We start from the raw sequence: 56,496 nt of genomic DNA on the forward strand, positions 1-56,496 counted from the left end.
CCGGCGTCGGCGTAGTGCACGAACGGGATATCCAGGCCGTCGATCCAGGCCATCGGCTCATCGGTGTCGTTGTGGTGGCCGTGGAAGTTCCAGCCCGGGGTCAGCAGGAAGTCGCCGCGGGACATCCGCACCGGGTCCCCGTTCACCACGGTCCAGACGCCTTCGCCCTCGACGACGAAGCGGAACGCGTTCTGGGAGTGCCGGTGTTCGGGGGCGGTTTCACGGGCACCGAGGTACTGGATGGCTGCCCACAGCGTGGGCGTGGCGTACGGCGTACCAGCCAGRCCCGGGTTGGCCAGGGCAATGGCCCGGCGCTCCCCACCCCGGCCCACCGGGACCAGATCGCCGGCACGGGCCGCCAGCGGGTACAGGTCGCTCCACCGCCAGACATGGGGGACCGCCTTGGGGCTCGGGACCATCGGCATCAAATCCGCGATCTCGGTCCAGAGCGGGATCAGGTTCTCCCGGTCAAAATCCCGGTACAGCTCCTTGAGCTGGGCGGCTTCTTCGGGCGTCGGCTCCGGAGCAGTGTGCCCCGCGGCCACTGATTCATGAGTCGTGTTCTCGGCGCTGATGGACACGTGGGCCTCCTCGGTAGGTCAGAACAGTTCTTTGACGTGCTTCGACTCTACGGATGCCGATGTGTGATCCCCAACATATTCTGCTGGTCAGAATTCCCGGAACCCGTGCTGTTAGTTCGAAATGCAGGGTGCTCAGTCCGGGTCGGCCGGGTTGGCCACGATGTCAATCTCCAACTGCCGGCAGGTTTCCCGCAGCGCTGGGACGAGTCCGGCGTCGAACACCCGCCGGAAGCGGGTCGCGGGAGTGGCGACGCTGAGCGCGCCGACCACGTGCCCGTGCCGGTTGTGCACGGCCATGCCGAGCGCGCTCACGCCCTCCTCCGTGCCTTCGAAATTCGCCGCGAAGCCGTTGCCGCGGATGGACTCAAGCTCGCGCAGGAACGCCGGATATTCATTGTCCGCAATCGTGTCGCCGCCGATTTCCGCGTTGTGGCTGCGGAACAGCTGCTCGATCATCGGCGGGTCCAGCTCGGCGAGCATGGCCTTTCCGCCGGAGGTTTTGTTGGCTGGCATGACCGTGCCCTGCCGGTCACCCACCCGCAACACATTGCCGCCCTCCACGGTGGCCAGGAACCGGACCTTCGTCCCCACCCGGACCATGAGATTCACGGTTTCGTTGAGCCGTGCAGAGAGAAGCTCCATGTGCGGCTGGGCTAGTGATCGGAGGAGCCGGGTCCAGCTCAGCCCGGCCGGCCCGACCCCCATTGCCGGGCCCGGGACATAGCGGCGGGTTTCATCCTGCACGGCGAATCCCCGGTAGACCAGCATCGCCAGAAGGCGGTGGGCGGTGGACGGCGCCACGCCCAGCTCCTCGGCGGCGTCCTTGAGCCGCAGTGCACCGTTGTCGCGGAGCAGCTGCAGGAGCTGCAGCGCGTTGTCGACCGCCTCGATGGAGTAGGTGGGCCGCTTCTGGACAGGTTTGCGGGCTGCTCTGGCCAACGGTTTGTTCTGCACATCAGAATTGTATTGTGGTTCACCTGCGGCGGCTAGGACAGTAAGTGGCATGAATCACACACCTTCCGCTGCACCGCCGCAACGGTCCTCGCCGGGGGCCCCTGCCCCCTCTACCGCTGATGGGCCCGCATCACGGTTCTCCAAAAGCTCGGCAGCCGCCGTCCTGGTCTGCTGGCTGCTGGTGGTCTTCGATGGCTACGACCTGATCGTCTACGGCACCGTCCAGTCCTCCCTGATCTCCGAGACCGGCTGGGGGCTGACCAAGGCCACCGCCGGAACCATTGGCTCCATGGCCTTCGTCGGCATGATGCTCGGGGCGATCTTCGCCGGCCGGATGGCCGACTCCTGGGGGCGCCGCCGCACCATCCTCGGCTGTGCCGTCGTCTTCTCGGTTTTCACCATCCTCTGCGCCTTCGCCCCCAGCGCGGCCGTCTTCGGCGGACTGCGGCTTCTGGCCGGCATTGGACTCGGGGGCCTGGTGCCCTCGGCCAACGCCCTCGTCGCCGAACTGGTCCCCACCAAGTGGCGGTCCACGATTGCCACCCTGATGATGTCCGGCGTCCCGATCGGCGGATCCATCGCCGCCCTGGTCGGCATCCAGCTGATCCCCGCCTTCGGTTGGGAGTCCATGTTCCTCGTGGCCGTGCTGGCCCTGCTGATCGTGGTGCCGCTCGGACTGAAATACCTGCCGGAGACGCTGGCCCCCGTCAATGCCGAGGACAGGGGAACGCGCAACCTCAAGGAGCCGATCGGCTTCAAGTCCCTGCTCCGCGCCCCGCACCTGGGGGTCAGCCTGCTGTTCGCCCTGGCGACAATCGCCACCCTCTTCGCCTGGTACGGGCTCGGTACCTGGCTGCCCAACCTCATGCAGCTGGCCGGCTACAACCTCGGCTCCGCCCTGACCTTCGCCCTGGCCCTGAACCTGGGCGCGGTGGCCGGCTCGGTGATCACCGCCTGGGCCGGGACCCGGTTCGGTCCGATCCCGACGGCGATCGCCGCGGCGGCCGTCGCCGCCGGCGCGCTCGTGGTCCTGGTTACGGGACCGCCGGTCACGGTCGTGTACCTCATGCTGGTCCTCGCCGGCGTCGGCACCCACGGCACGCAGTGCCTCATCATCGCCGCCGTCGCGAGCCACTATCCCGGGCACCTGCGCGGGACCGCGCTGGGCTGGGCGCTGGGGACGGGCCGGATCGGCGCCGTCGCCGCACCCCAGATAGGCGGCCTCCTGCTGGCCGCCGGCCTCGGCGTCAACTCCAATTTCCTCGCCTTCGCCGGTGCCGCCGCCATCGCCGCGGTCCTGCTGGCCGCCGTCGGCCTCAAACTCAAGTCAAAATCCTCAATCTCACCCGCACTCTCAACAACAGGAGCAAGCAATGTCTGAGCACGCCACGTCCACCGATGTCCTCGTCATCGGAGGGGGAATGGCCGGACTGGCCGGAGCCCTCGCGCTGCGGGAAAACGGCGCCAACGTCACCCTCGTGGAACGTGCCCCCGAATTCGGCGAGGTCGGCGCCGGCCTGCAGATGGCCCCCAACGCCTCCCGCGTCCTGAAGCGCTGGGGCCTGCTGGAAAAGGCACTGGAAATCGGCGTCCAGCCCAAGCACCTGGTCTTCCGCGACGCCGTCACCGGCGAGGAGCTCACCCGCCAGAGCCTCGGCGGGGAATTCGAGGAACGCTACGGCGCGCCGTACGTCGTGATCCACCGCAGCGACCTGCACCGGGTCCTGCTCGAAGGCTGTGAAGCGGCGGGCGTCACGCTCGTCAACGACGTCATGGTCGAAAGTGTTGAGACCGTGAACGGCCGGGGTGTAGCCCACACCGCCGCCGGTGTGGACTACTCTGCCGACGTCGTGATCGGCGCCGACGGGCTCAAGTCCACTCTCCGCCCGCTGGTCGCCAGCGACGAGCCGGTTCCCTCGGCGTACGTGGCCTACCGCGGCACCGTGCCGATCACCGAAAACACGCCCAAGGCGGACCTCGAGGACGTCATCGTCTACCTCGGACCGGACTGCCACCTGGTGCAGTACCCGCTGCGCAAGGGCGAACTGCTGAACACCGTGGCCGTGTTCAAGTCCGCTTCCTTTGAGCGCGGTGAAGAGCAGTACGGGGGATTGGACGAGCTTGAGGCTGCGTACAAGGATTGTGTTCCGGCCGTCCAGGATGCGCTGAAGAACCTGGGCACCAGCATGCGCTGGCCCATGTACGACCGCGACCCGATCGAGAACTGGGTCGCCGGCCGGATGGTGCTGATGGGCGACGCCGCGCACCCGATGCTGCAGTACCTCGCCCAGGGTGCCTGCCAGGCGCTTGAGGACGCGGCCGTGCTGCAGGACGTCAGCAACGGCACCGTCTTCACCGCAGCCGGCGTCAACCCGGAAGCCTGGGACGGGGCGATCAAGGACTTCAACAACGTCCGCGCCGGCCGCACCGCCCGGGTCCAGCGCACCGCCCGCGTCTGGGGCGAATCCTGGCACGTCTCCGGGCTGGCCCGTACGCTGCGCAACCTTCTGTTCAAGAGCCGGACGGACAACGACTTCCAGTACAACGACTGGCTGTACGGCCAGGACGCCGACGGCGCGCCCGCAGCCCGCGCTGCCCGCTCCACTCTGGCGGACCGGATTCCTGCCTGACCTTCAGACGGGCCGCGRCCGGCTCATCGGCTAACCCATCACGTGCTGCGGACCGGCTCCACTTAGGAGCCGGTCCGCAGTGCGTTCCTATACCAGCGGCCACGGGTAACGCATGCCGGTGCGGTCAACCGGCAGCACCCCGTCGTGCAGCAAGCGCCGCACCCGGCGCTGCAGGGCCTTGACCTCTGCATCGTCAAGAAGCTCCGCCACGTCTCGCGGCACGGTCTCGGCGAGCGGGGCAATGCCTTCGAGAAGGGTCCCGGGGATGGGAACACCGGCGAAGTCCCAGATCACGGTCCGCAGTTTGAAACCTGCAGAGAAGCACAGTCCATGATCGATGCCCCACACCCTTCCGTCATGGCCGCGGAGCACATGCCCGCTCTTGCGGTCGGTGTTGTTGGCGACGCAGTCGAACAGTGCGATCTGCAACAACCGGCGATGGGTCTCGGGCGCGTCAGCGTACAAAGTGAAGTAATGCTCACGGAAGTCGCACTCGATGAACCACTGAAGCGAACCCACACCTGCCGGGGCTTCCTCACGAATCACCGTTGGCGGCACGAGTCCCCACTCCAGGGACTCGCTAAGCAGATAGGCCGCGCGTTCGCGCCGGTAGAGCCCCGCCTCAAAATCGGACAGCGGCCGTTCCCCCGCCTCCGGCTTGTAGACCGCGCAGGCAGAGTCGTCCCCGCAGGAGACCCGGGCGAGGTATGTCTCGTTGCTGCTGCGCAGGATGCGTCCGAGCAGCTCGACGCGGCCTTCGGTGAGCAGCGTCAGCTCCCGTCCGGCCACCGTCTGCCCCCTTTTACTCTGTCCGCTCTCACGGCGCCCTCAGCCCACTGAGGGGTTCCGAGGTCGAATTCACCATGAGCACGGCAGGTCCCTGACCGTCCACGTATGAGATGGCCGAAACCGACGCCGGGCTGATGACGATCCTCTGGAAAAGGTCCAGGGGCGTGCCCAGGGCGTGAGCGACGGCGGCCTTGATGGGGTCGGCGTGGGAGAAGCACACGACGACGCCCCCGGCGTGGGCTGTGCGCAGTGCCTCGAGCGCTCCGACGATCCGCGCCTGCATTTCCGTGAAGCTCTCGCCATTCGGGAAACGGAAGGTCGAGGGGCTGCGCTGTACGGTCTGCCACTGCGGCATACCCGCCAGTTCGGCCAACGCGGCGCCGGTCCACTCGCCGAAGTCGCATTCGATCAGGCCGGCGTCCTCATTCACCTCAAGTCCGGCGCGGGCTGCCGTGGGCTCCGCCGTCTCGCACGTGCGCTCCAGGGGGGAGGAGTAGATACCGTCGACCCGAAGTCCCGCGAGGCGCTCCGCGACCCGGTACGCCTGGTCCCTGCCACGGGCGGACAGGTGCAGCCCCGGTGCCCGCCCCGGCAGCACCCTGCCCGTAGTGGGCGTCTCCCCATGGCGCACCAGAAGCAGGAGCGTGCCCTGCCGCTCGGGTGGGGTAGCGGGTGCCGGCGATGCCGGCGGCGGTGCTGCAGTCATTAGAATCCAGCGTAAGCCGCACTGCAGCCCGTGAGCAGGGAATCTGAACAAATCCCTCGATTCCCCGCCCGGTCGAGGACTACCTTAGAGGGGTGAGTGATCGTCCCGATATCTTCACTGTTGGCGAATTGCGTGCAGCCGGCCACGTTCACAAGGACCTGCGCCGCGAAATCCGCGACAACCTGCTCGCCGCCCTTGCCGCGGGCCGCGATCCGTGGCCCGGGTTGTACGGTTTCGGCCGGACCGTCCTGCCCCAGCTCGAGCGTGCACTGATCGCCGGCCACGACGTCGTCCTGCTCGGCGAACGGGGACAGGGCAAGACACGGCTCCTGCGCACCCTGTCCGGGCTGCTGGACGAGTGGTCGCCGGTGATCGAGGATTCGGAACTGAACGAACACCCGTACGAACCCATTACGGAGCACTCCCGCGCCCGTGCCCTCACCGAAGGGGACCGGCTGCGGGTTGCGTGGCGTCACCGCTCGGAACGCTATGTGGAGAAGCTCGCGACGCCGGACACCTCCGTCGCCGACCWCATCGGCGACGTCGACCCGATGCGGGTGGCCGAGGGCCGCCGGCTCGGCGACCCGGAAACCATCCACTACGGTCTTGTCCCGCGCTCCAACCGCGGGATCATCGCCATCAACGAACTGCCCGACCTCGCCGAGCGCATCCAGGTCTCCATGCTCAACGTGATGGAAGAGCGTGATATCCAGATCCGTGGCTACGTGCTGCGGCTGCCGCTCGACGTGCTCGTCGTCGCGTCCGCCAACCCGGAGGACTACACCAACCGCGGCCGGATCATCACGCCCCTGAAGGACCGCTTCGGCGCCGAGATCCGTACCCACTACCCGATAGAGCTGGACGACGAGGTCGCCGTCATCCGGCAGGAAGGGCAGCTGGTGGCGGACGTCCCGCCCGTCATCCTCGAGATCCTGGCCCGTTACACCCGGGCGCTGCGCCAGTCCCCAGCCATCAACCAGACCTCCGGCGTTTCAGCACGGTTCGCCATTGCGGGCGCCGAGACCGTCGCTGCGGCGGCGCTGCGCCGGGCGAGCGTGCGAGGGGAGGGCGAGGCCGTCGCACGGATCGTCGACCTGGCAGCCGCAGCAGAAGTCCTCACCGGGAAAGTTGAGTTCGAGTCCGGTGAGGAAGGGCGAGAGGAAGCCGTCCTCGACCACCTCTTGCGCACGGCCACGGCCGAAGCTGCGCGGGCGCATTTTCAGGGCATCGACATGGGTCCCCTCGTGGCTGCGCTCGACGGCCACACCACAGTGACCACCGGGGAACAGGTCACGGCGCGGGAGTTCCTCCACAACCTTCCGGCGCTCAACGGCTCCCGCCTCTACGACGACATCAGTGAGCGCCTGGGCGCGAAAAACGACGGGCAGCGCGCCGCCGCCGTCGAACTCGCCTTGGAAGGTCTCTACCTCGCCCGGCGGATCGCCAAGGAGTTCGACGACGAGGCGACGATCTACGGCTGACTACAGGAGGCCTCATGACCGCACACAACAGGTCAAAATATGGCCGGTACACGGGTGGACCCGATCCGCTCGCCCCGCCGGTTGACCTGGCGGAGGCGCTTGACGCGATCGCCGAGGACGTCATGGCGGGCTACTCGCCCCGGCACGCCCTGCAGGAGTTCCTGCGCCGCGGTGGCCGGAACCGGGAAGGGCTCGACGATCTTGCCCGGCGCGTGCAACAGCGCCGCAGTGAACTGCTGGGCCGCCACCGGCTGGACGGCACCCTCACCGAAGTCCAGAAGCTGCTCGATACCGCGGTGCTGGAGGAGCGCAAGCAGCTCGCCCGTGACGCCATGATGGACAACACCGACCGCGCCTTCCGGGAGATGCAGCTGCAGAATCTGCCCCGGTCCACCGCAGCGGCTGTCAACGAACTCGCCTCCTATGACTGGCAGTCCAGCGCCGCGCGTGTTGCCTATGAGCGGATCAAGGATCTGCTGGGCCGCGAGATCCTGGACCAGCGTTTCGCCGGCATGAAACTAGCGCTGGAGGACGCCACTGACGAGGACCGCGCAGCGGTGAACGAGATGCTGCGAGACCTCAACGAGCTCCTCGGAAAACACCGGCGCGGCGAAGACACCGACGCGGACTTCCAGGAGTTCATGGCCCGGCACGGCCACTTCTTCCCGGAGAACCCGCAATCAGTCGAGGAGCTGGTGGACGCCCTCGCCCAGCGCGCGGCCGCCGCCCAGCGGCTCCTGCAATCCATGTCTCCGGAGCAGCGAGATGAGCTGATGCGGCTGTCCGCGCAGGCGTTTGGCTCGCCTGAACTCATGGCCGAGCTCGACCAACTCGACGCCAGCCTGCGCGCCCTCCGGCCAGGCGAGGACTGGGCCGGCTCCGAACGCTTCGAGGGCCAGGAGGGGCTCGGGCTGGGCGATGGCACCGGCGTGCTGCAAGATGTGGCCGAACTCGATGAGCTGGCCGAACAGCTCTCCCAGTCCTATAACGGCTCACGCCTCGACGACCTGGACCTGGATGCCCTCGCCCGCCAGCTCGGGCAGAATGCTGCCGTGACCGCACGTACGCTCGCGGAGATCGAGCGGGCGATGCAGGAAGGCGGTTACCTGCGGCGCGGGGCCGACGGAGACCTCCGGTTGTCGCCGGCCGCCATGCGGCGGCTCGGCAGGTCACTTTTGCGGGATACCGCCAAGCAGCTCTCCGGGCGTCAGGGGCGCCGGGACACACGCGTCGCCGGGGCGGCCGGCGAGCAGACCGGCTCCAGCCGGCAGTGGGAGTTCGGCGATGCCGAGCCGTGGGACGTCACCCGCACCATGACCAACGCGATCCGCCGCACCATGGCCGACGGCGGCGATCCGGGCCGCGGCTTGCGCCTCGCCGTGGGCGACATCGAGGTGACGGAGACGGAGGCGCGCACGCAGGCCGACGTCGTCCTGCTGGTCGATGTGTCGTTCTCGATGGCCGCCGAGGGACGGTGGGTGCCGATGAAGCGCACCGCGCTCGCTTTGCACCACCTGGTCTCCACCCGGTTCCGCGGGGACCGGCTGCAGCTGATCACGTTCGGCCGCTACGCGCAGTCCATGGACATCGGCGAGCTCACGGCCCTGCCGGCCCTGCGGGAGCAGGGAACCAACCTGCATCACGGTCTGCTGCTGGCCGGCCGTTTCTTCCGCCAGCATCCGTCGATGCAACCCGTCCTCCTCGTGGTGACCGACGGCGAACCCACCGCGCACCTGCTGGCCGACGGCGAGTCGTGGTTCTGCTGGCCGCCGGACCGGGAAACCATCCGCGTCACGGTCGCCGAACTTGACCGGCTGGGGCGTGCGGGCGCCCAGGCAACGTTCTTCCGGCTTGGCGACGACCCTGGGCTCGAGCGGTTCGTCCAGCGTATGGTCCGCCGGGTTGGCGGCCGGGTGGTCGCGCCCGAAGCCGGGGACTTGGGGGCTGCCGTTGTGGGGGAGTACCTCCGCGCTCACTTCCGCGGCCGCCCCTACGACGACGCCGATTGGGTTCCATAGGCGGCGAGGCCCCTCGCAGCCGGTTCTTATCGGGCGCCGCGTCCTGGGGGAGTAGCAGTGCGCGAACCGTGCTACTTGTCTTGCTGTCGGCGAACCATCTCGGTGATCCAGATAGGCGCGAACGGAGACGTGCAGTTCGGGGGAGTCGGGTAGTCCTTGAGCACCCCCAGGCGCTCACCGATGTCGAGTGCACGGGCCCGGTGCTCGGCGTGCTCGATCCCGATCTGAGCCAGGCAGTGATTCATCGCCCACTGCAGGCGATCCGGGGCGTTTTTCATCTCCATCTCGATGACGTCGAGCAGTCCTGCGAGGTCGAGGCCCTCGGGATTCTTCGCCACCCGCTCCGTGGTCAGCGCCCAGCCGGCACTCGCGACCACTGGGTCCGGATCCGCGGACCAGGCCAGGCGCAGTTCTTCGGCGTGCGGGTTCTTCTTCACCACGTAGTTCACGAGCCAGTCGTGCACCTTGGGGGTGCGCGCCTCGCGCAACATGACGTCCAACTCGTCACGCTCGAACGCCTTCGGGCGGCAGATCAGGATCGCCAGCAGTCTCGCCGCGGTGTCACCCGTCTCCCAAAGCTGGCGGGCGAGTTCCTGCTGCGTCCTCAGCCGCTTCGCGAGCGCGCGCAGTTTGCTGAGGTTCACACCGTGATCGTCGCCGTGTTTCTCGTTCACCTCCCGTGCCCTCGGGTCCTCGAGCCCGGCCAGCTCGGCCATCACCTCGGCCATCGTCGTCTCTGCCATCGTCGTCTCTGCCACATCAGCCTCCTGTCCACACTTGTGGGATTCAGCCTACTGGGGAAGCGCGCTCAACCGGGGGAGCAGCAAGCGCACAGTCAAGAAGCAGCAGGGAACGGTAGAGGCCCGGCGACCATGGGGGTCGACGGGCCTCCGTAAATGGTGAGCGTTAACGCCGTCCGGGATCTCCCGGCGATGGCGGGTACGGCGGGTACGGCTGCTGCATTGGCTGCGCCTGGGGCGGGTACTGACCCTGCTGCGGATACTGACCCGGCTGGGGCTGGTAGGGCTGGGGCTGGTAGGTCTGGCCCTGCTGCTGACCCGGCTGGGCTTGCGTCGGCTGGTAGGGCTGGCCCTGGGCGTACGGGGACGGAGCCGGCCCCTGGGGCTGATGTACCGGGACGTACGGCGGCTGCATGGGCATCCGGGCGTAGGCGGCCTGCGCATTCTCCGCCCGCGCCTTTGCCCGGGCCTCAACGGCCCGGGCGGAGAAGAACCGCTGGTGTCCGAGATATACGACCACGAAGAGGCCGACGGCGACGGAGAAGAACGCAACTGCCGTCACTCCGGACGTCAGGCCACGCATGAGGCCGTAGACGAGCGTCAGCAGGCCGCCGATAAGGAACCCGCCGGCGAACAGTGGCTTCCTCGATTCGGTCCAGATACTGGCTCCCAGGATCACGAGAGCCGAGACGAGCGCCGCAATGGTGACGTTGCGGTTGTAGTCGCGCATCGCGGACTGGTGGGCGTCGATGGCTGACTGCCTGGCCGCCGCGTCGAGACTAGCCAGCGATAGCAGTTCAGGGGCCGGATAGAAGGTGGCGATGCCGAGGCCAACGAAGAGCACAAGGATGATGCCCAGGCCGATCGAGTAAAGCACGCGCAGGGATTTTTCGGTCATACCCATATCATGCGCAGGCAGTCAGGTGGAGACGAGCAGGCGCGCCTCTTAGTGTCGGACTTATTCGTCCCGATGCACGAGCGGAAACTTGGCGAATTCTGCAGTGTCGGAGCAGCCCAGCCAGAAGCAGGCGGCCATGCGCGCCCAGATCTCTGTCAGCGGCTCCGATCTAAGCTCGCGTTGGTAACCAGGTCAGCGTCGCTGCTGCATGGTGATTGCCACCAACTAGTTTGGGCAGAAGATCAGCCCCTCTCGACTGATTATGCAACGCCGATAATCAACATTATGTAAAGTAGAAATGATCCGACTGCAGAATCTGCAGATTAGGACCCGTGCCAGTACTGAGAAGGACCAACGGCTAGCCATGCTCAAGGCCTGCCTCGCCAATGACGACACCCTGAGCTTCCGGGTCACCGCGATGTCGGGTTGGCGCAGCTAGAACACGTGTTCGGGGTCCACAGTGGACGTTGCGTACTCCGGACGCCCGAGAGGCCGATAGGTCTGGATGGTTATGCCGCGGGAAGTGGTCCGCGTGTTGACCAGTTCGAGCGCGATGTCGGGGCCGGAATCGGGGAACAGCCGTGTGCCCTGGCCGACGATGACGGGGTAGGTGAGCAGGTCGAGCTGGTCGACCAGGTCGTTGGCGAGCAGCCATCGGACGAGGGCACCGCTGCCGGGCACCAGCAGTTCGCCGTCTTGCTGCGCCTTCAGACCACGGACGGCCGCGGCGACGTCGCCGCTCAGGACATTCGTGCCCGCCCACTGAGGGTCGGTGAGGCTGGTCGATGCCACGTACTTGGGCCGGCTGTTCAGTGCGGCGGCGATCGGGTTCGTGGTCGGATCGATCATCGTTCCCCAGTAGCCGGCGAAGATCTCGTACGTCCGGCGGCCGAAGAGGAACGCGGCCGCACCGCCGTAGACCTGGTTGAGATAGTCCCCGGTTTCGGAATCGAGAAGAGGTATGGCCCATCCCCCGCGGTTGAAGCCCCCGCTGCGGTCTTCGTCAGGTCCGCCCAACCCCTGCATCACGCCGTCCACCGAGACGTTGGTCGTCGTCGTCAATCTCATGTCGAGTGACACCCCTTCTGGATCTGCGCTACTTGCTAAACAAGCACACTTGCAGTTGCTTATCAACGGCCTAGCGTCGCGTGGTGCACAGCGGGGACTATGCGCTGCTCAGGGACCTTGGGCGTAGAAGTCGCAGAGCAGAACCTGCGATGCAGAACAGTGCCACGAGTACGGGACCGGCGAATCCCTTGATGTAGATACCAACATTTACGACGGCGGGGAACCACAGCACAGACCAAACCAGACCACTGAACAAGAGATGGAGCGCCTGCATTGACAAGTACACCGCCCGGCCCGCCCGCGGCCGCTGTCCATGGTCCCCAGCAATGCCCCGGCACCCCGCTGCCTCAACGCGGCATGAGGTCATCCACAAAAAAGCCGCCGACGCCGGCCCCCTTCCGTCCTCGCCGGCAGACCGCGCTCCCCCGCTGCAGCAGGCGCTTGAGGTGATCCGGCCCAACCGGCACCGTTGGCGGGCGATGTGCGCAGGGCCTAGGAGATCTCCTCCAGAGCGCATATGCTGTCCCGATTCACGGTTCTTTGCCGGGCGTCAACTACAAACTGTCCGGCACGACTTCACTTTGGGGGACAACATGTTCGGTAAGTCCAACCGCAAGAACGGCCTGCCCCGCGATGCGGCAGCGCCATCCCCGGCATTCGATCCCCTTCCGGGAGCGCAACTGGCGGGCCGGATCGTCCTGGAACGGCTGCTCGGAGCAATGCGCGATGAGCGTGGCGTCCATGTCGAGTCTTTGGCGACCGCCCTGGGTGCGCTGGCCGGCCGGGCGTGCCAGATCGCAGCACTGGAAGGGCTCAACTCGGGCGCGGCACAGTACCGGGGGTTGTCACTGCTGACAGTCGGTGGCGCCAACGGCGATGAATACTTCGTTGGCGATGCCATCAACCGTCCGCTCGCGGAGTCCACGCACTCCGTCTGGAGTCTGGTGGCTGGGGCAGCCCAGCAGCACGGCGCCCAGGTGCCGGACCTCAACGAGCTCTTCCACCACAGCGCGAGCACCCTTGGCGGAGCGGAGTTCGGCCTGCCGCGCTTCGCTCCGGGAACCAATGCCGGTGGCACGCCTCGGAGCTATCTGGCCATGTGGGAACCCCTGCAGGCACCCGTCCGGCAGGCTGCGCCCCGGCCGGAGCAGTGGCCGGTGGCCTATGGCCTTGCCGTCCAGAACCTGTTCGCGATGGCAAAGGGCCAATTTGACCTTGGTGTCCTGACCCGCGTCGTCATGGACAGCGCCATCGCGACCTCGAAACTCAAGCTGCCCCTGCCAACCCCGGCACACGCCGGCCTCCCGGTCCAGTCGGAGGGCTAGCTCCCGGGCGGAAGACGGCCATGCAATTCCGTGTAGCGCCAAGGAATGCCGCGACACAGCAGTGACTTCGATGGACTTGCCTGTGAATCGTTTGCCGGCCCTTTCATGACTCTGGTTGCCTGGGGCAAGCTGTTGGTCGGGTGGTGAATTAAGCAACTGAGAAGTGTCCGACGGCGGGGGTGCCGTTGGACCCCTGCCGCAGCGAGTCCGCCGTCGGGCAGGAGCCCGCAGAACGGGAGGGCACGCAGCATGCAACGTGCGGTATCCAGGCCGGCCAAATTTCGCGCACTTATCATTTCTTCACTGATTGCAGTGGTGGTAATTTTTGGAATTGCGTTTGTTTCTATTTCCCGGTCGACAGTTGCGCCGTTTTCCGGCCCTGCGCCGGTTCCGGGACAATCCGGCCGACCAGTGAGTAATCCTGCCGCGACTGGGCGCGCAACGTTCCAAAAAGTCCCGAACCAGGTGTTGTTCGCGCTTGATAGTGCCGGCCAACCTGACATCTCCGGAGACCTGGACAATATCAAGCAGGGTGATGCCGGCGATTGCTATTTCCTGGCAGCCTTGATGACAGTGGCAGCGCGCTCGCCGGAGACCGTTTTGAACATGGTTCACGATAATGCTGACGGCACCTACACCATTTCATTCCACAGCAAGTATGACGGCGCGCCCAATCCGGTGACAGTGACGGTTAATGGTGACCTTCCGTATCGCCACGGCAAACCCTTTGAAAATGGCATCGAAAATATCGACGGCAAGAACGTTTCATGGGCCGCCATTATCGAGAAAGGGTGGGCGGCCGCGAACGGCAACCGCTATGCCGGCATCGATGGCACCGATCTCAGCAACGCCGAGGATCACGATGTGCATAATGCCCTTTATGCGATCACCGGCATGGAGGGCGTCGACCGCAATCCCGGCGGCCCCATGACGGGAGTAAGCTTCGCGCAAATCGAGCAGGATTTCACGAACGGCCTCATAACGCTTGGGACCTCCAACGACGACGGCAAGTTGGTATCCGATCATTCCTGCGCATTGCTGGGCGTGGATTCCTCCAACCAAACCGTCGTGGTCGGAGATCCGCAAGGCGGCCAAGATAGGCTGACATTTGAGACTTTCCAGTCCACGAACATCAACCAGTACATCGCGCTACCGACCTATCCTTGAGATCCGAGCTCGTGAACGAAGGACGCGCCCTGGCGCACGCCTCCCCCATCGCTCATGCTGCGGTTCAAGGCTGCTTAGCCTCCGATGGCAAGCAGGGCCAGCGCGCTATCGCGTGGTTTTTGAAGGTCCAGGCCGGTGTAGCCCTCGAACGCCGCCAGCCGATTAACAACGGTGTTCCGGTGGCAGGCGAGCCGGTCGGCCGTTGCCACGAGGCTGYCGAGTTCCAGGAACGTCCGTGCTGCTTCCAAGAGGCGTTCCCGCTCCGCCTCGCTGCACCGACCAAGCGCCGAAAGTATGAGGCTTTCAGGGTTGCAGCCCACTTGCGAGAGCCGGTGTGCCGTGATGGACAACCAGCGGTCCCGCAACGTGAACACTCCCCTGCTGCCCATGGGCAGGTCCTTCATGATTTCCCTGGCAGCGCTGACGGCTGTGCGCACTCCTGCGATCCCGTCGGCGTGCGGTGCCACTGCAACGGCCACGCCGTCGAACAATGCGGCCTCCTGGAAACTCAGCTTTTCGTCGGAGGATGCCGTCCGGGGCCGGATGACCAAGGTGTGGTGGCCCTGGTCATAGGTCAGCACGGGAACGTCCCGGGGTGGGCGCGCCCGGATCCGCCTCCGGACCAGCAGACCGTCGTTCCGGTCGATGGCCGCCACCAGGAACACGGCGTGCGGGCTAATCCGCAGGGCGCCGGCTATCCGTGACAGATCCGTTGGGGACGGCTCGGCGGGCGCCAACAGCTGCGTCAGGTACTGCTGTTGAAGATCGGCATCGGCGCCCTCAATTTCCTGCAGCTCCCTCAGGTACCGTTCCTGGACGCTGGCTGCGAACCGGTCCACCGTCGCCCAGACGACTTCTGCCTTCTCTACCAGCAGCGCCGGGTCTGCGCCGAGCGCAGGGGCGGCCAGGGCATCCCACAGCACCGAGAAATCCAGCCTGATAGCCCGCACCAGGCTGTCCAAAGGCACTCCCTGCCGGGCTCTGCGGGCACCAAGTTCGGAGGCAATGTCGGCTAGCGCGTCAATTTCCGAGGCCTTCCCGCCGAGGGCCGCGAGCATGGCAGCGAAGGAACGGAAGCTGCTGCGGCGCAGATCTTCAAGGGTGAGACCCGAGTCTGCGTAGGCCGGGTCGGGAAGGATCCGGGTCAGGAACTTTTCCACGAGTTCGGGCAGCTGCGTGCCGACGGCGGCAATCAGACCACGCCATCGTTCGTCCTCGGTCATATCAGTCCTCCCAGACTCGCCGCTCCTATCATCCCCGAAGCGGACCACCACAGGGATGTACGTTCGTACATTTTTTGCCCGCTCGTCTGTCTTCCGCCGTCATGGGCAATGGCCCCGCGCCTTGGGACGATCGAAGTCAGCCGCATCGTGGCGGCAAGCAGACTTTCACCGGCCAGGAGATTCCATGACCATCATTGACACAGTCGAGGAGCGGACAACGGCCGTCCGCCCCGACGAACAGTCCGGCTACAAGAAGGGCCTTTCCAACCGCCAGGTCCAGATGATCGGCATCGGCGGCGCAATCGGTACCGGCTTGTTCCTGGGTGCCGGCGGACGCCTGGCCTCAGCCGGGCCCGTACTCCCTGTTGTGTACGCGATCTGCGGAGTGTTCGCGTTCTTCATTCTTCGCGCCCTCGGCGAACTGGTCTTGCACCGCCCGTCGTCGGGCTCGTTCGTCTCCTACGCTCGGGAGTTCTACGGCGAAAAGGCCGCCTACATTTCCGGGTGGGTCTACTCGCTGTCCTGGGCGCTCACGGCGATCGTGGACATCACCGCCGTCGCGGTCTACCTGAACTACTGGACGGCGTTCAGCAGCGTGCCGCAATGGATCCTCGCGCTGGCAGCCCTGATCGTGGTCACCGGCGTCAACCTCATCTCCGTGAAGCTGTTCGGCGAGCTGGAATTCTGGTTCGCCGTCATCAAGGTGGGCGCCCTCGTGGCGTTCCTCCTGGTGGGCGGCATCTTCCTCGCCGGTAACTTCCCGGTCGCGGGGCACCAGCCCGGGCTATCCCTGATCACTGATCACGGTGGCCTGCTGCCCAACGGGCTCCTTCCTGCCATCGTCATTGTGCAGGGCATCGTGTTCGCCTACGCAGGCATCGACATGATCGGCGTCGCCGCGGGCGAAACCAAGGACCCCCGGAAGATCATGCCGAAGGCGGTCAATGCCGTCATCTTCCGGATCGCCATCTTCTATGTCGGTTCCACGGCGCTGCTGGCGATGCTGCTTCCGTACAGCTCCTATAAGGCCGGCGAGTCACCCTTTGTGACCTTTTTCGCCAGCATCGGGGTGCCGGGCGCCGGTGACGTGATGAACTTCGTGGTCCTGACCGCCGCCCTGTCCAGCCTCAATGCCGGGCTCTACTCCACCGGGCGGATCTACCGTTCAATGGCCCAGACCGGGACAGCGCCGAAGTTCATGGAACGCATGAGCCGCGGCGGCGTACCCTACGGCGGAATCCTCTTCACCGCCGCGTTCACCCTGCTCGGCGTGGGCCTGAACGCCGTTGTTCCCAAGATGGCCTTCGAAATCACCATCAACGCCACCGCCCTCGCCATCCTCTGTACCTGGGCCACCATCATTTTGTGCCAGCTCAAACTGTACAAACTGTCCAAGGCGGGGCTCATGCCCCGGCCCGCCTTCCGGCTCTTCGGTGCGCCCTGGACCTCCTACCTCACGCTGGCCTTCCTGGCCGCGGTGCTGGTCCTGATGCTGTTTGATTTCCCGATCGGAACCTACACGGTCGCTTCCCTGGCGATCATCATCCCGGCCCTGATTGCCGGCTGGTATTCGGTGCGGAAACGCGTCAACGAGCTCGCCACGACCCATCCGCTCACCGGCGCCATCCCGGTACAAGTACCAGCAACCCAGCATTCATCCACCGAGCATTCATCCACGCGGTTCAACAACGAGGAGCACACACCATGACTGCCGCAGCTACACGCCCCACCCATACGCTGGCCGGACCCTCCGCCGGCACCCGCCAGGAAACATCTGACGAGGCCGCGGCGTTCCTCCGCGACTTCCGCAGCCTCTCGGCCATCGGGGAAACACCCGGCCACGGCGTGGACCGCCAGGCCGCCACTGCGGCGGACGCGCAGGCACGTGCCTGGTTCACCTCGCTCGCCTCGCAGTACGGATTCCGCACCGAGACGGACAGGATCGGCAATCTCTTCGCACTCATCGAATGGAACCCCGGCGCGCCTTTCGTGCTGGTGGGATCGCACCTGGACAGCCAGCCGACGGCCGGAAAGTACGACGGCGCCTACGGCGTCGCCGCAGCCCTACACGCCGGCCGCCGGCTGGCGGACCGGTCAGCCTCCGCACCCTCCGACGGCGGCAGCGCGGCCGGTGCGCCCAGATACAACCTCGCCGTCGTTGACTGGTTCAACGAGGAAGGCTGCCGCTTCGCCCCGTCCATGATGGGCAGCTCCGTCTACACCGGAAAGCTCCCGGCCGACGTCGCGCTCGCCGTCACTGACACCGCCGGCACCAGCGTGAGCGAGGCCCTCTCCGAAATCGGGCACCTCGGCAGCGGCGAGGGCCCCACGGCCGCCGCCTACGCAGAGATCCACATCGAACAGGGCCGCTCGATGGAGGATTCCGGCACCACCATCGGTCTGGTCCACGCCTGCTGGGCCGCGGCGAAATACAGCGTGACCGTCCACGGCGAACAGGCGCACACGGGTTCAACGGTCATTGCCGACCGCAGGGACGCGCTGTTGGGTGCATCCCGACTGGTGGTGCTCCTGCGCGAAATCGCGGACCACTTCAGCGGCGCCGTGCTGCACACCTCCGTGGGCCAGCTGACCGTCTACCCGAACTCGCCCGTGGTGGTACCGTCCCGGGTGGAACTGGTCATGGACCTGCGGACAGCCGACGAGGAGATCCTGGCCTCAGCCAAGGCCCTGCTCCGCGCCGGCATCGCCAGTATCGAGGCGGAGGCCAACGTCAGCATTGAAGTCGCGGAGTCCCATGCCTGGGGCATCAATCCCTACCAGCCCGCCGGTGTGGCCCTGGCCGCCGAATGCGCAGCCGAACTGGGCCTCAGCCACCGCCAGGTGTTCACGCTGGCCGGACACGACTCCATCAACATGAAGGACGTCGTCCCGACGGTCATGCTGTTCGTCCCCAGCGTGGACGGCATCTCCCACAACGAACGTGAGTACACGAACGACGGCGACGCCTGCGCCGGCGTGGACATGCTCACCCGCGTGGTGGAACGGCTGTGCAACGGGGACCTCGACGGCGCCGCGGCCCCCGGGTCCGGCACCGCGGCTCCCGGGTCCGGCACCTGGCCTGAGGGCGTCCAGTGACCGGCCGAATCAGGGTGGCCGTCGTGCAGGGCACCGGGCTGGTCAACTCCCCGCAACAGAACCTGGACCGGCTTGCCTCCCGCGCGCAGGAAGCCCGGGCGCAGGGCGCGGATCTGCTGGTGACGCCCGAACTGTACGTCAGCGGCTATGCGCCCAGCCTGGTCCACACCACCGACGGCGCAGCCCAGCGGAGGCAGCTCGCGGACATTGCTGTATCCGCGGGCCTGGCGATCGTGGGCTCCACTGTCGAACACGACCGGGACCGGCACTACATTTCGGCGTCCTTCTTCGACCGCGATGGCGGTGAACTGACCCGCTACCGCAAGCAGCACCTCTTCGGGGCCGCGGAGAAGGGCGCCTTCGACGCCGGGGAGGCGGCACCCGCCGTCGTCCCCTTCAACGGAGTCAACGTTGCCCTCGGGATCTGCTTCGACATCGAGTTTCCCGAATTTGTCCGCGCCGCGGCCCTCGCGGGCGCGGAACTGCTCTGCGTTCCGACGGCGGTCCCGCTGCGCGCGGGCGGCCAGACCGACGCGCACCCCTTCGACACCCGGCTGGTCCCGGCGATGGTGGTGCCCACCCGCGCGTTGGAAAGCCAACTGTTCATCGCGTACGCCAACCACGCCGGCCCGCACTTCGCCGGCCTGAGTACGGTCGCTGATCCGTACGGCCGCCGCCTCGCGGCGGCCGGCGACGACGCGGCACTCATCGTCGCGGACATTGCGGTTGCCACCGTGCGCCAGGCCCGGCGGGACACCGGCTACCTTTCCACCTTCGTTCACAGCGCAGCCAGCGCCCACCCCCAGTAAAGGACCTCCGTGACCATCGCAGCCACCAGCACGCCGACTGCAAACCTGAGCATGCTCATCCCCGACTTCCCGTTCCCCTACGACGACTACATCACCCACACCGCGGGAATCGGCAGCGTCCCCGCCGACATGCACGGCACGGAAGTGGCCGTGGTGGGCGCCGGGATGTCCGGGCTCGTCGCAGCCTACGAACTCATGAAAATGGGGCTCAAGCCCGTTGTGTACGAGTCCTCCCGGATCGGCGGAYGGCTTCGCGGAGGAACCCAGCCGGGCCAGTCCGGCCCCGTCGCTGACCTCGGCGGGATGCGTTTCCCGAAGTCCGGTGCCTCGTTCTTCCACTACGCGGACCTCGTGGGCATCGAAACCCAGCCGTTCCCCAACCCGCTGACCCCCGCAGCGGGCAGCACGGTGATCGAGCTCGGAGGCCAGGCCCACTACGCCGAGACACCCGACGATCTTCCCGGCTTCTTCGGGGAAGTCTCCAATGCCTGGAACGACTGCCTGGAGGAACGCGCCCACTTCAGCGCCATGCAGGAAGCCATCCGCACCCGCGACCTGGCCACCATCAAGAAGCTCTGGAACGACCTGGTTCCGCGCTTCGATGACACCTCCTTCTCGGGCTACCTGGCCACGTCGAAGGCGTTCTCCTCCTTGCCGTTCGACTACCGGGAAGCCTTCGGCCAGGTGGGGTTCGGCACGGGCGGCTGGGACACCAATTTCCCGGACAGCATCCTGGAGATCCTCCGGGTCGTCTACGTGGACGCCGACGCCGACCAGCACCGGATCATCGGCGGCGCCCAGCTCCTGCCCGAACGGCTCTGGAACCATGCCCCGTCGGGCCTGGCGTACTGGCCTGAGGGTACCAGCCTTGCGTCCTTGCACGGCGGGCACCCGCGGCCCGGCGTCGCCGCCATCCGGCGGGTTCCCGGCAGTGAGGACGGAACGGCAGCCAGCCAGGGACCCATCGCCGTCACCGACAAATGGGGACAGACGCGCCAGTACGCGGCCGTCATTGCGACGTGCCAGAGCTGGCTGCTCTCGGCACGGATCGACGTCGGCGAATCGCTCTTCAGCCACAAGCTCTGGACCGCGATCGAGCGCAGCCACTACATGCAGTCCTCCAAGACGTTCGTCGTCGTCGACCGGCCGTTCTGGAAGGACATCGACCCGCAGACCGGCCGTCAGGTCATGAGCACCACGCTCACCGACCGGCTCACCCGCGGAACCTACCTGCTGGACAACGGCCCGGACCAGCCTGCCCTGATCTGCCTGTCCTACACCTGGAACGATGATGCCCTGAAGTGGCTGCCGCTGGACGCCGACGAACGCGTCCGGCTCATGCTGCACTCCCTGAAGCAGATCTACCCCACTGTGGACATCGCCTCGCACATCGTCGGCGACCCCATCACGGTCTCCTGGGAGGATGACCCCAACTTCATGGGAGCGTTCAGCGACAACCTGCCCGGCCACTACCGCTACCAGGAACGGCTGTACACGCACTTCATGCAGGACGGAATGGATGCGGCCCACCGCGGGATCTACCTGGCCGGGGACGGCGTCTCCTGGACCGGCGGCTGGGCCGACGGCGCAGTGACCACAGGCCTGAACGCAGTGTGGGGTGTCATGACGCAGCTCGGCGGCAAGACCCATCCGGAGAACCCGGGACCCGGCGACCGTTTCGACGAACTCAAACCGATGCGGCTCCCCTAGTCACCGGGCGTGGGCGGCCGGCAGAGGACACTACTGCCGGCCCCCTGCTCCCTGTCGTCACTCCGGCGAGTGGGCTGCAGCCCTAAACGGCAGCCATGACGCGCTCGCCGTTGAAGTATTCGAGCTGCCAGCCGTCGACGGCATGGTGGTGGGCCAGGTTCAGCACGGCATTGTCGATGCTTTCCAGGGTGCGGCCGATCGCGCGGCTGAGGCTCACGCGCAGGAGCGTCCCGTGGGCGACGGCCAGGACGCGGCGGCCGCGGAACTCCTCGGCCAGCAATTCCAGCGCGGCCAACCCGCGGCGGGCCGCCTCGTCCTCGCTTTCCGCGCCGCGGAAACCATCGGGGATGCGCAGTGCGTCCAGTTCCGGGCCGGCCTGCAGGCCCTCCGCGGGTCCGAAGCTGCGCTCGGCGAGCTCCGGCACGCGCCGGGCCACGCTGAGCCCCAGCCCGGCGGCAATGAGGTCGGCAGTTTCCGCGGCACGGCTCAGCGGCGAGGACACGATCGCGTCCCACCCATAGCCGGACAGGGCGGCGACGGCGTTGCGCGCCTGGCCGCGGCCGACGGCGTTCAGCGGAATGTCGGTGGATCCCTGCAGCCGGCGCTCCGCGTTCCAATCCGTCTGGCCGTGGCGGACGAGGGCAAACGTCGTAAAGGTCATGGCTCCCATTCTGCCCTGCGGGCGGACGGGCGCCTTAATCAGCGCGTCATCGCCGCGGACTTATCCGGTAGTGCCCGCCCGCGCGGCGTAGGCAGTGGCCCAGTCGCGTACGTTGGCCACGTACGTATCCGACTGGTTGTAGGAGTAGATGGCATCCGCCCAGCCCCCGGCGGTCGTGAGGTCACCGCCTCGGGCGCACAGGTACGAGGCAGCACTTAGGGCGGCGTCGTCGATGTTGAACGGGTCGGCTTTTCCGTCACCGTTCCCGTCCCGCCCTGCGAGTTGCCAGGTGGAGGGAATGAACTGCATGGGTCCGACGGCGTGGTCCCACTGGGCGTCGCCGTCCAGGGCACCGGCGTCCGTATCAGGGATCGCGGCAAAACCGTCGCCATTGAGGCTCGGACCGACAATTGGCCCGCTCGCCTGGCCGGCGCTGGTCAGGCTTCCGCCGCCGTAGGTTCCGTGGCCGGACTCGACGAAGCCGACCCCTGCCACCGTATTCCAGCCGATGCCGCACGCCGGAGCCGACTCGTTGGCCGCGCCGGCAGCGGCCACGTAGGCCTGGAGCGCACGGGCTGGGATGTCCGTCTGCGCGGCGGCATCGATGAGCCATTGGGCGTCCGTGCTCCGGGTTATGTTCACGGCGGAGGTGATTCCGGTGGACAGCGTTTCGAGTTTCGCCTCCGCCCGGGGCGGTGGTGGCAGGGCGGCGCGGGTCTCCGCGCCGGAGTAGCGGAGTGCCCAAAACAAGAACGCGGTGATGACGCAAAACGCGAACAGGCCGAGCACTGCCAGGCGTTTCAGGCGGAGCATGGACTAGTTGGACCTGCCGTGGACGATGCTGGTCCGCTGACCCGGAGCGGTGCGGAAAACCGCCCCCGCGCCGCACACACGCGGGGCCATTGTCCTAGCCTTCACAGTCGATGCAGTAAGTGTGGCCGTTCTTTTCGCGTGCCACTTGGGACCGGTGCCGGACCAGGAAACAGGAGTAGCAGGTGAATTCGTCCTGCGCCTGCGGGATGACCTGTACGACGAGTTCCTCGGCGACGAATTCCCCGCCGGGGCTGATCGCATCGTCAAATGCGTCAGTCTCATCCATCTCGCGGACAACACTGCGGGCATCCGGGGCGTTGGCGGATTGCAGCGCCTGCAGGGAGCTATCCTGCGATTCCTTGACGTCGGATCGGACTTCGTCGTAATCGGTTGCCACGGGGGTGACTCTCATTCCTATGTTTAGTTCTGACGGGAAGCCAACGTACACCATTACACGCTTCCCTGCCTCATGTGAACCAGGGACAAGCCACAAGCTCGTCGTTCCCGCTGTGCCCCATTCCGCGATTTTGCCTAATCGTTCCCGCCGGACCCGGTCCCACGGTTTTCCGTAAACACCTGTCGGACCAGGCTCGCGAAGGCGGCAAGGAGAACTGACGGGTCATCCTTCCAAGATGCAAGGAAGACCGGTATGGGAGGGGCGTCACGGACCGGTTTGTACGCAACCCCGGGACGTTGGTACTGCGTGGCGGTCGCTTCCGAGGACATGCCCATGGCCTTACCCGTCGAAATCAGCGTCAGCCAATCGTCTACTCCCTGGATGGGGCGCAGGGATGAAGGCCGGGCCTCCGGTTCCCAAAGATCCTCGACTGTGGTTCCGGTCCGGCTATCGACGGCGACTGTCCGCCCGGCAAAGTCCGCCATGCGGAGGAACCGTTTGCGGGCCAGCGGATCAGTCGTGGCCACCGCGGCATAGCGTAACTCTGTTCCGATCAGCGTCTCAGTGAAGCGCGGGTCATTGAGCCCGCGGCGGACAACGGCCAGATCCACGGATCCGCCGGCCAGGCCGGCCGTCGCCGAGTTCGACTGGACCCAGATAAGTTGCACTCCCGGGTTCRCCTCTTCCCAGCGGCGCTGCACGGTTATGGTCCGGCTGCCCAGCGCGGACCAGGCGTAGCCGACCCTGAGCTCGCCCGCGTGATCCCTCGCGGCCTCTTCCAGCAGCCGGGCTTCGTCCAGGACCCGCCGTGCGTGTTCTATGATCCGCTGCCCGGCGGCGGTCGGGGTCACGCTGCGCGTCGTTCGCTGGAAAACACGGACTCCAAGGGTGCGTTCCAGGGTCGCGACCGACCGGGAGACGCTTGCCTGGGACGTTCCCAAACTGATGGCCGCGTCGGTGAAGGTCCGGGCGTCGTCGACAGCCACGAGTGCCCTAAGATGGCGCAGCTCAAGATTCATACGGTCATCGTATAGAACGGTCACCGCAAGCATTTATTGGTTTGAAGATTTCGCCCCACACTTTGGGTTATGGAGGCATACACAGAGGACGGCTCGGGCCAAGACCGCCGTCCGTCAGCTCAAACCCAGCCCCGGATATTCGGTGGCCTGTTGACCATGACGGGCAGCGGGGTCAGCAATCAAATCGGGGCGGGCATTGGAGCCCACGCGTTTCCGGTGCTCGGACCCGCCGGTGTGGTCGCCGTCCGGCAACTCGTGGCCGCGACCGTCCTCCTGTCGGCCGCCCGGCCGCCCCTCCATCGGTTCACGTGGAAACAGTGGTGGCCGGCGCTCCTGCTGGGCGGAACGATCGCCCTCATGAACATTTGCCTCTATGTCGCCATCCAGCGCATCGGGCTGGGGTTGGCCGTCACTTTGGAATTTCTTGGCCCGCTTGCAATCGCCCTCATGCGGTCCAGGTCCAAACTCGACCTGCTGTGTGCGCTGTGCGCCGGTGCCGGCGTCTACGTCCTGGTGATGCCGGGACCTTCGAGCGACTTCCTTGGCATTGGAATCGCTGCGGCCGGGGCCGCCTGCTGGGCGGCCTACATCATTCTGAATGGGGTCGTGGGTCAGCGGCTGCCCGGGCTGCAGGGCCCGGCAGCCGCAACCCTGGTCTCCATGGTGTTCTACCTGCCGGTGGTCGGTTATCTGATCTCGGCGGGGTCCCTGACGGGTCCGGCGCTGTTGTATTCGGTGATCGCCGGAGTGCTTTGCTCTGTCATCCCGTACGCCGCGGACCTGGTGGCGCTCCGGAAGGTGCGGCCGGCATTCTTCGGTGTATATATGAGCATCAATCCCCTTCTTGCGGCCCTCTCGGGGATGATCGTGCTGGGGCAGATCCTCGCCGTTCATGAATGGCTGGGTATCGGCATCATTGTCGCCACCAACGCGGCAGCCATCCTGCTGGCCAGCATCAAGCCGGGCGCATCACGCCCCTGAGGTTATGAAAACCGCAGAGCTGGCAGTGAATTAGCAGCGCTTAGTTCCTCTAGCTGCGTCAACGGTTTCGGGCGTGAGAGTGTCCAAGTGGGAAGCATGTCCCTTTTCTCCAGAACCGGCACAAAAGCATTCGGCGGGGAAGATGCCGGTCGAGGTCAGCCCTGCGAAGCCTCGCCGGGGGACGCTCATCTTTGCCTGCGGGCTCCTGCATCCCGAGGATGAGGAACGTGATACCCACAGTGAAGAAGGCAATCCAGGCCGTGGTTCCTAGAAATATCATTGCGATCGCAACGGCCAGGAAAACGATCCCGATCGGCAGGAATGCCGCGCCCCGGCTTCTCTTCGCTCGGCCGTTCGACTCCGACATGGGCTTTTAACCGTTCATCTGGTCGACGCTACGTGGGTCTTCTTCAGCTCCTCGGCGAACATCACGATGATGCCGCTTGGTCCGCGGACATAGGTGAGCTTGTAGACGTCCCCGTAGGTCGCCACGCCGCGCAGCGGGTGGCAGCCGTGCCTCGCGGCGATCTCGAGGGCCTCGTCGATGTTGTCGACAGAGAAGGCGACACGGTGCATGCCGATCTCGTTGGGACGGGTTGGCTTCGTCTCGATTGCGTCGGGGTGTATGTACTCGAAGAGCTCAAGGCGACCGTGGCCGTCTGGCGTCTGGAGCATGGCGATGTTGGCGTGGTTGCCATCGAGGCCGACGGCGGTGTCGGTCCACTCGCCACTGACGGTGTCACGGCCGACGACGGTCAGACCAAGGTCAGTGAAGAAGTCGATCGTTGCTTCGAGGTCGCGGACGGCTATGCCTACGTTTTCGAGTTTGATGGGCATGAGTCACATGCTAACGCGTCGGGGCGATTCGTTCAGGTCCCTGGGCTGCCGGTTCCCGCTCAACCGGTCCCAGAACCATGGAATCAGGGATACCCTAGTCGTCAACGTCCAGGCGATGGTCGCAGAGTTCGAAGGGGCCTCTTCCGAGCCCGCACCCGGGAAGGGATGAAGGTTGCCAAGGCCAAGGGCCGGGGCCGTTGCAGGGACTGCGGCGGAAGCCGATTTCGGCACGGCCGAGGAGTACGCGAAGCAGTTCCCCAAAGGAAGAGGCGGACGCGACCGATTATTTTCAGCCCGCGAAGAGCTACCGTACTGCCGTTTGGGGTTCCTCAACGGGACGTGGCAACGCCAAACAGAGCAGTGATTTGCGCACCACTTTCCGCTGACAGTCACGCCCCTGAAGTGAGGAGGCCCCGGACAGCTGTTGCTGCCCGGGGCTTCCATCCGGTCGTGAGCCGAACCCTGGACCCACTCAGGTCATCGTTCCGAGACCAGCAGTCCGCCTCTCGGCGCACCGACGTTGTCCACATGGCTGGACCGTCCGGCCGCAGCGAAAGTGTTGGCCGGCCGGGGCAGCCCGTAGTGCTCGCGGAGGGTCCGCCCGGTGTATTCACGCCGGAAGAGTCCGCGGTCCCGCAGGATCGGGATGACGTGGTCAACAAAAGCGTCAAGGCCGGACGGAAGCACGGGCGGCATGATGTTGAAGCCGTCCGCTGCCCCGGCCACGAACCATTCCTCGATGGCGTCGGCCACCTGCTCGGGGGTCCCGGAGAAGGTCCGGTGTCCGCGGCCGCCCCCGAGCCTGCCGATGAGCTGGCGCACGGTCAGGCGTTCCCGCCGGGCGAGGTCCACGATCAGTGTGTATCTGCTCTTGGCGCCCTCGATCTCGTCCTCGGAAGGCAGGTCTTCCGGTAGCTCGGCGTCCAGGGCCAGCGACTCCGGCGAGACCTTCAGGACCCCGGCGAGTTGCCGTCTGGCGTGCCCGGGGTGGATGAGTCCGTCGAGTTCCTTCTCCAACCGCCGGGCTTCGGCCTCCGTGGACCCGATGACCGGAACAATGCCCGGAAGAATCTTGATCGTCTCCGGGTCCCGGCCGGCTGCGGCCGTTCGCTGCTTCAGGTCCGCATAGAAGCGCTGTGCCTCTGGCAGCGTCTGCTGGGCGGTGAAAACCGCTTCGGCGTAGCGGGCGGCGAAGTCCTTGCCGTCTTCCGAGGAGCCCGCCTGGACAATCACCGGGTGGCCCTGGACGGAGCGCGGCACATCCAGGGGGCCCTGGACGCTGAAATACGTGCCGGCGTGGTTGACCGGATGGACGCGGGTGTTGTCCCCCCAAATCCCGGCGTCCTTGTCCCCGACGGCGGCGCCGTCCTCCCAGCTGTCCCAGAGCTTGCGGGCAACGTCCAGGAATTCCGCGGCCCGCTCGTACCGCAGCGCGTGGGCCGGCTGGTCCTGCAGCGAGAAGTTCCTTGCCGCGGCGTCCCCGGCGGTGGTCACGACGTTCCACCCGGTCCGGCCGCCGCTGATGTGATCCACGGAGGCAAACCGCCGGGCCAGGTTATAGGGGTCGTTGTAGGTGGTGGAGGCCGTCGCGATGAGCCCGATGCGTTCGGTGACGGCGGCGATGGCCGCCAGCAGTACGGTCGGCTCGAGGCTGCCGTACGGGCGCTGTCCGACGTCGCCGTGCAGTACTGGCGAGTCCGCGAAGAAGATCGAGTCGAACGTTCCGCGTTCCGCGGTCCGGGCAAGCCGCTGGAAGTGGGCGACGTCGGTCCCGGCGAAGCTGTCGCTTTCCGGCAGCCGCCACGAGGCTTCGTGGTGCCCGGTGCTCATGAGGAACGCGTTCAGGTGCAGCTGCCGTGCGCCGCTCACAGCCCGTCTCCGGGCAAGTCTGCGGGCAGAACAACCGTCTCGGAATAGACGGAGGAATCGCCCTGGATGGACGAGCTGCTGCGTCCGTCGATGCCTACGGGAACATCGCCGGCCACCGTGACTCGGTTCAGCTGGCGGGGCTGGCCGTCGTAGTTGTCCGGGGCGTAATGCTGGGTGATGCGGTTGTCGAAGAGCACCAGCTGGTCCGGTTCCCAGTTGACGCGGACCACGTTCTCCGGGCGGGTGACGTAGGCCTGGAGCAGCCGCAGGATGTCCTTGGATTCGGTGTTGGACAATCCCACGATCCGCAACCTTTGGGCGAAGCCGCCGATGAAGAGGCCGCGCTCCCCTGTCAGTGGGTGGACCCGGACCACGGGGTGGGCGGTCTCGAAGTGGATCCGGGCAAATTCCTTCCGCCGCTCATCGGCGTTGGCGTGCTCGAGGTTCTTCGGCACGGAGTAGTCGTAGTCATTGGTGTGGACGGCCCACAACGTGTCGGCGAAGTTCCGCAGTTCCTCCGGCAGGTCCTGGTAGGCACCTGCCGAGGAGGCGATCAGGGTCTCCCCGCCGTAGGCCGGCAGGGTGATGCTGCGCAGGGTGGAGGCCTGCGGCGGGTTCACGACAAAGGTGACGTCGGTGTGCCAGTTGTTCGCGCTGCCGTTTTCGCTGTCTACCGGCAGGACCGCCGGTTTGCCCTCTACGGAGGCCACCGTGGGGTGTGCCTGGGTGAGCGGGCCGAAGCGGCTGGCGAAGCGCACCTGGGCTTCGTCGTCGCGAATGTTGGCGTCCCGGAAGACCAGGGCCTTGTGCGTGTTCAGGGCTTCACGGATCTGGGCAATGGTGGCGTCGCTGAGCTCGCTGTTGAGGTCCAGGCCGCGGATCTCGGCGCCGATGCGGGCGCTGAGTTTGCGGAATTTGAGGCGGGTTTCGGTAGCTATCGACATGGTGGTGGTCTCCTTGATCTGTGGGGGGTGGTGAGGTTGGCTGGTCTAGTTCGATTGGGATCCGACGGCGGTCCGCCACCGGGAGAAGTGCCGTTCGACGGCGACCAGCAGGTAGTTGACCAGCAGGCCGAGCAGCGAGACGGTCAGAATCCCTGCGTACATGTCCGGGATCAGGAAGCTCATCTGGGAATTGACGATCAGGTACCCGAGGCCCGCCTTGGCCCCGACCATTTCCGCGGCGATGAGCACCAGGATCGAGGACGTTCCGGCCATCCGGATTCCCGTGAAAATGGTCGGTACCGCCGAGGGCAGGATGACCTTCTGGAACAGCCGGAAGTTGGACAGCCCCAGGGAGCGGGCGGCACGGATCAGGAGCGGGTCAACGGTCCGGACGCCGGCGATGGTGTTCAGCAGGACGGGGAAGAACGCGGCGTAGGCCACGATGCTGATCTTGGACGTCTCCCCGATCCCCAGCAGGAGGGTGAAGACCGGGAGCAGGGCAAGCGCCGCCGTGTTCCGGAAGACCTCCAGCAGCGGATTCAAGAACCGGTCAAGGGACCGGTACCAGGCGACCAGCAGGCCCAGGGCGACGGCGGAGACGACGGCGATGCCGAAGCCGCTGGCGGAGCGGGTGAGGCTTGCCGCCAAATGGTTCTGCAGCTGACCCTTGGCGAGGAGGGACCCCAGGGCACGCAGGACCTCGTGCAGCGGCGGGAGGAACACCCTGGTGGATGGCGAGGCAAGGTACGTGGGCCCCAGTTCCCAGAGCAGAAGGAACAGCAGGATGGCGCCGGAGGCCCAGATCCCGCGTCCGGCCCTGCGGGCGCTGGACCGGACCAGGGAGGGGAGGTGTCGGGCTCCCGCGGGCTGCGCGGTCCGCCCGGCGTCGGCCGCGGGTGCGGCAGGGGCGGCAGGTGCGGCAGGCGCGGCGGCGTCTTTGGTCAGTGTTGGTGCGGTCATCAGGCTGCCCTTCCCTTGCTGAGCTGTCCCTTGCTGAGTTGGGGTGCCTCGTCGGGTGCTGACCCGTCGGGCCGGATTTTGGCGTGCCCGGCTTCCTGGGCCTTCCGGACTTCGTCGTGCAGCAGGGACCAGACTTGGTGGCGGTGTTCGACGAAGACGGCGTCGGAACGGACGTCGCCGTCACCGCTCCGCTCCCCCAGGTCAATGTCGACAATCTGCTTGAGCCGGCCGGGGCGGGAACTGAGCACGGCCACCCGCTGGCCCAGGTATACGGCTTCGTCGATGCCGTGCGTGATGAAGATGATGGTCTTGCCCGTGGACCGCCAGATGCGCAGGAGTTCCTCCTGGAGCTGTTCCCGGGTCTGGGCATCCAGCGCCGCGAACGGTTCATCCATGAGCAGGACGTCGGGTTCGTACGCGAGGCTCCGGGCGATGGCAACGCGCTGCTTCATGCCCCCGGAGAGCTCATGGGGATACCGGTCCTCGAAGCCGGACAGGCCAACGAGCTCCAGATAGTGGCGGGCCTTGTCGGTACGTTCCTTGCGGCTGAGCCGGCGCCCGTCGCTGCCGGACCCTTCGAGGCCGAAGGCGACGTTGGCGGCCGCGGTGCGCCACGGAAAGAGTGCGTACTGCTGGAACACGACGGCACGGTCGCGGCCGGGTCCGGTCACCTCCTTGCCGTCCACCAGCACCTGGCCGGTGTCCGGCCGGGTGAGCCCGGCAAGGAGGTCCAGGAGGGTGGTCTTGCCGGATCCGCTCGGACCGACCAGAGTGATGAATTCGCCCGCGGCGACGTCGAGGGTGATGCCCTCCAGCGCCGTCAGGGTGGTGCCCTCCGGCTGGTCCTTGCTGGGCCGGACTGTGAACTGTTTCCCGACGTCCCGGAGGCTGATTTTCGGCGCCTGGCCGGTATCACGGGTCACGATGCCGCCCCCTTCAGCAGGTCGTTGAAGTCGTTGGTGTAGTACTTGGAGGGGGTGATGTCACCGGTCACGATTCCGGTGTCGTTCAGCCACGCTGACCAGCGGGTGAAGTCCTGATCGCTGATGGCGCCCTTGGACGGGACACCGACGCTCTTCCAGTACTTCAGGGCCGCGGTACTTTCAGAACGCTGGCGCTTGTTGATGATGCTCGTAAACCGTGCGATCACCTCGTCACGGGGCGTACTGCGTTCCCATTCGATGGCCTTGGCCACGCCGGTGGTAAAGATCCTCGCGGTTTCCGGGTTCTTTTCGACGAAGTCCTTGCGCAGTACGTATTGGCCTCCAGCGAAGGTTCCAAACAGCTCGAAGTCGTTGAACAGGGACCGCAGGCCGCCATTGGCGACAGCGTTATCCTGCAGCACTCCGCCGAGCGACCCGACGTCGACCTGTCCGCGGCGGATGGCCTCCTCGGTGTCATTGGGCGGAACGACGACGAGTTGAACCTGCTTGATCTCCTCCTGCGACAGACCGTTCTTCTTGAGGTAGCTATTGATCACGGCGTCCGCATGGGCGCCCAAGGTGTTGACCGCAACCTTCTTGCCGATCAGATCCCGTGGCGACCGGATGGGGCTCTCCTGGGTGACATAGAAGCCGTTGAACGTCTTCTCGTCCTCGCCGTAGTAATTGATCACCGCAGTGACCGGTGCGCCGGCTTCGATGAGCTTCACCACGGCACCCGAGAAGGCGCCGCCAAAGTCGGTGGCTCCTGTCGCGGCTGATTGGATGCTCGCCGGCCCGCTGATGGTGTTGCCTACCCAGTTCAGCTTCACATCGCCTAGGTAACCGAGGTCCTCGGCCAGCTCCGGCAACGTGACGCTGTTGGCCCAGCCCTCGTAGCGGAGTTCGGTCACCTCGGGCGTCCCAGGGGCATTTCCGGCCGGGGACTGGGCGCTCGCAGGGCCGCCGCAACCGGAGACCACCAGCGAGACCGCCAGGGCGGCAGCAACGCCCAAGGTGGGGAAAAGTCCTGCGGGTAAGAGTCGGTTTTTCATAGCGGATTCTTTCTGGATTCGATGGTGCGGACCGGGGTTACCGGACCGTGTCCACCATCAGAACAGAGTTGAATCCGAGCCGGCAGGTGCCCCGACACCCCACGAAACCGCGCGTAATCCGGCGACGAAAACAGCCACGGACGCCAATCGCTACCCAATCGGACGCAGTCCGTAACAGGGCAGACTCACGCGGTCATCAGAGGCCATTCCGGGACGCCTCCGCGCCCCACCGGACCCCGCGTTGTGAAGTCTCGGTGACGCCCGGCGACCGCGCGTGACGGAGCCGGCGTCGCGCCGCCGTCGTACATGGGACGAAAGATTTCCTGGGGATGTGGCCGAATGTTGCGCTCCCGGCGGCTCGGGGAAAGGGTGGGGTTCCAGGGAAGAACCCGCCGCCGCGGGAATCTCACGAGCCCGAATGCTGGGCCCCGGCACTCCGACTGAACCGTCCATTCAGGGTTCCCGCAGGGACAGCGGAGCAACGCTAAGCTGCGATCTAACATGGGGCGACGTGGTTTAAGAGCACAGCGAAGCACCTCATCGCCGATCTGGATTTCTACGAAGACCCCTAACGGCACCACCAAGTCGAGTGCCGGAAGCTGCACTCGGACGATCAGGGAACCGTTCTACCTCAAGTGGCCTGACGGCGTAGTTCCACACCACCGAGCCCATGATCGCGTAGGCGACGGCGAGCCATGATTGCAGGATGATGCCGATCGGGGCGCCCTCGACCATGCCGGCGACCGCCATAGACCACCAAGCTCTGCGAATTCACCGCCAATTAGCCTTGCGATTCACAAGACACGAGTGCCGAGGGCTTTCAGGCTTATTCGAGGGAAGAAAGGCCCGATGCGAGGTTGCGGTACTCGACGGGTGTGAGCCCTAGGACTGTGCGGAAGTCATTGGCCAGGTGTGCTTGGTCTGAGTAGCCAAAGTCTGCCGCAAATGGTGGCGATGTCGGAGTCGGGGCTCGTTCCGGAGACGCTCTAAGGCTTCCTGGATTCGACGCCGACAGATCATCGCAACAGGTGAGAGGCCCACGTAGCGTGCTGCGAGCAAAAGTGGAAGGTCGAAGACCGCGACCACAGCGGGGTCGAGAATACCGAGGGTCGCCTCGCACACGGTCGGCGACACGAAAACCGCGGTCCACAAAGAGAATCCGGCAATCGCCTGAATGGCGAAATAGGCGCGACCCCGCCCAACCATGCGTGTCACCGACTCAACCCAAACATCAGCAGTCCTTGTCGGCATCTCGATGGAATTCTTCGAGCAGCCACTTCCGGTTAAGGGACTTGGCGGTGTTTGTGTCGAAGACAATGTTGGCCTCAGCCTACCGAATTCGACCGCTGCATCTGACGTCGAGTCTGCGCGTCTCCCCTTCCAGGCCTCATTCCGGATCGCGTGGGTCGGAGCGGTCACGGCAGGTGCGCTGGGCGGGACGTTGATTCCTCCGGGCGTCGTTGGCCTGGACTTTGATGGCGTTCTTCCTGGTGCTGGGAATCGATGCCTACCGCGTCCGGCGCAGCATCCCGATCCCGGCCGTTGCCCTCGGCTGCGCACTGGTCGGACACCTGGTCTTCGGCGAAGTGATACTCATTGCCGCGATGGGCATGTTCGTCGCGTTCCTTTTCGTCCAGTACGCCATCCGGCAAAGGAAGGCCCGTCATGCCTGAACCGATCTGCATTCTTGCGGCCGTACTGATCAGCTCAGCCGGCATCATGACCATCCTGGTCTTCTACACCCTCCGCCACGCCCCTCCGGCAGCAACGCCGGTGACCGTGACGGTCACCACGGGATTCATGGTTACTGCCGGCCTGCACCTCTGGCGCCGGAACGCCGTCATCAGCGTTATGGGAGGGGCCGCCGTCCACGTAGCCTTGGCCTCAACCCTCCCCGCCTGGCCCTGACCACTCCCAGCAACGGCAATGCCAGAAAATCAAACTGGCCCTTTATTCTAAAGCCAGTATGGCCCTACGGTTGTTGGAGAATAACCAACGCTGCCTGCCAGCGCACCAACAGAAGGACCCCACATGACCCCCGCCGAATCCACGCGCCAATTCTCCCAGGTGGACGTTTTTGCCCCCGGCCCGAAAGCCGGCAACCCGGTCGCCGTCGTCCGTCACGCCGATGGCCTGTCCACCGAGCAGATGCAGAACTTCGCCAACTGGACGAACCTCTCAGAGACCACCTTCCTTTTGACCCCCACCGACCCGGCAGCGGACTACAGGCTCCGCATCTTCACCCCACGGGCCGAAGTACCCTTCGCCGGACACCCCACGCTCGGATCCGCCCATGCCTGGCTGGAAACCGGCGGTGTGCCCCAGGAAGATGGGCAGCTCGTCCAGGAGTGCGGGGCCGGTCTGGTCACGATCCGGCGCACCGACACCGAACTGTCCTTCCAGGCCCCGCCCCTGACCAGATCAGGCCCAGTCGAACCGGCAATCCTGGAGCAGGTCATTGCCAGCCTCGGCATCCACGCCGGGCAGGTCTTGGGAAGCAACTGGGTCGACAACGGCCCCGGCTGGCTTGGGATCCGRCTCGCATCAGCCCAGCAGGTCCTGGACCTCCGGCCGGACTTCAATGCCATGGGGCACCTGAACATGGGCGTCATCGGCGCCTACGACAACGGCGAACCCGCAGACTTCGAGGTCCGCACCTTCGCGCCCGGGCACGGCGTGAACGAAGACCCCGTGACCGGCAGCGTCAACGCCGGACTGGCACAGTGGCTCCGCAGCGAAGGGGCTCTCGACGGGAACTACACCGTGCAGCAAGGAACTGTACTCGGGCGCGGCGGACTGCTCACGATCACCTCCGAGGCGGATGCCATCTGGGTCGGAGGCAGCAGCCGCACCATCATCCACGGGTACGTCAGACTCTGAGCCACCGCCAAACACCAGGTCCTGAACCGGGGCCGACACCGACGATGAAGGAGCCCCGGGACGACAGGCCCGTTCCCGGCCGGAGACATCAGCGACAGCATCTTCAGGGCGGACCCAGCCCCGCACGCACTCATCAGCTAATCAGTTCCATTACGGCTGCGGCACTCCAACTAGTGCTCTACGTCAAGCTCTTTGCCTAGGAGACGATTGGGGGAACGTGGGAAATCTCTGCCAACGGCTCTTCTGCAATGCAGCCGAACCTTCGTCGCCACCGGGCAATCGTCAGATTCTGGTTGGCCTCGACGGTGTCCGATTTCGGCAGCTATATAGCCACCTTGGCTTTTTCCGTTCTGATTTTGGTGACGATGAGTACTCATCGGCGGAGACCTCGGCCGTGGCCTGATCCTCGCAGGCGTATGCGTGATGGCGATGACCGGGACTATCTCGGTTCCGGCTTTGATGATCCTGATGTTCGCCTTTGGAACCCTCGCCCTGACCAGTGACGCCGCGAATCAGAGCTTCCTCCCCCAGCTGGTCCGCTCATTCCCTAGGCGGTGGTTATCATGGCAGCAATTTCTTCGACTGCTTCTGACAATGCCGCCATGGATGCAGGGCCGCCGTGTCCCTCGTCTTCGATAATGACAAGCTGGCTTGATTGCCATCTCCGTTGCAGCTGCCATGCGGTTACAGTAGGGCCACTAATGTCGCGCCGGCCGTGGATGAGGTATCCGGGGATGCCGTTGAGCTCGTGAATCCGGGGGATGATTTCCTGCCCGTCCGTCAGGAATCCGTCGTTGGCCCAGTAGTGCGAAACCAGAAGGGCGAACGTCATCCGCTCCCGCTCATTCTCGAACAACGCGCCGGGCACCCAGTTGGGGTCCAGGGATACATGCGTGGATTCCCAGCGCTCCCAGGATAAGGCGGCTCGTCTGGCGTCGTCGCGGTCTTCCCCAGCCAGCCGCCGGGCGTAAGCCTCGACCACTCGCTCGCCCGGGTTTGCGCTGGATGCCTCGGAGAACTCGTTCCATGCCTCAGGGAAGACGCGTCCGACGTCTTCAGTGATCCATCGGACCTCGTCCCGGCTAGTTGATGTCACGGCTACGAGAGCGATGCCGAGGACCCGACCGGGGTAACTGAGGGAATAAGCGAGGGCGAGCGTGCTGCCCCAGGAAACACCGGTGACGATCCACCTTTCGATACCGAGGAACTCGCGCACCGCCTCAATGTCTTCGATCAAGGCCTGCGTGGTGTTCTCGGATAGGTGGTCGAGATCCTCTTGGACCGTCGGAGTGCTCTTGCCGCACCCTCGTTGATCCAGCCCGATGATCCTAAATCGGGTGTGGTCGTGTCGTTTGCGGTACCCGCCCTTACCAAGGGAACCGCCGGGGCCGCCATGAAGGTAGAGGACCGGAACGCCGGAGGGCTCACCGGTCGATTCCCAGTAGATTCTGGCATGGGGAACGTTCACCCAGCCGCTATTTGTTGGCTCGTCCGTCACTCGCTACACAGTATTGCAAGTGCGATGATTTGTACCCGCCAGCGGCGCCTGTCTGATGAGCCGTTCTGGCGAACCGCCTCATGCGACATCACGGCCGAGTTCCCTAGAAACCCCAGCGCGTGCCTTCGCTTCAGGCCTGGACGCAGCGCCTTCGGACGTTCGGCCGCCTAGCCGCCCCCCGGCGCCGGGGGGCGATTGGATCGAAGGTACCCCCACAAGCGCATCGGCTTACGGGCGCCGGGGCTGCCATGTAGCGCTGCAACAACACCGCCACTGACCACTGCGATTCACACCGCCGAACTCAGCCTGCTTGGGCCCGGCAGGGCTTCTGCAGTTGGATTTTGTTCCTCGCCAGGAAGCGAAAGCTAAAAGGCTCTGCGAGCCGGGCTGAACGGGCTGGGCCCAGGTCCTGCGGTTGCTCTTCTGGGGTCAGTGCAGTGGGGCGGCGCGCGTTGCGAATAGGCGATGATCCCGGTGATCATCATTCGCCGCCCCACTGCGGTCTGGTGCCGGCGGACTCAATATGTCCGGGCCGTCTATTCAATTCAGCGAGGTGGTCCTTGAGGTGGCTGCCTCGCTGTTGGCCATGCGGAATCGCCGTGGCGGGACCGGTTACATGACGCCGGTGGGTACAAGCAGGACCCAGGCGAGGGCGGGAGCCACCAGAACCACGCCGCCTGCATAGGCCATCAGCTGCCGGTAGACACGCTGCCGGTCGTTCCCGCGGGCGTTGGCGACCACCAGCGCACCGTCGGTGGAGAAGGGCGAGACATCCACCACTGTGGCAGCGATCGCCAGCGCCGCGACCGTGCCGGAGGCGCTCAGCGAACTGGTAGCCAGGAGCGGACCGGCCAAGGGAATGAACGCGGTCAGCAACGCCGTGGAGGAGGCGAAGGCTGAGCCGACGCCAATGACGTAGCAGAGGACCAGTGCCACCAGCAGTGGTGCGCCCAGTGCCAGCGCCTGCTCGGCGAGGGTGTCGATGACGCCAACGTGCTGGAGCAGGGAGACATACGTGATCATGCCCGCCACCAGCAGGACCGTGGACCAAGAGACGCCGCCGATGAACGTTTGGTGTTCCTTGATGTTGACAAGGGCCAGCAGAAGTCCGGCGGAGAGTGCGACAAATCCGATCGGCATGTGGAAGCCCAGGGTGCACACGAGCATCACCGCGATCAGTGCCAGCGTGAGGATCTGCTGCCCGCGGGGGCGGCTGGTGCGGGCGGTGTCGACGTCGGCATGCTGGCCGCCTTCGCCGTCGCGCAGCCTGCCCAGGAGGGCGAACAGGACGATGGTGAGCACCGAAAGAATGAGATTCAGGGCGAAGCTTGCAATGAAGAGTGCGCCCTGGGAAATGGGAAATCCGTTCTTGAGGGCGATGTCGTGCACCAGCACGCCGGCCACGGACAGCGGGGAAAAGCCGCCGGCGTGGGCTCCGTTGATGATGAACGCGCCCATCAGTACAGGATGAATCCGGGACTCGTAGGCGAATCCGATGGCAGCAGGCGCCAGCAGCGCGACGGCGGCCGGCGAGAACGTGCCCAGTGACGTGAGCGCAGCAGCGATCAGGAAGAACACCCAGGGCAGCAGCATCGTCTTGCCCCTGACGAGGCGCACGCAGGTCTGGACAATGATGTCGATGGTGCCGTTCCTCTGGGCCATGCTGAAGAAGTAGGTGACTCCGATGATCGTCAAGACGATGCTGGCCGGGAACTCTTCGAGGATCTGCTTGTCCGTCATTCCGAGCATGAAATAGCCGACGCCGAAGGAGGCGACCAGCCCCATCACGCCGATGTTCAGCGGCCATTTCGTGGCGACGATGAACATTATGACGAGGATGACGAGCGGGATGATTTGGACAGCGGTCATGGAGTGCTCCGGTTGCGGGGTGGCCGAGGGGTTGAAGATATCACCCCCCAGCACGAGGGCAATCAAAGCCAGGATCGCGAAACCGGCGCCCACCGCCACCAGTAGGATACGGCGGCGACGGGTTGGACTCGGGGCCCCTTTGCCCCGGGTCTCGTCCGCAGCGACAGCGGTGCGGTGCTCAGTCTTGGTCATGATGGCCTCCTCAGCGGGTGGCTCCCGCGAGGGAGGCAGCGACGGCGCTGCCGGGAACCTCGGGGAGATGGATGATGGTTGTGGCGATGGTGCGGGCGGTGCGGTCGACGCCTACGAGGAGCGTCGCGTCGTGCTCCTCGCTCCACGTCTCGATCACCCCGGCGGGGGTGCGGAGCCGGAGCGTCCTCCCCAAGGTGTCGCCCGTGATGGTGTGCAGCACGGTGCCGGCGGTGCGGGCGGCCAAGGTCAGGGCAATGCTGCCTGTGATGGCCAGCGCCGGGTGGAGCTTGCCCATGGAGAGCATCATGACGCTGGCGTCGGCACCGGGGCCGGCCAACGCTGGCGCGGCTACGATGGCGAGCTTCGGGATGGCCCGGGCCGCTTCGGCTGCCGTGGGGACCAGCCCCATCCGCACCGCTGCCTGCCTCCGGATCTGCTCCAGCGTATCCAGCTGCAGCTCCACCCCGGCGCGCCAGCTGTCGTACCTGGCCGGGTCCAGGCCCAGCTCCTCGGCGCGGACCATCACCACGGGGGCTCCGGCGTCGACCATCGACACGGTCCAACGGGCTCCGCCTGCCGTGATGGTGTCGGTGGCCGCGCCCGTGGGCAACAGCGCACCGGTGGTCTTGCCGGCAGGGTCTTGGAAGCCGAGCCCCACCGCGTAGCCAGGGAAGGGCACGCCGGGCATCTGGGCCTCCGGAACCGATGCCAAGGCGCCGGCCGGGGTGGCCACCCGCTGGACGATGATTTGATTGGTGTTGGTGTTGCGGGTGACGATCCGGGTGACGTCTCCGGTGGGGATCACCCATCCCCTCTCGATGGCGTACAGTCCCACCACTGCCGAACCGTTCCCGCAATTGCTGCCCCAGTCCACCGAGGCCTCTTCGATACCCACCTGGGCAAAGGTGTACTCAACGTCAACCTCGTCGCTGACGGGCCGGTGCAGGATCACGGCCTTGCTGGTCGTCGATGTCGCCCCGCCGACGCCGTCGATCTGGCGGGGGTCCGGGCTGCCGAACAGCCGCGGCAGCAGCACATCCAGGCTGGTGCCGCCCTCCTGAAGATGCTCCGCATCGAACACCCAGCATTTACTGGTGCCTCCGCGCATCCATCGGGCTTCGATCTCCATGATTTTTCCCGTTTCTCCTCGTGCCTCAGATTTAGATGAGGATCTGTAAAAAGATTGAGCCAGATCACATCTTTAGACAATGTTGGATTTTTGTGGGGGGATGTAGAATAGCTACATTCATTGAGCCCGGGAAGATCAATTCCCGTCCTTCCAGCCTCCCTTGGCTGGATTAGTCCCCGATGGGCTGAGCGGAGGCCACATCCTGATAGGGAATGAACGAAATCCGGAGAAGGGTGAAGCGTTGCTTAACGACGAGGGTCAGGGCTTGTTCGACATAAGGCGGCTGGCGCTACTGCTGGAGGTGGTGGAGCAGGGCTCGATCACCGCCGCGGCCGAGCTCATGATGTACACGCCCTCGGCCGTCTCCCAGCAGTTGCGAAAGCTCGAACAAGAAGTGGGGCAGCCGCTCCTTACCCGCCGCTCCCGCGGGGTGGTGCCCACCGAGGCCGGCCAGGTGCTGGCCGGCCACGCCCGCAAGATCGTCTGGCAGATGCAGGCAGCACGGTCCGACCTGGGCCAGATTGCCGGCCTCAAACGCGGTTCCCTGACCGTGGGCACCTTTCCGACACTGGCAGGGTCCTTCCTGCCCGTCGTTATCCGGACCTTCAAGAAGCGGTACCCGGCCATCAATCTCTCCTTGCGCAGCGCCCGCTTCGATGAACTCGTGGCAGATCTGCAGTCCGGGGTCACGGGGCTGTGCCTGCTCTGGGACTACCCATGGAATCCGTTCCGGGACGACTCCATCCGCGTAACCGAAGTCTTCCAGGAGAGCACCGTGATCCTGGTGGCCCGCAGCCACCCACTCGCCGACCGTGAGCAGGTAAGCATGGAAGACCTGCGCAACGAGTCCTGGATCGTTCGCGCCGAGGCCCACCCCGTAGTGGAGGTTCTGCAGCGTTCCGCCCACGACACCGGATTCGAACCGCAGATTGCCTTCCTGGCCAACGACTACCAGGAGGCCCAGGCCATGGTCAGTGTGGGAATGGGCGTGGCCATGGTGCCCAAGACAGCCGTGGCACTTCAGCATCCCGACGTGAAGGTGCTGAGCCTGGGTTCCGCCGCCCCGCTGCGGCGGATACTGCTGGCGCAGCGCGAGGACAAGGTCTACGCCCCGGCCGAGGTGGCCTTCCACTCCACCCTGCTGGAAATCGCCCGCGAACGAGCTAGCGACTATCTCTAGACCACGGGGCCAGAGTGGAAAGCGGCGGCAGGCCGCCTTGCTCCGGCGCTCCGGCCACAGCCACGGAGGATGGTCCGGAGCCGGTTAAAGCGTGTTCGCCGCTGCCGTTGGGCAGCGGCGAACAGGCCACGAGCATCGGGTCGAGCCGCTGCTACATTCCGGGGATCTGCTGGGCCTCGTGAACCTCGATTTCACAGCCGCCCGGCATGTTCAGGTGCGGGTGCTGCTTGGCGAGCTCGACGGCCGCCTCAAGGTTTTCGGCCTCGATGATGCTGTATCCGGCGACCTCGCGCTGGCTCGGTGCCGTGGCTCCGCCGGCGGAAACGCGGACGCCGTTGGCCAGGGGCGTCCCGAAGTCGATCAGCCCGTTGCCGACTTTAGCGGCCCACGCGTTCCACTGTTCCATGGCGGCCGCCATGTCCTCCGGTGCGGGCGGCGCGGCCTCGGCGGGGGTCATCGGGGCGTGGTAGATGAAGACGAACTTGGACATACTGTTCCCTGCTTTCCTGGGGTGTCTCTGACGGGTATCGGGTAGGAAACTTCAGACGGCGATGGTTCGGCCGGTGAACGCGATCAGGCGCTCCAGGCTGCCTGCGGTCTCCGCGACCGGCTGGGCGGCGGCGAAGCTGCCGCTGGCGCGGACCTGGTCGGAGATGGTCAGCAGGGCCAGCGCCTCAACGTGATCGGTGACGACGTCGGAGACGACGAGTTCCTGGCCAGTGGCCTTCGCGAAGTCCCACGCGTGCACGAGCAGCTCGAGGTTGATGATTCCGGCGACGACGGTGGCGGGAAGTTCAGCGAAGCCCATGTCGATGGTGCCTTCGACACCACGGCGGCTGAACGCCTCCAGGGTGGCCTGCGCGAGTCCGGCGATGCGCACTTCCGGGCCTGCCCCGGCGTCGTCGCTCACGTCCGCGCCCAGTGCTCCGCCGATCTGCTTCAGCGAACCGGCCAGGTGCTCCAGCAACTCGTGGGCCGTGAAGTCTTCGCAGGGAGTGGCTTTCTCCCGGTCTTCCGGAGTGAGCTTTCGCAGCACGCCCAGGAGCACGGCGAGGGATGCCTCAGCAGAGCTGATGTGATCGATCGAATCCGGGGCCGCTGACCACTCGTCCGGACCGGCGCCGGCCGGGGTGGAGGTTTCGGCGATCAGGCGGTCCAGGTAGTGGTTCCAGCCCTCGGCATGTGCTGCGGCCTGTTCGGCGTTGAGGCCATCGTGGACCAGACGGAGCGTGGTGCCGTCGGCGTCGGGCTCCAGCGTGATCGACACGGTGGAAGCGCCCGGCGCCAGGTCCATTCCGGCTTCCCAGCCCCAGGTGAAGACGACGCGCTTGCCCGGCTCGATCTCCGTGAAAGTGCCGGCTGCGTGGTGGCCAGGAGTGACGGTCCATCGGTATTCGCCGCCAATCCGAAGATCAACCCGGGCCGCCACCGTCTGCCAGCGGCGCAGACGTTCCGGCTCGGTGATGAGTGCAAAGGCCTCGTCGACGCCGACGGGCAGGTGAATGGTCTTATCGAACATCATGAGAGTGATCCTTTGTCTTGAGGCGAAGTATCTGAATTGGTCGTGTGATGTTGCGGAGGGCCGTGACGCTGTGCGGCAAGTGCGGCCGCATCCGATGCCAGCAGATCCAGTTCGTAGGTCCAGAACTGTTCGACAAGTTCACGGAGCCGGCCCATTCCCACCGGGTCGAGCCTGTAATACCTGTTCCGTCCTTCTTTGCGGGCAGATACCAGGCCGGCCTGCTCCAGTAACAGCAGGTGCTGGGACACCGCGGAGCGGCTCACCGTGAAATGGGCGGCCAGCTCCCCGACCGCCTGTTCGTGGCTGGCGAGAAGATGCAGCAGGCGTCGCCGATTCGGCTCCGCAGCAATCTCCAAGGCATCCAACACAGATAATACGTTAGTGGTGACTAACGTATTTCGCAAGGGCAAAGTTGTTCGAGGGTCAGGTGATGGGAGTGCGGCGCGCCTGTCGGTCGGCAGGGAGCCGGCGTCAGCATTGAAATCAGGAGCCGGCGTCGGTGTCGGCGTCGGAATTGGGAGCGGCGTCGACGTCGGGGCATGGCGCTATGTCGACGGCGGCGCGCCAGCGCTGTTAGGTGTGTCTGTTTGCGTGGAGGAAGCTGCGGCTTTGCGCAGGGTCATGGAGGAGCCGGCATCGAATGCGGGCACTCCCCCGGCACACCTGCTACAGGTTTCGGTGGTGCTCGATGAGCCAGCGCGCCATCTGCTGGGCGCGCTTGGAGGCCAGCGCGTCGCCTTCGGTGGCCGAAATGATGGAGCCCTTCATCAGGATGTGCCAGGACCGCGCAAATTCTTCGGGGCGGTCCAGCCCGGCTTCCTCAGCCAGGGCCTGGATGTGGCCCCTGATGCGGCTGAGGTAATCGATGCTCGCCTTCCCCAGAGGGTGCCCGGCCCCCATCTCCAGCAGGACGTTAATGAACGAGCACGCCTCGAAATCCTCGCGCTGGAACCAGTCGCCGAACACGTCAAATACGGCGAGCAGCCGTTCTTCGGCGGTGTCGCCGCGCCGGCTGGCCTCTGCCACGATGAGGTCCACGGTCCACGCCTGGTCGCGGAGTTCCAGGAAGGCCAGTACCAGGGCGTCCTTGGACGGAAAGTGCCGGTAGAAGGTTGCTTTGGAAACCCCGGAACTGCTGATCAGCTCATTGACCCCCACTCCGCGGATGCCGCGGCGGGAGAACAACTCGTAGGCGGTGGCGAGAATACGGTCCACCGGCTCATCGCGTCCGGCCATGGCTGTGGCAGGCAACAGTGTGGGGCCCGCGGCGTCGTCGACAGTCATGATAAAAGAATTTTACACTGGGCTGAGGCGTACAGACCGGTCTGCCTCGGAGTGTGCTATGAGTGTCCGCTGGGTTATGCCCGGAGCATTCGGTCAGGGCAGCGCGCAGGGCGTGCCGGCCAAAGGCCCGCCCGGCGCCTTTCGTCCCCTAGGGATGAAAAACGCGGCCCCCATCGCGGCGTGCCGAGAAACGGCTGTCCAGTGCGTGGACGAAGCTGCGGAGGGTGGCGGATTCCTGCGTGTTGCTGGCCAGCCGGACGATGGCCGAGGCCGTGTGGGCAAGCTTGATGTTGTGGTGCTGGCTGTAGGCGGAGAGCCGTTCGAAGGCGGCGTCGGAACCGATGTGAAGAATTCCCATCAGGATGCCCTTGGCCTGTTCAATGAGGCCTCGCGTGCCAATGGCTCCGGCAATGGCCTCGCGGGCGGACCGGTCCGTTTCCAGCTGAACTGTCCTGGTGAGGTCGAGCATGAATCCGTCGATGAACAGCAGTTTCCCGTCACGATCCGGCACGCCCTCCCCCGCTGTCAGGACGCGGCGTTCCCGCCTGCGTGCGTCGAAGAGACGGTGGTAGTTGGCAAAAAACCCTCCCCCACGGCCCACATCCTCAAAAATTTCCCTGCACCGTTTCCGGTCGTCAGGATGCAGGTGCGACATCAGGACGCCCACCGTCGGCACCACCTCGCCCCGGTGATAGCCATGGATTTGATAAATCTGCTCGGACCACTGCAGCTCCCCCGAGACCACATCGTAGCGAAAGGTCCCAGCGAGGCAGTCCTCGGCGACCAGCGCGCTGGAGTAGGCCCGCAACGCCTTCAACTCGGTCATGGCCATCCCTGCCTGTCCGGCCCAACGGCAGACGCCCCGCACCCGGCCCGAGGAAAGCGCCCCGGGGTGCCAACACGGGACACGGCGTCAGTCAGCACGAGCTGAGCCCAACGTGGGCGCTCCGCGCCTCCAGGGCCTGCCGCCACCGTACGATTAGCTGCTGATTCCGGATGACGGCCCGGCCGCCCAAGAAGCGCGCGGCGGACGGGATGCCGGTGCGCGGCGGCCGTCCCGGGGATCTGGGCGCTCGGTCACGGGCCGACCCCGCACGTGCGCGGGGCTCGCTGGCGTGCGTGTCATGGGCTCGACGGTTATGCGCGCTTGGCTCCACCGGAATGGCATCGGCCACGGGCTGGGGCAGGGCGTCATTTTGCGGTGCCTCTATTTCGGTCACCAGCCCCATGCCGGCGTACTCCCTTACTGCGGCGATCCCGCCCACCGCCGATGGCAGGTCAGGAAAGGACCTGGAGAGGGCCATGACAGTCCCGTCCGGGGCGGTAAGTCGAAATCGGTAGGAAGTGTCGGAATCGGTGAACAGTTCGAACATGCCTGTCATAGAACCCTCCTGGAAGCCGGGACTCGATTGTTCCCGGTGACGCCGTTGTCACCGGGAACAGTCCGAATCCACCCGAACAATGCCGGCCACTCATAGAAGGCCGAATCGAATTGATGAATTCATGAAAGTCTGAACTACGGTTCTCATCTGCGCAAGAGGTACCACTTTGTCTTCCGGCGGCGGCGACACGGCAGCGGTCCGGCGCTACGATAAATGTGCGGGCGGACCGATCGTGGGCGATGCGAGACAGACTTTTCTGTCTCGCACGTGTTAGTTTTCCTGTCGGCGGGTTCTGCACAGATGCGCGGCCCAGAATATTTGAATGTGAAGGAGGGAGGTCCCGATGCCGGATGATCTTCCCACAAGTATGGTCCTGACCGATGTTAAGGCCGAACTTTTCAAGTCCATGGGCCACCCTGCTCGAATCCAGCTCCTGGAAATGCTCGCGGACGGGCCCGTTGCCGTGAGCAGACTGCGCGACAACACGGGTCTGGAGCCGTCGAACCTCTCCCAGCATTTGAGCCTGCTCCGCCGCCAGCGCCTCATTGTCCCCTCGCGACGCGACGGGCGGCTGTTTTATGAACTGGCCAGCCCTGAGGTCAACGTCCTGCTCGCGGCCGCACGATCCCTGCTCGGCACCCTCATCCACACCAGCGGCTTGACGCTGAGTCCCATGGCTGAAGAGCGGGAAGAGGCAATCCGCTAGGTGCCGGCGCCCGGTGGACCGCTAGACGGCTCCCTCTCACAGCGGTCGACGTCGGCCGCGACGGCACGATCCGGAGGACACCTGGACCGGGCGCGGGCCGGCCAGGGCCGCACGACGTACAGTATGGACAACATCGATCGGCTGGCCGGGAATCGGCCGGGACCAAGAACCAGTAGGGGTATGCATGGCTCACGCCGAGAACGAGACCACCATTAACCGTTCGCCGGAGGATGTCTATGCGTTCCTCGCCGATGGGCTGAACAACCCGGCATGGCGTTCGGGGGTGCAGGACATCACACTGAAAAGTGGAACACCCGGGGACCTCGGTGCCGTGTACAGCCAGACTCTCACGGGTCCGGGCGGCCGGCCTATCGTCGGTGACTACGAAATCACGGCTGCGGACCCCGGAAAGCATCTGGGCTTCCAGGTCGTGGCCGGCCCTGCCCGCCCGGCCGGCGCTTACCGGCTCAGTGCAGCGTCCGGCGGAACGACTGTCCTGTTCACCTTGGATCTGCAGCCCAAGGGACTCATGAAACTCGTGGGTCCGGTGATTGTCCGCACCATGAATGCCGAAGTCGCGCAACTGACCAACCTCAAAAGCGTTCTCGAATCCGCATAGCGAGGCCTCACAGGGTGGCAACTATGGAAAACCGGAATCCCGATGTGGATCTGTGGCTGGAGAAATACGACAACCCGCAGCGAGAACTGGTCGCAGGACGGCTGCGGCGATCCGGTGCGCGTCCAACGGATCGGACTTGCCATGCCCGTGCTGGGCACGGGCATCCATGCGCGCCGCTTCGGCGACCGGGTAGCCGGCAGTGCCCACGGCGGCGGCCAGCAGGGCGCCGTATGAGGCGACGCCCTCGATCACCCACAAGGTGGCCAGGTCGGCGCCGGTGCGGCGCGCCACCCAGGCGATGGCCCGGTTGATGCCGGCGCTGGTGGTGGGGAAATCCCGGGTCTGAAGCAGTTCGCCGGTTGAGGTGGCGATGATGGCGTAGACATGGTTCCTGGCGTGAGTGTCGACGCCGACGACAAACGGGCGGGAATGCGCAACGATAGGCATAGCGGTTCAGGCACCTTCCTCAATTTCGCGGATATGATCAGGGCCGCGCACGGCCGGTACCAATCCGGGTAGAGGTCACTTCGGAACAGCACTGTGACGAGCCACGCCCCGTCAAACAGGGCGGGCAACCTTCTGATCAAGTCACCGATGTGGGCCGGGCAGGTACCGGCCGCCCACCCCATGGACGGACGAGTCGACGGAAGGGCACCCGACGGGGGCCAGTTCTTGTTTGAGTCGCGACCACAGGGCGGAACGGCCAGCACCTACTCTGCCAGCCAGTCCCAGACCAGCCACACCAATCCTCACAGTTCTTGTTTGTGGGCAAGCTTCCGCGACCAGGAACCGCAGGCTATTGACCGGCCATCATGCATCCGGGACGCTCGAAGCAAGACCCCTGCAAATCGACAGCGCGGCCGACCCCGGCCAGCTCTGTCCGCAGTCGCCCACACAGACCCCCGTAAGGAGCTCCCGATGGAATCCGCTAAATTTACTGAACTGCTCACTCGCCAGGTTGGCAACGAATTCGCCGCCTCCCACCAATACGTCGCCGTGGCCGCATGGTTTGACGGGCAGGACCTTCCGCAGCTGGCCAAACACTTCTACCGCCAGTCGCTGGAAGAGCGCAACCACGCCATGATGATGGTCCGCTACATCCTGGACCGCGGACTCAAAGTCGCCATCCCTGGCATTGATCCGGTCCGCAACGACTTCGCTGACGTCGAGGAGCCCCTCGCCCTGGCCCTCGCGCAGGAACAGGAAGTCACCGAGAACATTAAGGGCATCTTCGCCGCAGCCAGGGCTGAGAATGACGCCCTGGGCGAGCAATTCATGCTCTGGTTTCTCAAGGAACAGGTCGAAGAGGTTGCCTCGATGACCACCCTGCTGAACATTGCCCGGCGCGCGGACAACCTCTTCGACGTCGAAAACTTCCTGGCCCGTGAACGCCTCGGCGACCAAGGAGGTGGCGGTGGCTACCGGGGATCCGGCGGGCATCACGCCGGCCAGACCGGAGGGGGCCACGACTCCGGAACGCCGGAAGCGGCCGGAGGATCACTTTGAAGCCCATCCCTATCGTGAGCTCCACTTGTCGGCTTAGGCTGGTCGCATTCTATGAACTCAGTTGAGCATCGAACGCTGCCGGCACCCTAGAAAGCCGGCGACGGTTCAGCGGGGCCGGAAGGAGGCTGGGGATGGCGCATGCGGACAGGACGTGGACACCCGAGGATCAAGGTTGGCTCCGGGAAAACCTGCGGGAGGCCATCGACCATCTGGTGGAGATGGGGTACACCGTGCGCGGGGGGCAAGGCGAGGATCCGGAGCTGATCCACCCGGGCGGTTCGGCCGTGCAGACGTGGCGGGAAGACTACCCCTACGACGAGCGGATGTCCCGTGAGGAGTACGAGCTGGAGAAATACCGGCTCCAGGTTGAACTGCTGAAGTTCCAGTACTGGGGCCAGGACCAGGAGCTCCGGCACGTGATCGTATTCGAGGGCCGGGATGCGGCCGGCAAGGGCGGAACGATCAAGCGCTTCACCGAGCACCTGAATCCCCGCTCGGCCCGGGCCGTGGCATTGAGCAAACCCTCGGACCGTGAACTTGGCCAGTGGTACTTCCAGCGCTACATCCAGCATCTGCCCACGGCCGGGGAGATCGTGATGTTCGACCGTTCCTGGTACAACCGGGCAAATGTGGAGCGGGTCATGGGCTTCTGCACGGAGCAGGAATTCGACACTTTCATGATTCAGGCGCCGCTCTTCGAGAGGATGCTGGTGGACTCCGGAATCCACCTGACCAAGTTCTGGTTCTCCGTGACCCGCCACGAGCAGCGCACCCGCTTTGCGATCCGGCAGATAGACCCGGTGCGGCGTTGGAAGCTCTCCCCCATAGACCTGGCCTCCCTGGACCGGTGGGAGGAGTACACGGCAGCCAAGGAGGAGACGTTCCTGCGGACCGACACGGACCATGCGCCATGGATCACCATCAAGTTCAACGACAAGAAGCGGGGCCGGATCAACGCCATGCGCTTCTTCCTCAACCAGTTCGACTACGAGGACAAGGACACAACTGTGGTCCACGGCCCCGACCGGCTGATCGTGCGCCGCGGCCGCGACGCCGCCGGCGACTAGCGGGCCGGTCAAGCCCGGCGAAGGCCGCGCAACGGGCACGGCGCAGCCGCCCTCGCTGCGCAGATCCCTGCTCTGAACGAATTCTTCTCCAGAAAGACCGTCGATCACCCTTGAAATAGACCCAAAACAGAGGGGTAATCGTTTAAGGCGGATCAATGCCAGAGGGCCCCAACAATACTCGCGGCCGTGGACGGCTCGTACCGAGCCGACGGCGCGCGCGGAACCGCCGGGCTGGGGCCGATGCGGCCCTTGGGGCACCAGCCTGCAGATGGCCCCGGCCTCCTCGCGGCTAACGACATATCGAGCCGGTGTCCATACCGAAGCGACCTCGTGGATGGCCGCCGCCCCTTCAGGTACCACCAGGCAGGAAGGAGGAACCAATCATGAAGCTCAAGGCACATTCCGCCGCTTTCACTCTCCAGAACCGGTTTATGCGCCGCGGGCTGGATGATGAACACGCCCAGATTCCGCGGCGGCAACCCGCAACCAACGACGTGACCCCCGTCAGGATCGTCGAACCCGGCAACGCCCGAGAAATGCCCGAAGATGGGCCGGATGACCGCGATTTTCAGCGGACCGACCCAGACGAGGAGCCGAAGGACACCCTATGGTTTTACCTTCTTGGCATTGCCACCATCCTGTACCTGATCGCGCTGATGGTCATCCTCCTCTGATGACCCAGGACGCGCTTGCCGTGGGACTTCTCGGTTCCGTGGTACCAGCGCACATTCCTGCTCCTGGGACGCAGCGCAGCTCGCTGCCCTCGAGAAGAACGTCGGGTCGCGTTTGACTGCCTCCCCGGCCGTGCCTCGCTGCAATTGCAACCAGGCAAGCTGCACCCGGACAATGGTGCGCATGACCGCTGTAACCCTGCTGGCTTTTGCCGGCCTGTGCCTGCTGCTCTCCGTCACCCCCGGCCCAGATACGTTCCTGGTGCTGCGGATCTCCCTGCAGAGTGCCGTGGCCGGCCTTGCCGCGGCGCTCGGCTCGGCACTGGCATCCCTGGTCTGGGCCGGGCTGGTGGGGGTGGGTCTCGCCGCAGTGCTGGAGGACTCCGCCGAAGTATTCCGCTGGCCAAAGATCGCGGGCGGGTTGTACCTGCTGTACCTGGGCATCTCGTCGCTGATCCGGGCCCGCCGCACAACACCCTCAGCAACGGCCGGACACGCTCCCCGCCGGAGCTACAGCCGAATGACAGGGTGCGGCGCCGGCGCGCTCTCCACACTGCTCAACCCCAAAGTCGGCCTGTTCTACCTCGCCGTCGTGCCGCAATTCATTCCGCACGGCGGCAACACTCTGGACACCGCGATGGTGCTTGGTGCCATCGAGAGCATTATCGGTTTCCTCTATCTGGCCGCCGTATCCATCGCGGCAGCGAAGGCAATGGCGTGGCTGCAGCGTCCGCGAGTGAGCAGCTGGCTCGAACGCGGCAGCAGCGGCATCATCGCCGCACTCGGGCTGGGCGTGCTGGCATCGAGCACCAGCTCGTAGCCAGCGCCGGTCATCCAACCCGAAGGTAACCGCAGGCCGAGCCGGATGTTCGGCCGCATGCGGGACGGATCGATCAGGATCGGAGAAGCGATCAGGGGGGCCACAGCATAAAGTCATCAACACGACCTGCCCACCCTTCCGAAGGACCTGCCATGACCTCCATCGAATCAGTGACCCTCGAAGTACCTGACCCCGCGGCCGCCACCGCCTTCTACACTGCTGCCTTCGGATTGGGAACGCAGGTGCGCGTGCGAGCTTCGGATGCCCCGACGGCCGGGTTCCGCGGGTTCACGATGTCGCTCATAGTGTCGCAGCCGTCCACCGTCAGCAGCCTGATCGACACTGCTCTGGCGGCTGGTGCCACGACGCTGAAGCCGGCCCAAAAGTCACTGTGGGGCTATGGCGGCGTCGTTCAGGCTCCCGATGGAGCGATCTGGAAGGTCGCGACGTCGGCGAGGAAGGACACCGGTCCGGCCACCAGACAGATTGACCAGATCGTGCTGCTGGTAGCGGCCACCGACGTTGCTGCGAGCAAACGGTTCTACGTCGACCACGGACTCGCCGTCGGGAAAAGCTTCGGCAAGTACGTCGAGTTCGCCATGCCGGCGAGTCCCATCAAGCTGGGGCTCTACGGGCGCCGCGCTCTCGCCAAGGATGCCGGCGTCCCTCCGGAGGGCACCGGTTCGCACCGTCTCACGATAGGCAGCGACGCCGGCCCGTTCACCGACCCGGACGGGTTCGCGTGGGAGCCCGCATGAGTATGAGCCGGGAGGCCGTCGGTCATTTGGCCGCTTGTGTTCCACCAGGTGATGCGGCTGTTCGGGTGAAAAGACACCGCACCTGTCGTCGAAAATTTTCCACGGAGGCGACCCACATCCGCTACCGCGTCCTTCGCTGAGCCGGCCCCTTCCGTACAAGGGTGGGGCATGCCATCGTTGCAGGATGCAGACGGTGTACGAAGCTGCTGGCGGAGCCCCCTTTTTCCTGGCGCTGGCCGGCGCATGGCATACCAGGGCAACGGCCGACGAGGTGGTCGGCCACGCGTTCAGCCATGGCTTCCATCCCGAGCATAGGCGGCGGCTGGCCGCCTACTGGGCGGAGGCTTTAGGTGGCCCGACAACCTATTCAGACTCCTACGGCGACGAGACCTCTGTGGTGCGGATGCACAGCGGCAACGGGCCGCACGAGGATATGGACCGTAGAGCGATCGCCTGCTTCGATCAGGCAATGACCGACGTCGGACTCACCGAGGAGAACCCTCTCCGCAAGGTGCTGCACGACTACTTCGCGTGGTCGACCACCACCACGATGTCCCGGTACCACCGCTCCGCAGAGGACGTTCCGGACGGCCTGCCCATCCAACACTGGTCGTGGGACGGTCCCGTCGAAGGGGCGGGTTCAGAAGACTCCTGATCGCATGCGAGCCGTTCGTCTGTCCCCTACCCGGAGCCCCTGTCTCCGCTGCCGCGGTCAATGGCGACGAAGCAAAGCGCCGCCGAGTAGGTGAACGTACGGCCTGGGGTGCGGATTTCCCAAGGGCCCGAATCCGGGACGCGCCATCTCCTTATCGCCATTTCCACGATGGGCGTCAGTGCCGCCCAAAGCTGCTTGTCCACCCGGTTCCCGCGGCCGTGAAGAAGAACCTCGAGTCCGTTAAAGGTGAGCCGGGCTGCAGGCAGGTGGCCCCAAACTTCTTGGTGCGGGACAACCACTAGTGATGATGGGTGGGACCATCACCCAGATCTGTGCTTTTCGATGTCACAGGCAAGAGTTGTTTTCAGGTTTCAAGCAGTCAGGGCGCACGAAAGCGGCGGCCGGTCCCGTGTGGGACGGCCCGCCGCCGTTGAGCGATCAGGTTGAGCGTCAGGCTTTGGCCTTGCGCTTCACCCAGCCCCAAACAGCCGTGGCCACCAGCAGCACCAGAGCAATGATCGCCAACCAAAGTAGGCCCTTCACGGCGAAGCCAAGGATCGAAAGTACAAGCCAAATGATAAGTAGTGTGATTATTAGTCCCATACCGGAAGCTTATGCCACGCCAGTAGCCGACGGCGCCATCGGGACCGCGCTCCACGTCCGCTTTGGCGCTGGCCAGGGCCTCGGACGGTGACCCTGCGGTGGCCGCGGCTCTGCTGTCGCTCGTTATCTAAGGGGTGAAGCGAGGACGAAGCCTGTCATGTGTTCGAGTCCAGGACGACGGTCTCTGAGACAATTCGATCGTCCGGTTACCGACGGGAAACGTAAACTGCTTCCACCTGACTGGAACGAACTGCCCGAGATGCGAATGGTCCGTTAGCGGCTGCCGGGGTTGCCGGCGTCCATAAGGGCGGGGAGAAGATGGGGAGATGAGATCCGTGTTGAAGCGAAAGCAGCCCAACGGGCGCCACCTGCTGGTCCGGAACCGGGGTCCCGTCGTCGGCGTTTGGCTGGTACTGCCGTGAATACGTTCGTGCTGATCCCGGGAGCGGGCGGCGCAGCCTGGTACTGGAGCCACGTCGTTCCTTTGCTTCAGGGGACCGGGCACGACGCCGTGGCGGTCGATCTGCCCGGCGACGATGAAGGCGCCGGGCTGCCGGAGTACGCGCGGCTGGTTCTCGACGCCATCGGTGGGCGCAACGACGTCGTGCTTGTTGCGCAGTCGCTGGGTGGCTTCACCACCCCGCTCGTGTGTGAGCGCGCTTCCGTCCGAAAGCTCATCCTGGTGAATGCGATGATCCCTATACCGGGCGAGACCCCCGGCGCATGGTGGGACAACACCGGCTGGGCTGCAGCGCAGCAAAGCGCGGCCAGGGCCCACGGGTACAGTGCCGAGTTCGACATTGACACCTACTTCCTGCACGACGTTCCGCCGGAAATCGCGGCGGAAGGGGAACCGCATCAGCGCCCGGAAGCAAACGCGGTTTTCGGTTCGGTATGCAACTTCACGCAATGGCCCAAGATCCCAACCCGTGTGCTTACCGGCGAGGCAGACCGGTTCTTTCCTCTGGATTTCCAACGACGGGTCGCCCGCGAACGCCTCGGTGTGGAGCCCGACGTCGTGCCCGGCGGCCACCTCCTCGCCCTAGCAAACCCCGACGGCGTGGCCAGCTACCTGCTGCGCAGTTGAATATGGGGAACCGGAATGGGTGCCGGTTCGATGATCGTTCCGTTGACAGGTCAAGCGGTGGACGATCTCGGCCCCGGGGTCCTTCAACACGCGTCCGAGTAACACCTGACCCGCCGGGTTGAGCCGAACTGGACAGGGTTGTCTTCCTGGCATAAATTCAACGTTGGCAGTCGGGCGGTGACCCAACTGCCCAGTGTCGGTGACGGAGCGTCCCAGCGATGCACACGAGATAAGGGAACGGATATGAGCGCGCATTTTGATCGGTTCCTCGCAGAGGCCGTGACCAGTGACCGGGAAACCGACGGCGGGTTGGACGAGGAAGAGCTGTACGGGTTGTACACCAGCTGGTGCCTGATAAACCACACCGAGCCGGAGCCCGCCGAGGCTCTTTGGGCGGCCCTCGAAGGCCGCCGGATCAAGCCTGACGACAACACTCTGGCCATGTCCGGTCCCGCCGCGTTGGATTACATCGTGTACAGCTCCCCCGACCTGGCGTAAACGCACCTCAAACGGACGGTGGGACCGCTGGACCGGCGAGCTGGAGAACGATGCGGCTCAGACGTTGAATACGGCATCGGGCCGCAGTCCGATGGCGGAAGGCCGCACCAGGGCTTGGAACCTTGGGATCACCCCCGCACGGCGGCGGGGACCTGCTTGACGGGTTTTGTGGCAGGCATCCCGATAACGGCGACGACGGTGAGCAGCGCGACGATCATGACCGCCAGGAACACGGCGGAAGAGGCCGCCACGATGGTACCGGGATCCGTGTCACCGTGCGGAGTGCCGGCGTAGACGGCGTTTGCTATCGCCCCGAACACTGCGACACCGATGGAGCTGCCGATTGATCGGGCGAAAAGGTTGGTGCCGGTCACCACCCCGCGCTCGTTCCATTCGACGCTCGTCTGGGCGGCGATGAGGGTCGGCGTGGCGACCAGCCCGAGTCCGAGTCCGACGATGAAGCAACTGCCTGCGACCAGCGCAACGTTCGGGACGGAAGCGGTGACGGCCAGGACCGCCGTGCCGATGACGGTGACCGTGATACCGATCATCGCAGTGTTCCGGAACCCGATCCGCAGATACAGGCGGCCCGATTGGGACGCACTGATCGGCCAGCCGATGGTCAGCGCCGCCAGGGCGAGCCCGGCCAGGATCGGGGAGGTCGAGAGGGCTCCTACGAGGAAGGTGGGAACGTAAGAGGTGATGCCAAGCATGACTGCTCCCACGCCGAAGGCGACCATCGCCGTCGTCGCCAGCAGCCGCCGGGACACCACCCACGGGGGCAGGACAGGCTCCGCTGCCCTCCGTTCGGCGAGGACGAACGCGGCGAACAAAAGCGCACCGCCGGCGAACACTGCGCTGCTGATGGCGGAGTTCCAGGCCCAGGCCTGGCCGCCCTCGAGGGCACCGAGAATGAGCAGGGTGAGCGAAACCGTGAGCAGCCCCGCGCCCAGATAGTCGACCCGGTGCTTCACGCGCTCGATGTTCTCGTGGAACGACCGGACCAGCATCCATCCTGCCACCAGGCACAGCGGGATGTTCACGAGGAAAATGCCACGCCAGATGCCGAGCGTGGCAAACACTCCCCCGAGCGTCGGGCCCACCACTGAGGAGACGGCCCACACACTCGCAAGGTAGCCCTGTACTTTTGCCCGCTCTGCCAGGGCGTAGATATCGCCGGCGATAGTGATGGCCATCGGCTGGACCGCTCCGGCGCCCAGGCCCTGGACCACGCGGAAGGCGATGAGCACCGGCATGCTCCACGCGACTCCGCACAGGACCGAGCCGAGCAGGAACAGTCCAATTCCGATCAGCATGATCGGCTTGCGGCCGATGGTGTCGGAGAGCTTCGCGTAGACAGGGACTGACACAGCCTGCGCCAGCAGGTAGGCGGAGAACAGCCACGGGAACGACGTGAACCCGCCAATGTCATGCACGATCGCAGGCACGGCTGTCGCCACAACGGTCGCGTCAATCGCCACCAGACCCGTAGAGAGCATCAGGGCAATAAGGACAGGTCCGCGTTCGGAGCGGAAGCCGACTCCCTCGGCAGGCGTAGTCGTCACGTGACCTCATTCCCATCGGTGCTCAAAGGCGGCGTTGTGCGCAGAACCGGTTCCACCCCCGACTGCATAACGGCACCCGTCACCGAATTAGTCCCGGACCTGCCTCATAATCGCGGCGATGGTCCGGACTATTGGACGCTTGCTTATTATCGTCTAATTTGAGGCTCGGATGCGGCCCGCCTAGCGAACACGGGCCTTCGGCACACGCCTCTTGCCGACTTCCTGACAGGCCGGCTCCGCGTCCAAGTCCGGAGCCGGCCTCGGGGGCGCCGCCCATCACCTCATTGAGCGTGTCGGCCGAGGATTTCTGAGCGTTTCCTGACGGCGTTGACGTAATCGATGAGAGGCTGCCGCGCGTCCGGCATGGCCTTCCCGACTAGCCCGCGCAGTGGGCCGGTGATCTCCTCCTTCACGCGCAGGTGCGTCTTGCCATCGTCGTGGGGTTCAAGCGTGAACGTGCATACGCCGGTGATCAGACCCAGGGGCAGGCCCCCGGTCCACGTCATCACCTCGCCGGGCCTCTGCCGGACACGCAGCCGGAAGATGCGGCTCCCACAGGTGCTGGTCCGGATTTTGATGGTGCCACCGTTGCGCAGTTCGCCCGTGACGTGCGTGATACCGGAATCCCAAACTGTGTAGTTCCCTGCATCGGTGATGATGTCCCAGACGGTGGAGTCTCGGGCTTTGATAAGTGCCTCAGCCTCGACGGAATGCATGAACCTACCGTATCCGCCGCGTCCCGGGAAGGCGCCAGAGGATTTGGGCACCTGTCTGGTGAACATCAGCCCACGTCCACGGCATAGGCCAAAGGCCTGGGAGACGTACTCCGAGTGGCTTTGGGGCAACCTAGGTGACTGATGACCCGGCTCATGTCGACACCGCATGCTGCGCGGAAGGCTGCGGCGCTGGCTGCCGCAGAACGCAAGTTCTGGCGCCCCGGCAATGGGTCAGAGGGTGAGCTTCATGCCCTCGTGGCTGCAGACAAAGCCCAGGCGCTCGTAAAAGCGGTGGGCCGCGAGGCGGGATTTGTCGGTGGTCAGCTGGACGAGGGAGCAGCCGCGCTCACGTGCATGCTTAATGGCCCATCGCATCATGACCGCACCAGTTCCCTGGCCTCGCAACTGCTTGGCTACTCGCACCCCTTCAATCTGTGCACGCCAGGATCCCCTGCGGGAGAGGCCGGGGATGAAGCTGAGCTGGAACGTGGCCACCACCTCACCGCCGAGTTCTCCCACTACCAAAAGGTGGGCGGGGTCGGAGTCGATTGCGTCAAAAGCCAGCTCGTACGGGTCCGGATCGTCGGCCCTTTCTCGGGTTGATCCCAGCTGATCGTCGGCGAGTAGCTGCAGAATTT

55 protein-coding genes and 1 pseudogene are annotated in these 56,496 nt (G+C 65.4%); 25 read left to right on the plus strand and 31 right to left on the minus strand.

The features are described 5' to 3' along the window. Both AC1DR1_RS17735 and AC1DR1_RS17740 read right to left on the minus strand, forming a co-directional pair. On the minus strand, positions 1 to 581 hold a 581-nt coding region (locus AC1DR1_RS17735), incomplete at its 3' end, for a cupin domain-containing protein (RefSeq protein ID WP_476992999.1). A 132-nt stretch (positions 582 to 713) separates the two neighbouring features. Next, complete coding sequence (locus AC1DR1_RS17740) at positions 714 to 1,535, minus strand: IclR family transcriptional regulator (protein WP_476993000.1); 822 nt, start codon at positions 1,533 to 1,535, stop codon at positions 714 to 716. A gap of 49 nt (positions 1,536 to 1,584) precedes the next feature. On the opposite strand from AC1DR1_RS17740, the gene AC1DR1_RS17745 reads away from it, so the two are divergent. Beyond that, positions 1,585 to 2,916, plus strand: coding sequence for an MFS transporter (locus AC1DR1_RS17745; protein ID WP_476993001.1), 1,332 nt, complete (start codon positions 1,585 to 1,587; stop codon positions 2,914 to 2,916). Beyond that, positions 2,909 to 4,165 (plus strand): FAD-dependent oxidoreductase, encoded by a 1,257-nt coding sequence (locus AC1DR1_RS17750; protein WP_476993002.1) that lies wholly within the window; start codon positions 2,909 to 2,911, stop codon positions 4,163 to 4,165. Before AC1DR1_RS17745 ends, AC1DR1_RS17750 begins: the two co-directional genes overlap by 8 nt. A gap of 87 nt (positions 4,166 to 4,252) precedes the next feature. Here AC1DR1_RS17750 and AC1DR1_RS17755 read toward each other — a convergent pair whose 3' ends face one another. Further along, entirely contained in the window at positions 4,253 to 4,954 is a 702-nt protein-coding gene (locus AC1DR1_RS17755) for an SCO1664 family protein (protein WP_476993003.1), read from the minus strand. A 28-nt stretch (positions 4,955 to 4,982) separates the two neighbouring features. Then, positions 4,983 to 5,660: an MSMEG_4193 family putative phosphomutase gene (locus AC1DR1_RS17760; protein ID WP_476993004.1), complete on the minus strand. Its 678-nt coding sequence runs from the start codon at positions 5,658 to 5,660 to the stop codon at positions 4,983 to 4,985. A 92-nt stretch (positions 5,661 to 5,752) separates the two neighbouring features. Here AC1DR1_RS17760 and AC1DR1_RS17765 point away from each other — a divergent pair, with 92 nt between their 5' ends. Together AC1DR1_RS17765 and AC1DR1_RS17770 are read left to right on the plus strand one after the other, a co-directional pair. Beyond that, a complete protein-coding gene (locus tag AC1DR1_RS17765) occupies positions 5,753 to 7,141 on the plus strand; it encodes a sigma 54-interacting transcriptional regulator (RefSeq protein ID WP_476993005.1) in 1,389 nt (462 codons plus the stop codon). Between the two features lie 14 nt (positions 7,142 to 7,155). Further along, complete coding sequence (locus AC1DR1_RS17770; protein WP_476993006.1) at positions 7,156 to 9,159, plus strand: vWA domain-containing protein; 2,004 nt, start codon at positions 7,156 to 7,158, stop codon at positions 9,157 to 9,159. Between the two features lie 71 nt (positions 9,160 to 9,230). Here AC1DR1_RS17770 and AC1DR1_RS17775 read toward each other — a convergent pair whose 3' ends face one another. The 3 genes from AC1DR1_RS17775 to AC1DR1_RS17785 form a co-directional block, all read right to left on the minus strand. Continuing rightward, entirely contained in the window at positions 9,231 to 9,902 is a 672-nt protein-coding gene (locus tag AC1DR1_RS17775; protein WP_364743734.1) for a DNA alkylation repair protein, read from the minus strand. A gap of 163 nt (positions 9,903 to 10,065) precedes the next feature. Beyond that, positions 10,066 to 10,797 carry a hypothetical protein gene (locus tag AC1DR1_RS17780; RefSeq protein ID WP_364743090.1) on the minus strand — a complete coding sequence of 244 codons (732 nt, stop codon included), beginning with the start codon at positions 10,795 to 10,797 and terminating at the stop codon, positions 10,066 to 10,068. A gap of 435 nt (positions 10,798 to 11,232) precedes the next feature. Continuing rightward, entirely contained in the window at positions 11,233 to 11,865 is a 633-nt protein-coding gene (locus AC1DR1_RS17785; RefSeq protein ID WP_476993007.1) for a dihydrofolate reductase family protein, read from the minus strand. 593 nt (positions 11,866 to 12,458) lie between these two features. Here AC1DR1_RS17785 and AC1DR1_RS17790 point away from each other — a divergent pair. Beyond that, on the plus strand, positions 12,459 to 13,190 hold the full coding sequence (locus tag AC1DR1_RS17790; RefSeq protein ID WP_229992380.1) for a hypothetical protein: 732 nt from the start codon (positions 12,459 to 12,461) through the stop codon (positions 13,188 to 13,190). 249 nt (positions 13,191 to 13,439) lie between these two features. After that, the gene (locus tag AC1DR1_RS17795; RefSeq protein WP_476993008.1) at positions 13,440 to 14,357 is read left to right on the plus strand and encodes a C2 family cysteine protease; all 918 of its coding nucleotides are present in this window, start codon (positions 13,440 to 13,442) and stop codon (positions 14,355 to 14,357) included. 74 nt (positions 14,358 to 14,431) lie between these two features. Here AC1DR1_RS17795 and AC1DR1_RS17800 read toward each other — a convergent pair whose 3' ends face one another. Beyond that, on the minus strand, positions 14,432 to 15,580 hold the full coding sequence (locus AC1DR1_RS17800) for an RsbRD N-terminal domain-containing protein (RefSeq protein WP_476993009.1): 1,149 nt from the start codon (positions 15,578 to 15,580) through the stop codon (positions 14,432 to 14,434). Between the two features lie 184 nt (positions 15,581 to 15,764). Here AC1DR1_RS17800 and AC1DR1_RS17805 point away from each other — a divergent pair, with 184 nt between their 5' ends. Genes AC1DR1_RS17805 through AC1DR1_RS17820 form a run of 4 tightly spaced genes read left to right on the plus strand, consistent with a single transcriptional unit; the run spans position 15,765 to position 21,195 of the window. Next, a complete protein-coding gene (locus AC1DR1_RS17805; protein ID WP_476993010.1) occupies positions 15,765 to 17,288 on the plus strand; it encodes an amino acid permease in 1,524 nt (507 codons plus the stop codon). Next, complete coding sequence (locus AC1DR1_RS17810; protein WP_476993011.1) at positions 17,285 to 18,676, plus strand: M20 family metallo-hydrolase; 1,392 nt, start codon at positions 17,285 to 17,287, stop codon at positions 18,674 to 18,676. The genes AC1DR1_RS17805 and AC1DR1_RS17810 overlap by 4 nt, the downstream gene beginning before the upstream one ends. Continuing rightward, positions 18,673 to 19,485: a nitrilase-related carbon-nitrogen hydrolase gene (locus AC1DR1_RS17815; protein ID WP_364743068.1), complete on the plus strand. Its 813-nt coding sequence runs from the start codon at positions 18,673 to 18,675 to the stop codon at positions 19,483 to 19,485. The genes AC1DR1_RS17810 and AC1DR1_RS17815 overlap by 4 nt, the downstream gene beginning before the upstream one ends. A 51-nt stretch (positions 19,486 to 19,536) precedes the next feature. Then, positions 19,537 to 21,195, plus strand: coding sequence for a flavin monoamine oxidase family protein (locus AC1DR1_RS17820; RefSeq protein WP_476993022.1), 1,659 nt, complete (start codon positions 19,537 to 19,539; stop codon positions 21,193 to 21,195). A gap of 82 nt (positions 21,196 to 21,277) precedes the next feature. Here the strand turns inward: AC1DR1_RS17820 and AC1DR1_RS17825 are convergent, their stop codons facing one another. The 4 genes from AC1DR1_RS17825 to AC1DR1_RS17840 form a co-directional block, all read right to left on the minus strand. Then, positions 21,278 to 21,856, minus strand: a complete 579-nt coding sequence (locus AC1DR1_RS17825; protein ID WP_229992374.1) for a histidine phosphatase family protein — start codon at positions 21,854 to 21,856, stop codon at positions 21,278 to 21,280. Between the two features lie 60 nt (positions 21,857 to 21,916). Next, positions 21,917 to 22,669, minus strand: coding sequence for a lytic transglycosylase domain-containing protein (locus AC1DR1_RS17830; protein ID WP_476993012.1), 753 nt, complete (start codon positions 22,667 to 22,669; stop codon positions 21,917 to 21,919). Between the two features lie 94 nt (positions 22,670 to 22,763). Then, positions 22,764 to 23,066, minus strand: a complete 303-nt coding sequence (locus AC1DR1_RS17835; RefSeq protein ID WP_229992372.1) for a DUF4193 domain-containing protein — start codon at positions 23,064 to 23,066, stop codon at positions 22,764 to 22,766. Positions 23,067 to 23,200: 134 nt separating this feature from the next. Then, complete coding sequence (locus AC1DR1_RS17840; protein ID WP_476993013.1) at positions 23,201 to 24,085, minus strand: LysR family transcriptional regulator; 885 nt, start codon at positions 24,083 to 24,085, stop codon at positions 23,201 to 23,203. Between the two features lie 69 nt (positions 24,086 to 24,154). Here AC1DR1_RS17840 and AC1DR1_RS17845 point away from each other — a divergent pair, with 69 nt between their 5' ends. Continuing rightward, positions 24,155 to 25,066 (plus strand): EamA family transporter, encoded by a 912-nt coding sequence (locus AC1DR1_RS17845; protein ID WP_364743056.1) that lies wholly within the window; start codon positions 24,155 to 24,157, stop codon positions 25,064 to 25,066. Between the two features lie 381 nt (positions 25,067 to 25,447). Here AC1DR1_RS17845 and AC1DR1_RS17850 read toward each other — a convergent pair whose 3' ends face one another. The 6 genes from AC1DR1_RS17850 to AC1DR1_RS17875 all read right to left on the minus strand — a co-directional run bounded on the left by AC1DR1_RS17850 (position 25,448) and on the right by AC1DR1_RS17875 (position 31,651). Then, positions 25,448 to 25,903 carry a VOC family protein gene (locus tag AC1DR1_RS17850; protein WP_229992369.1) on the minus strand — a complete coding sequence of 152 codons (456 nt, stop codon included), beginning with the start codon at positions 25,901 to 25,903 and terminating at the stop codon, positions 25,448 to 25,450. Between the two features lie 477 nt (positions 25,904 to 26,380). Beyond that, positions 26,381 to 27,772, minus strand: coding sequence for an LLM class flavin-dependent oxidoreductase (locus tag AC1DR1_RS17855; protein ID WP_476993014.1), 1,392 nt, complete (start codon positions 27,770 to 27,772; stop codon positions 26,381 to 26,383). Further along, positions 27,769 to 28,716, minus strand: coding sequence for a TauD/TfdA dioxygenase family protein (locus tag AC1DR1_RS17860; RefSeq protein WP_476966785.1), 948 nt, complete (start codon positions 28,714 to 28,716; stop codon positions 27,769 to 27,771). The genes AC1DR1_RS17855 and AC1DR1_RS17860 overlap by 4 nt, the downstream gene beginning before the upstream one ends. 45 nt (positions 28,717 to 28,761) lie before the next feature. Then, positions 28,762 to 29,676, minus strand: a complete 915-nt coding sequence (locus tag AC1DR1_RS17865; protein WP_476966786.1) for an ABC transporter permease — start codon at positions 29,674 to 29,676, stop codon at positions 28,762 to 28,764. After that, the gene (locus AC1DR1_RS17870) at positions 29,676 to 30,599 is read right to left on the minus strand and encodes an ABC transporter ATP-binding protein (protein WP_476966787.1); all 924 of its coding nucleotides are present in this window, start codon (positions 30,597 to 30,599) and stop codon (positions 29,676 to 29,678) included. Before AC1DR1_RS17870 ends, AC1DR1_RS17865 begins: the two co-directional genes overlap by 1 nt. After that, entirely contained in the window at positions 30,596 to 31,651 is a 1,056-nt protein-coding gene (locus AC1DR1_RS17875) for an ABC transporter substrate-binding protein (RefSeq protein ID WP_476966788.1), read from the minus strand. The genes AC1DR1_RS17870 and AC1DR1_RS17875 overlap by 4 nt, the downstream gene beginning before the upstream one ends. 1,475 nt (positions 31,652 to 33,126) lie before the next feature. On the opposite strand from AC1DR1_RS17875, the gene AC1DR1_RS17880 reads away from it, so the two are divergent. From AC1DR1_RS17880 to AC1DR1_RS17890, 3 genes are all read left to right on the plus strand, one after another. Further along, positions 33,127 to 33,324 (plus strand): hypothetical protein, encoded by a 198-nt coding sequence (locus AC1DR1_RS17880; RefSeq protein ID WP_476966789.1) that lies wholly within the window; start codon positions 33,127 to 33,129, stop codon positions 33,322 to 33,324. Beyond that, a complete protein-coding gene (locus AC1DR1_RS17885) occupies positions 33,317 to 33,559 on the plus strand; it encodes a hypothetical protein (RefSeq protein ID WP_476966790.1) in 243 nt (80 codons plus the stop codon). Before AC1DR1_RS17880 ends, AC1DR1_RS17885 begins: the two co-directional genes overlap by 8 nt. A 123-nt stretch (positions 33,560 to 33,682) precedes the next feature. Continuing rightward, positions 33,683 to 34,531 carry a PhzF family phenazine biosynthesis protein gene (locus AC1DR1_RS17890; RefSeq protein ID WP_476966791.1) on the plus strand — a complete coding sequence of 283 codons (849 nt, stop codon included), beginning with the start codon at positions 33,683 to 33,685 and terminating at the stop codon, positions 34,529 to 34,531. Positions 34,532 to 35,078: 547 nt separating this feature from the next. On the opposite strand, the gene AC1DR1_RS17895 is transcribed toward AC1DR1_RS17890, so the two are convergent. From AC1DR1_RS17895 to AC1DR1_RS17905, 3 genes are all read right to left on the minus strand, one after another. Next, positions 35,079 to 35,999 carry an alpha/beta fold hydrolase gene (locus AC1DR1_RS17895; RefSeq protein WP_476993015.1) on the minus strand — a complete coding sequence of 307 codons (921 nt, stop codon included), beginning with the start codon at positions 35,997 to 35,999 and terminating at the stop codon, positions 35,079 to 35,081. 642 nt (positions 36,000 to 36,641) lie between these two features. Continuing rightward, on the minus strand, positions 36,642 to 38,090 hold the full coding sequence (locus AC1DR1_RS17900) for an SLC13 family permease (protein ID WP_364743028.1): 1,449 nt from the start codon (positions 38,088 to 38,090) through the stop codon (positions 36,642 to 36,644). Between the two features lie 10 nt (positions 38,091 to 38,100). Further along, entirely contained in the window at positions 38,101 to 39,219 is a 1,119-nt protein-coding gene (locus AC1DR1_RS17905; protein ID WP_476966793.1) for a PrpF domain-containing protein, read from the minus strand. 241 nt (positions 39,220 to 39,460) lie between these two features. Between AC1DR1_RS17905 and AC1DR1_RS17910 the strand changes: the two genes are divergently transcribed. After that, the gene (locus AC1DR1_RS17910) at positions 39,461 to 40,399 is read left to right on the plus strand and encodes a LysR family transcriptional regulator (RefSeq protein WP_364743022.1); all 939 of its coding nucleotides are present in this window, start codon (positions 39,461 to 39,463) and stop codon (positions 40,397 to 40,399) included. Between the two features lie 151 nt (positions 40,400 to 40,550). Here the strand turns inward: AC1DR1_RS17910 and AC1DR1_RS17915 are convergent, their stop codons facing one another. The 6 genes from AC1DR1_RS17915 to AC1DR1_RS17940 all read right to left on the minus strand — a co-directional run bounded on the left by AC1DR1_RS17915 (position 40,551) and on the right by AC1DR1_RS17940 (position 44,587). After that, the gene (locus AC1DR1_RS17915) at positions 40,551 to 40,889 is read right to left on the minus strand and encodes a YciI family protein (RefSeq protein WP_229992357.1); all 339 of its coding nucleotides are present in this window, start codon (positions 40,887 to 40,889) and stop codon (positions 40,551 to 40,553) included. A 51-nt stretch (positions 40,890 to 40,940) separates the two neighbouring features. Next, positions 40,941 to 41,921 carry a TIGR03086 family metal-binding protein gene (locus tag AC1DR1_RS17920; RefSeq protein ID WP_364743016.1) on the minus strand — a complete coding sequence of 327 codons (981 nt, stop codon included), beginning with the start codon at positions 41,919 to 41,921 and terminating at the stop codon, positions 40,941 to 40,943. Next, complete coding sequence (locus tag AC1DR1_RS17925; protein WP_476993016.1) at positions 41,918 to 42,277, minus strand: ArsR/SmtB family transcription factor; 360 nt, start codon at positions 42,275 to 42,277, stop codon at positions 41,918 to 41,920. The genes AC1DR1_RS17920 and AC1DR1_RS17925 overlap by 4 nt, the downstream gene beginning before the upstream one ends. 310 nt (positions 42,278 to 42,587) lie before the next feature. After that, on the minus strand, positions 42,588 to 43,205 hold the full coding sequence (locus tag AC1DR1_RS17930; RefSeq protein WP_476993017.1) for a TetR/AcrR family transcriptional regulator: 618 nt from the start codon (positions 43,203 to 43,205) through the stop codon (positions 42,588 to 42,590). 148 nt (positions 43,206 to 43,353) lie between these two features. Continuing rightward, the gene (locus AC1DR1_RS17935) at positions 43,354 to 44,031 is read right to left on the minus strand and encodes a PAS and ANTAR domain-containing protein (RefSeq protein ID WP_364743010.1); all 678 of its coding nucleotides are present in this window, start codon (positions 44,029 to 44,031) and stop codon (positions 43,354 to 43,356) included. A 91-nt stretch (positions 44,032 to 44,122) separates the two neighbouring features. Then, positions 44,123 to 44,587, minus strand: coding sequence for a YegP family protein (locus AC1DR1_RS17940; RefSeq protein ID WP_476993018.1), 465 nt, complete (start codon positions 44,585 to 44,587; stop codon positions 44,123 to 44,125). A gap of 343 nt (positions 44,588 to 44,930) precedes the next feature. On the opposite strand from AC1DR1_RS17940, the gene AC1DR1_RS17945 reads away from it, so the two are divergent. Together AC1DR1_RS17945 and AC1DR1_RS17950 are read left to right on the plus strand one after the other, a co-directional pair. Then, positions 44,931 to 45,293, plus strand: coding sequence for an ArsR/SmtB family transcription factor (locus tag AC1DR1_RS17945; RefSeq protein ID WP_229992351.1), 363 nt, complete (start codon positions 44,931 to 44,933; stop codon positions 45,291 to 45,293). 184 nt (positions 45,294 to 45,477) lie between these two features. Beyond that, on the plus strand, positions 45,478 to 45,912 hold the full coding sequence (locus AC1DR1_RS17950; protein ID WP_229992350.1) for an SRPBCC family protein: 435 nt from the start codon (positions 45,478 to 45,480) through the stop codon (positions 45,910 to 45,912). A 66-nt stretch (positions 45,913 to 45,978) separates the two neighbouring features. Here AC1DR1_RS17950 and AC1DR1_RS17955 read toward each other — a convergent pair. Then, a pseudogene (locus tag AC1DR1_RS17955) lies at positions 45,979 to 46,359 on the minus strand (IS110 family transposase); the annotation flags it as partial. Positions 46,360 to 46,830: 471 nt separating this feature from the next. Between AC1DR1_RS17955 and AC1DR1_RS17960 the strand changes: the two are divergent. The 8 genes from AC1DR1_RS17960 (at position 46,831) to AC1DR1_RS17995 (ending at position 53,577) form a co-directional block, all read left to right on the plus strand. Then, on the plus strand, positions 46,831 to 47,418 hold the full coding sequence (locus tag AC1DR1_RS17960) for a ferritin (RefSeq protein ID WP_229992349.1): 588 nt from the start codon (positions 46,831 to 46,833) through the stop codon (positions 47,416 to 47,418). A 131-nt stretch (positions 47,419 to 47,549) separates the two neighbouring features. Beyond that, on the plus strand, positions 47,550 to 48,485 hold the full coding sequence (gene ppk2, locus AC1DR1_RS17965) for a polyphosphate kinase 2 (protein WP_229992348.1): 936 nt from the start codon (positions 47,550 to 47,552) through the stop codon (positions 48,483 to 48,485). 383 nt (positions 48,486 to 48,868) lie between these two features. Then, a complete protein-coding gene (locus AC1DR1_RS17970) occupies positions 48,869 to 49,159 on the plus strand; it encodes a hypothetical protein (RefSeq protein ID WP_364743003.1) in 291 nt (96 codons plus the stop codon). A 181-nt stretch (positions 49,160 to 49,340) separates the two neighbouring features. Further along, complete coding sequence (locus AC1DR1_RS17975; RefSeq protein ID WP_476993019.1) at positions 49,341 to 49,976, plus strand: LysE family translocator; 636 nt, start codon at positions 49,341 to 49,343, stop codon at positions 49,974 to 49,976. Between the two features lie 152 nt (positions 49,977 to 50,128). Beyond that, a complete protein-coding gene (locus AC1DR1_RS17980) occupies positions 50,129 to 50,734 on the plus strand; it encodes a VOC family protein (RefSeq protein WP_364742997.1) in 606 nt (201 codons plus the stop codon). A gap of 184 nt (positions 50,735 to 50,918) precedes the next feature. After that, positions 50,919 to 51,389 (plus strand): group II truncated hemoglobin, encoded by a 471-nt coding sequence (locus AC1DR1_RS17985; RefSeq protein ID WP_476993020.1) that lies wholly within the window; start codon positions 50,919 to 50,921, stop codon positions 51,387 to 51,389. A gap of 1,021 nt (positions 51,390 to 52,410) precedes the next feature. Then, positions 52,411 to 53,079: an alpha/beta fold hydrolase gene (locus tag AC1DR1_RS17990; protein ID WP_364742991.1), complete on the plus strand. Its 669-nt coding sequence runs from the start codon at positions 52,411 to 52,413 to the stop codon at positions 53,077 to 53,079. Between the two features lie 243 nt (positions 53,080 to 53,322). Then, positions 53,323 to 53,577, plus strand: coding sequence for a hypothetical protein (locus tag AC1DR1_RS17995; RefSeq protein WP_229992340.1), 255 nt, complete (start codon positions 53,323 to 53,325; stop codon positions 53,575 to 53,577). A gap of 128 nt (positions 53,578 to 53,705) precedes the next feature. Here the strand turns inward: AC1DR1_RS17995 and AC1DR1_RS18000 are convergent, their stop codons facing one another. The 3 genes from AC1DR1_RS18000 to AC1DR1_RS18010 form a co-directional block, all read right to left on the minus strand. Next, positions 53,706 to 55,142, minus strand: a complete 1,437-nt coding sequence (locus tag AC1DR1_RS18000) for an MFS transporter (RefSeq protein ID WP_364742988.1) — start codon at positions 55,140 to 55,142, stop codon at positions 53,706 to 53,708. A 281-nt stretch (positions 55,143 to 55,423) separates the two neighbouring features. Next, a complete protein-coding gene (locus tag AC1DR1_RS18005) occupies positions 55,424 to 55,858 on the minus strand; it encodes an SRPBCC family protein (RefSeq protein ID WP_364742985.1) in 435 nt (144 codons plus the stop codon). Between the two features lie 231 nt (positions 55,859 to 56,089). Beyond that, on the minus strand, positions 56,090 to 56,494 hold the full coding sequence (locus tag AC1DR1_RS18010; RefSeq protein ID WP_476993021.1) for a GNAT family N-acetyltransferase: 405 nt from the start codon (positions 56,492 to 56,494) through the stop codon (positions 56,090 to 56,092). Between the last annotated feature and the right edge of the window lie 2 nt (positions 56,495 to 56,496).

Source organism: Arthrobacter sp. P4_F10 (assembly GCF_056401435.1).

Coding starts and splice junctions, on each gene's coding strand:
- AC1DR1_RS17920 (WP_364743016.1), bottom strand. CDS start 41,921: ATGATGTTCGATAAGACCATTCACCTGCCCGTCGGCGTCGACGAGGCC.
- ppk2 (WP_229992348.1), top strand. CDS start 47,550: ATGGCGCATGCGGACAGGACGTGGACACCCGAGGATCAAGGTTGGCTC.
- AC1DR1_RS17915 (WP_229992357.1), bottom strand. CDS start 40,889: ATGTCCAAGTTCGTCTTCATCTACCACGCCCCGATGACCCCCGCCGAG.
- AC1DR1_RS17970 (WP_364743003.1), top strand. CDS start 48,869: ATGAAGCTCAAGGCACATTCCGCCGCTTTCACTCTCCAGAACCGGTTT.
- AC1DR1_RS17940 (WP_476993018.1), bottom strand. CDS start 44,587: ATGACAGGCATGTTCGAACTGTTCACCGATTCCGACACTTCCTACCGA.
- AC1DR1_RS17750 (WP_476993002.1), top strand. CDS start 2,909: ATGTCTGAGCACGCCACGTCCACCGATGTCCTCGTCATCGGAGGGGGA.
- AC1DR1_RS17775 (WP_364743734.1), bottom strand. CDS start 9,902: ATGGCAGAGACGACGATGGCCGAGGTGATGGCCGAGCTGGCCGGGCTC.
- AC1DR1_RS17845 (WP_364743056.1), top strand. CDS start 24,155: ATGGAGGCATACACAGAGGACGGCTCGGGCCAAGACCGCCGTCCGTCA.
- AC1DR1_RS17980 (WP_364742997.1), top strand. CDS start 50,129: ATGACCTCCATCGAATCAGTGACCCTCGAAGTACCTGACCCCGCGGCC.
- AC1DR1_RS17825 (WP_229992374.1), bottom strand. CDS start 21,856: ATGACCTTTACGACGTTTGCCCTCGTCCGCCACGGCCAGACGGATTGG.
- AC1DR1_RS17810 (WP_476993011.1), top strand. CDS start 17,285: ATGACTGCCGCAGCTACACGCCCCACCCATACGCTGGCCGGACCCTCC.
- AC1DR1_RS17790 (WP_229992380.1), top strand. CDS start 12,459: ATGTTCGGTAAGTCCAACCGCAAGAACGGCCTGCCCCGCGATGCGGCA.
- AC1DR1_RS17880 (WP_476966789.1), top strand. CDS start 33,127: ATGGCGTTCTTCCTGGTGCTGGGAATCGATGCCTACCGCGTCCGGCGC.
- AC1DR1_RS17960 (WP_229992349.1), top strand. CDS start 46,831: ATGGAATCCGCTAAATTTACTGAACTGCTCACTCGCCAGGTTGGCAAC.
- AC1DR1_RS17780 (WP_364743090.1), bottom strand. CDS start 10,797: ATGACCGAAAAATCCCTGCGCGTGCTTTACTCGATCGGCCTGGGCATC.
- AC1DR1_RS17950 (WP_229992350.1), top strand. CDS start 45,478: ATGGCTCACGCCGAGAACGAGACCACCATTAACCGTTCGCCGGAGGAT.
- AC1DR1_RS17945 (WP_229992351.1), top strand. CDS start 44,931: ATGCCGGATGATCTTCCCACAAGTATGGTCCTGACCGATGTTAAGGCC.
- AC1DR1_RS17760 (WP_476993004.1), bottom strand. CDS start 5,660: ATGACTGCAGCACCGCCGCCGGCATCGCCGGCACCCGCTACCCCACCC.
- AC1DR1_RS17975 (WP_476993019.1), top strand. CDS start 49,341: ATGACCGCTGTAACCCTGCTGGCTTTTGCCGGCCTGTGCCTGCTGCTC.
- AC1DR1_RS17905 (WP_476966793.1), bottom strand. CDS start 39,219: ATGGAGATCGAAGCCCGATGGATGCGCGGAGGCACCAGTAAATGCTGG.
- AC1DR1_RS17900 (WP_364743028.1), bottom strand. CDS start 38,090: ATGACCAAGACTGAGCACCGCACCGCTGTCGCTGCGGACGAGACCCGG.
- AC1DR1_RS17930 (WP_476993017.1), bottom strand. CDS start 43,205: ATGACTGTCGACGACGCCGCGGGCCCCACACTGTTGCCTGCCACAGCC.
- AC1DR1_RS17875 (WP_476966788.1), bottom strand. CDS start 31,651: ATGAAAAACCGACTCTTACCCGCAGGACTTTTCCCCACCTTGGGCGTT.
- AC1DR1_RS18005 (WP_364742985.1), bottom strand. CDS start 55,858: ATGCATTCCGTCGAGGCTGAGGCACTTATCAAAGCCCGAGACTCCACC.
- AC1DR1_RS17785 (WP_476993007.1), bottom strand. CDS start 11,865: ATGAGATTGACGACGACGACCAACGTCTCGGTGGACGGCGTGATGCAG.
- AC1DR1_RS17850 (WP_229992369.1), bottom strand. CDS start 25,903: ATGCCCATCAAACTCGAAAACGTAGGCATAGCCGTCCGCGACCTCGAA.
- AC1DR1_RS17770 (WP_476993006.1), top strand. CDS start 7,156: ATGACCGCACACAACAGGTCAAAATATGGCCGGTACACGGGTGGACCC.
- AC1DR1_RS17860 (WP_476966785.1), bottom strand. CDS start 28,716: ATGTCGATAGCTACCGAAACCCGCCTCAAATTCCGCAAACTCAGCGCC.
- AC1DR1_RS17985 (WP_476993020.1), top strand. CDS start 50,919: ATGCAGACGGTGTACGAAGCTGCTGGCGGAGCCCCCTTTTTCCTGGCG.
- AC1DR1_RS17745 (WP_476993001.1), top strand. CDS start 1,585: ATGAATCACACACCTTCCGCTGCACCGCCGCAACGGTCCTCGCCGGGG.
- AC1DR1_RS17865 (WP_476966786.1), bottom strand. CDS start 29,676: ATGACCGCACCAACACTGACCAAAGACGCCGCCGCGCCTGCCGCACCT.
- AC1DR1_RS17885 (WP_476966790.1), top strand. CDS start 33,317: ATGCCTGAACCGATCTGCATTCTTGCGGCCGTACTGATCAGCTCAGCC.
- AC1DR1_RS17995 (WP_229992340.1), top strand. CDS start 53,323: ATGAGCGCGCATTTTGATCGGTTCCTCGCAGAGGCCGTGACCAGTGAC.
- AC1DR1_RS17935 (WP_364743010.1), bottom strand. CDS start 44,031: ATGACCGAGTTGAAGGCGTTGCGGGCCTACTCCAGCGCGCTGGTCGCC.
- AC1DR1_RS17795 (WP_476993008.1), top strand. CDS start 13,440: ATGCAACGTGCGGTATCCAGGCCGGCCAAATTTCGCGCACTTATCATT.
- AC1DR1_RS17805 (WP_476993010.1), top strand. CDS start 15,765: ATGACCATCATTGACACAGTCGAGGAGCGGACAACGGCCGTCCGCCCC.
- AC1DR1_RS17830 (WP_476993012.1), bottom strand. CDS start 22,669: ATGCTCCGCCTGAAACGCCTGGCAGTGCTCGGCCTGTTCGCGTTTTGC.